The organism is Kitasatospora sp. NPDC032150, assembly GCF_055579945.1.
The window spans coordinates 1-57,671 of the sequence record NZ_JBVIMH010000030.1; the positions used below are offsets into that span (position 1 = coordinate 1).

Annotated in this window: 42 protein-coding genes and 1 pseudogene (1 of these 43 running past the window's edge); 23 read left to right on the forward strand and 20 right to left on the reverse strand. The window is 72.5% G+C overall.

What is annotated here, in order from left to right:
- Positions 1–115: 115 nt before the first annotated feature.
- Complete coding sequence (locus tag ACZ5ON_RS27770; protein ID WP_465598322.1) at positions 116–1,042, reverse strand: rhamnogalacturonan acetylesterase; 927 nt, start codon at positions 1,040–1,042, stop codon at positions 116–118.
- 255 nt (positions 1,043–1,297) lie between these two features.
- Between ACZ5ON_RS27770 and ACZ5ON_RS27775 the strand changes: the two genes are divergently transcribed.
- Genes ACZ5ON_RS27775 through ACZ5ON_RS27790 form a run of 4 tightly spaced genes read left to right on the forward strand, consistent with a single transcriptional unit; the run spans position 1,298 to position 4,899 of the window.
- Positions 1,298–2,041, forward strand: a complete 744-nt coding sequence (locus ACZ5ON_RS27775; protein ID WP_465598325.1) for a rhamnogalacturonan acetylesterase — start codon at positions 1,298–1,300, stop codon at positions 2,039–2,041.
- A 43-nt stretch (positions 2,042–2,084) separates the two neighbouring features.
- Positions 2,085–2,843, forward strand: coding sequence for an Ig-like domain-containing protein (locus ACZ5ON_RS27780; protein WP_465598327.1), 759 nt, complete (start codon positions 2,085–2,087; stop codon positions 2,841–2,843).
- Between the two features lie 14 nt (positions 2,844–2,857).
- A complete protein-coding gene (locus tag ACZ5ON_RS27785) occupies positions 2,858–3,556 on the forward strand; it encodes a peptidase inhibitor family I36 protein (RefSeq protein ID WP_465598330.1) in 699 nt (232 codons plus the stop codon).
- Between the two features lie 11 nt (positions 3,557–3,567).
- The gene (locus ACZ5ON_RS27790; protein WP_465598333.1) at positions 3,568–4,899 is read left to right on the forward strand and encodes a phosphodiester glycosidase family protein; all 1,332 of its coding nucleotides are present in this window, start codon (positions 3,568–3,570) and stop codon (positions 4,897–4,899) included.
- Here ACZ5ON_RS27790 and ACZ5ON_RS27795 read toward each other — a convergent pair.
- From ACZ5ON_RS27795 to ACZ5ON_RS27835, 9 genes are all read right to left on the reverse strand, one after another.
- Positions 4,896–9,311 carry a bifunctional glycosyltransferase/CDP-glycerol:glycerophosphate glycerophosphotransferase gene (locus ACZ5ON_RS27795; RefSeq protein WP_465598336.1) on the reverse strand — a complete coding sequence of 1,472 codons (4,416 nt, stop codon included), beginning with the start codon at positions 9,309–9,311 and terminating at the stop codon, positions 4,896–4,898. The genes ACZ5ON_RS27790 and ACZ5ON_RS27795 overlap by 4 nt on opposite strands.
- Before the next feature lie 6 nt (positions 9,312–9,317).
- The gene (locus ACZ5ON_RS27800; protein WP_465598522.1) at positions 9,318–10,361 is read right to left on the reverse strand and encodes a CDP-alcohol phosphatidyltransferase family protein; all 1,044 of its coding nucleotides are present in this window, start codon (positions 10,359–10,361) and stop codon (positions 9,318–9,320) included.
- A 260-nt stretch (positions 10,362–10,621) separates the two neighbouring features.
- On the reverse strand, positions 10,622–12,208 hold the full coding sequence (locus tag ACZ5ON_RS27805) for an ArnT family glycosyltransferase (RefSeq protein ID WP_465598339.1): 1,587 nt from the start codon (positions 12,206–12,208) through the stop codon (positions 10,622–10,624).
- A gap of 137 nt (positions 12,209–12,345) precedes the next feature.
- Complete coding sequence (gene dxs / locus ACZ5ON_RS27810) at positions 12,346–14,271, reverse strand: 1-deoxy-D-xylulose-5-phosphate synthase (protein WP_465598342.1); 1,926 nt, start codon at positions 14,269–14,271, stop codon at positions 12,346–12,348.
- Between the two features lie 302 nt (positions 14,272–14,573).
- Positions 14,574–15,491, reverse strand: coding sequence for a DUF4231 domain-containing protein (locus tag ACZ5ON_RS27815; RefSeq protein WP_465598344.1), 918 nt, complete (start codon positions 15,489–15,491; stop codon positions 14,574–14,576).
- Between the two features lie 156 nt (positions 15,492–15,647).
- The gene (locus ACZ5ON_RS27820) at positions 15,648–16,976 is read right to left on the reverse strand and encodes a sugar ABC transporter permease (RefSeq protein WP_465598347.1); all 1,329 of its coding nucleotides are present in this window, start codon (positions 16,974–16,976) and stop codon (positions 15,648–15,650) included.
- Complete coding sequence (locus ACZ5ON_RS27825) at positions 16,973–17,761, reverse strand: ATP-binding cassette domain-containing protein (protein ID WP_344635173.1); 789 nt, start codon at positions 17,759–17,761, stop codon at positions 16,973–16,975. Before ACZ5ON_RS27825 ends, ACZ5ON_RS27820 begins: the two co-directional genes overlap by 4 nt.
- Positions 17,762–17,958: 197 nt before the next feature.
- Positions 17,959–19,053 (reverse strand): sugar ABC transporter substrate-binding protein, encoded by a 1,095-nt coding sequence (locus ACZ5ON_RS27830; RefSeq protein WP_465598350.1) that lies wholly within the window; start codon positions 19,051–19,053, stop codon positions 17,959–17,961.
- 184 nt (positions 19,054–19,237) lie between these two features.
- Complete coding sequence (locus ACZ5ON_RS27835) at positions 19,238–20,434, reverse strand: ROK family transcriptional regulator (RefSeq protein ID WP_465598353.1); 1,197 nt, start codon at positions 20,432–20,434, stop codon at positions 19,238–19,240.
- A 310-nt stretch (positions 20,435–20,744) separates the two neighbouring features.
- On the opposite strand from ACZ5ON_RS27835, the gene pepN reads away from it, so the two are divergent.
- Positions 20,745–23,336 carry an aminopeptidase N gene (gene pepN / locus ACZ5ON_RS27840; protein ID WP_465598356.1) on the forward strand — a complete coding sequence of 864 codons (2,592 nt, stop codon included), beginning with the start codon at positions 20,745–20,747 and terminating at the stop codon, positions 23,334–23,336.
- A 212-nt stretch (positions 23,337–23,548) separates the two neighbouring features.
- Here pepN and ACZ5ON_RS27845 read toward each other — a convergent pair whose 3' ends face one another.
- Together ACZ5ON_RS27845 and ACZ5ON_RS27850 are read right to left on the reverse strand one after the other, a co-directional pair.
- On the reverse strand, positions 23,549–25,081 hold the full coding sequence (locus ACZ5ON_RS27845) for a sensor histidine kinase (RefSeq protein ID WP_465598359.1): 1,533 nt from the start codon (positions 25,079–25,081) through the stop codon (positions 23,549–23,551).
- Positions 25,078–25,803 carry a response regulator transcription factor gene (locus ACZ5ON_RS27850; RefSeq protein ID WP_465598362.1) on the reverse strand — a complete coding sequence of 242 codons (726 nt, stop codon included), beginning with the start codon at positions 25,801–25,803 and terminating at the stop codon, positions 25,078–25,080. The genes ACZ5ON_RS27845 and ACZ5ON_RS27850 overlap by 4 nt, the downstream gene beginning before the upstream one ends.
- 222 nt (positions 25,804–26,025) lie before the next feature.
- Between ACZ5ON_RS27850 and ACZ5ON_RS27855 the strand changes: the two genes are divergently transcribed.
- The 3 genes from ACZ5ON_RS27855 to ACZ5ON_RS27865 are packed head-to-tail and all read left to right on the forward strand — an operon-like array spanning position 26,026 to position 28,628.
- Positions 26,026–27,402: a ferredoxin reductase family protein gene (locus tag ACZ5ON_RS27855; RefSeq protein ID WP_465598365.1), complete on the forward strand. Its 1,377-nt coding sequence runs from the start codon at positions 26,026–26,028 to the stop codon at positions 27,400–27,402.
- A gap of 18 nt (positions 27,403–27,420) precedes the next feature.
- Positions 27,421–27,897, forward strand: coding sequence for an FMN-binding protein (locus ACZ5ON_RS27860; RefSeq protein WP_465598368.1), 477 nt, complete (start codon positions 27,421–27,423; stop codon positions 27,895–27,897).
- 20 nt (positions 27,898–27,917) lie between these two features.
- The gene (locus ACZ5ON_RS27865; protein ID WP_465598525.1) at positions 27,918–28,628 is read left to right on the forward strand and encodes an FAD:protein FMN transferase; all 711 of its coding nucleotides are present in this window, start codon (positions 27,918–27,920) and stop codon (positions 28,626–28,628) included.
- A gap of 120 nt (positions 28,629–28,748) precedes the next feature.
- On the opposite strand, the gene ACZ5ON_RS27870 is transcribed toward ACZ5ON_RS27865, so the two are convergent.
- A complete protein-coding gene (locus ACZ5ON_RS27870) occupies positions 28,749–28,976 on the reverse strand; it encodes a hypothetical protein (RefSeq protein ID WP_465598371.1) in 228 nt (75 codons plus the stop codon).
- Between the two features lie 20 nt (positions 28,977–28,996).
- Positions 28,997–31,138 (reverse strand): 4-alpha-glucanotransferase, encoded by a 2,142-nt coding sequence (gene malQ, locus ACZ5ON_RS27875; protein WP_465598374.1) that lies wholly within the window; start codon positions 31,136–31,138, stop codon positions 28,997–28,999.
- 346 nt (positions 31,139–31,484) lie between these two features.
- Here malQ and ACZ5ON_RS27880 point away from each other — a divergent pair, with 346 nt between their 5' ends.
- A complete protein-coding gene (locus tag ACZ5ON_RS27880) occupies positions 31,485–35,324 on the forward strand; it encodes a beta-N-acetylglucosaminidase domain-containing protein (RefSeq protein ID WP_465598377.1) in 3,840 nt (1,279 codons plus the stop codon).
- A gap of 321 nt (positions 35,325–35,645) precedes the next feature.
- Here the strand turns inward: ACZ5ON_RS27880 and ACZ5ON_RS27885 are convergent.
- Positions 35,646–36,140: pseudogene (locus tag ACZ5ON_RS27885) on the reverse strand (HNH endonuclease); the annotation flags it as partial.
- Between the two features lie 325 nt (positions 36,141–36,465).
- Here ACZ5ON_RS27885 and ACZ5ON_RS27890 point away from each other — a divergent pair.
- The 7 genes from ACZ5ON_RS27890 (at position 36,466) to ACZ5ON_RS27920 (ending at position 44,764) form a co-directional block, all read left to right on the forward strand.
- Positions 36,466–37,599 (forward strand): mechanosensitive ion channel family protein, encoded by a 1,134-nt coding sequence (locus tag ACZ5ON_RS27890; protein ID WP_465598380.1) that lies wholly within the window; start codon positions 36,466–36,468, stop codon positions 37,597–37,599.
- A 223-nt stretch (positions 37,600–37,822) separates the two neighbouring features.
- Entirely contained in the window at positions 37,823–39,028 is a 1,206-nt protein-coding gene (locus ACZ5ON_RS27895) for an ROK family transcriptional regulator (protein ID WP_465598382.1), read from the forward strand.
- A 92-nt stretch (positions 39,029–39,120) separates the two neighbouring features.
- Positions 39,121–40,467, forward strand: coding sequence for an extracellular solute-binding protein (locus tag ACZ5ON_RS27900; RefSeq protein ID WP_465598385.1), 1,347 nt, complete (start codon positions 39,121–39,123; stop codon positions 40,465–40,467).
- 1 nt (position 40,468) lies between these two features.
- Entirely contained in the window at positions 40,469–41,446 is a 978-nt protein-coding gene (locus ACZ5ON_RS27905) for a carbohydrate ABC transporter permease (protein WP_465598388.1), read from the forward strand.
- A 1-nt stretch (position 41,447) separates the two neighbouring features.
- Positions 41,448–42,338: a carbohydrate ABC transporter permease gene (locus ACZ5ON_RS27910; protein ID WP_465598391.1), complete on the forward strand. Its 891-nt coding sequence runs from the start codon at positions 41,448–41,450 to the stop codon at positions 42,336–42,338.
- Entirely contained in the window at positions 42,338–43,624 is a 1,287-nt protein-coding gene (locus ACZ5ON_RS27915) for a 6-phospho-beta-glucosidase (protein WP_465598394.1), read from the forward strand. The genes ACZ5ON_RS27910 and ACZ5ON_RS27915 overlap by 1 nt, the downstream gene beginning before the upstream one ends.
- A 105-nt stretch (positions 43,625–43,729) precedes the next feature.
- Positions 43,730–44,764 (forward strand): N-acetylglucosamine kinase, encoded by a 1,035-nt coding sequence (locus ACZ5ON_RS27920; protein ID WP_465598528.1) that lies wholly within the window; start codon positions 43,730–43,732, stop codon positions 44,762–44,764.
- Positions 44,765–44,989: 225 nt separating this feature from the next.
- On the opposite strand, the gene ACZ5ON_RS27925 is transcribed toward ACZ5ON_RS27920, so the two are convergent.
- The gene (locus tag ACZ5ON_RS27925) at positions 44,990–45,979 is read right to left on the reverse strand and encodes a GlxA family transcriptional regulator (RefSeq protein WP_465598397.1); all 990 of its coding nucleotides are present in this window, start codon (positions 45,977–45,979) and stop codon (positions 44,990–44,992) included.
- 70 nt (positions 45,980–46,049) lie between these two features.
- Between ACZ5ON_RS27925 and ACZ5ON_RS27930 the strand changes: the two genes are divergently transcribed.
- Positions 46,050–46,646 (forward strand): cysteine hydrolase family protein, encoded by a 597-nt coding sequence (locus ACZ5ON_RS27930; protein WP_465598400.1) that lies wholly within the window; start codon positions 46,050–46,052, stop codon positions 46,644–46,646.
- A gap of 5 nt (positions 46,647–46,651) precedes the next feature.
- Here the strand turns inward: ACZ5ON_RS27930 and ACZ5ON_RS27935 are convergent, their stop codons facing one another.
- From ACZ5ON_RS27935 to ACZ5ON_RS27950, 4 genes are all read right to left on the reverse strand, one after another.
- On the reverse strand, positions 46,652–47,431 hold the full coding sequence (locus tag ACZ5ON_RS27935) for a GNAT family N-acetyltransferase (protein ID WP_465598403.1): 780 nt from the start codon (positions 47,429–47,431) through the stop codon (positions 46,652–46,654).
- A gap of 28 nt (positions 47,432–47,459) precedes the next feature.
- Complete coding sequence (locus tag ACZ5ON_RS27940) at positions 47,460–48,011, reverse strand: hypothetical protein (protein ID WP_465598406.1); 552 nt, start codon at positions 48,009–48,011, stop codon at positions 47,460–47,462.
- A gap of 10 nt (positions 48,012–48,021) precedes the next feature.
- Positions 48,022–49,149, reverse strand: a complete 1,128-nt coding sequence (locus ACZ5ON_RS27945) for a PP2C family protein-serine/threonine phosphatase (protein WP_465598409.1) — start codon at positions 49,147–49,149, stop codon at positions 48,022–48,024.
- 117 nt (positions 49,150–49,266) lie between these two features.
- Positions 49,267–49,842 carry a nucleosidase gene (locus ACZ5ON_RS27950; protein ID WP_465598412.1) on the reverse strand — a complete coding sequence of 192 codons (576 nt, stop codon included), beginning with the start codon at positions 49,840–49,842 and terminating at the stop codon, positions 49,267–49,269.
- A 406-nt stretch (positions 49,843–50,248) separates the two neighbouring features.
- Here ACZ5ON_RS27950 and ACZ5ON_RS27955 point away from each other — a divergent pair, with 406 nt between their 5' ends.
- The 6 genes from ACZ5ON_RS27955 to ACZ5ON_RS27980 all read left to right on the forward strand — a co-directional run.
- Complete coding sequence (locus tag ACZ5ON_RS27955) at positions 50,249–51,556, forward strand: hypothetical protein (RefSeq protein WP_465598415.1); 1,308 nt, start codon at positions 50,249–50,251, stop codon at positions 51,554–51,556.
- Positions 51,557–51,567: 11 nt separating this feature from the next.
- Positions 51,568–52,524, forward strand: coding sequence for a glutamate ABC transporter substrate-binding protein (locus ACZ5ON_RS27960; protein ID WP_465598418.1), 957 nt, complete (start codon positions 51,568–51,570; stop codon positions 52,522–52,524).
- Between the two features lie 84 nt (positions 52,525–52,608).
- Positions 52,609–53,955, forward strand: coding sequence for a hypothetical protein (locus tag ACZ5ON_RS27965; protein WP_465598531.1), 1,347 nt, complete (start codon positions 52,609–52,611; stop codon positions 53,953–53,955).
- Positions 53,952–56,423 carry a serine/threonine-protein kinase gene (locus ACZ5ON_RS27970; protein ID WP_465598421.1) on the forward strand — a complete coding sequence of 824 codons (2,472 nt, stop codon included), beginning with the start codon at positions 53,952–53,954 and terminating at the stop codon, positions 56,421–56,423. Before ACZ5ON_RS27965 ends, ACZ5ON_RS27970 begins: the two co-directional genes overlap by 4 nt.
- Positions 56,424–56,428: 5 nt before the next feature.
- Complete coding sequence (locus tag ACZ5ON_RS27975; protein ID WP_465598424.1) at positions 56,429–57,565, forward strand: PP2C family protein-serine/threonine phosphatase; 1,137 nt, start codon at positions 56,429–56,431, stop codon at positions 57,563–57,565.
- An 88-nt stretch (positions 57,566–57,653) separates the two neighbouring features.
- Positions 57,654–57,671 carry the start of a vWA domain-containing protein gene (locus ACZ5ON_RS27980; protein ID WP_465598428.1) on the forward strand. It continues 1,320 nt past the right edge of the window, so only the first 18 of its 1,338 coding nucleotides appear in the window; the start codon lies at positions 57,654–57,656; the stop codon falls past the right edge of the window.

The window sequence follows — 57,671 nt, forward strand, 5'->3', positions numbered from 1 at the left end:
CCCCCCCCCCCCCCCCCCCCCCCCCCCCCCCCCCCCCCCCCCCCCCCCCCCCCCCCCCCCCCCCCCCCCCCCCCCCCCCCCCCCCCCCCCCCCACGGCCGTTCTTCCGGTCGGTCTCAACCCGCCAGGGCCGAGTCGGGCACGTCGGTGCGCTCCAGGCCCTGGAAGTCCTCGGCGGGCAGGACGTGTTCGGCGTACAGCCGCTTGGCGATCAGCTGGGCGAGCTCGATCGCACCGTGCGTCTTGAAGTGGGTCTTGTCCTGGACGCCCTTGGGGTAGTTGGGCGACTCGCCCGGCGCCAGCGACAGGAAGTCGTTCAGGGCACCCTGCGGACCGTGGGCGTTCCACAGTGCGGTGCTGAGGGTGGTGAGGTCGACCAGCGGCACCTCGTCCTCGGTGGCCACCTGCCGCATGGCCGCCGGGTACTCCCCGTGCGAGGGCGTGATCCGGCCCGCCCGGTCGAAGTGGTAGCGCTCGGCCGGGGTGACCAGGACCGGGATGGCGCCCTTGGAGCGGGCGCCGTCGACGAACTTGCGCAGGTAGTCCTGGTAGCTGCCGAACGGGTCGGTGTGGACGATCGGTTCGGGCCGTTCGTCGTTGTGGCCGAAGCCGATCAGCAGGTAGTCGCCCTTCCTGATCTCGGCCAGCATCTTGGCCAGCCGCCCCTCGTCGACGAAGCTCTTGGAACTCGCCCCGACCTTGGCCCAGTTCTCCACACCGACCTTGTCGTGGATCAGGAAGACCGGCAGTGCCTCGCCCCAGCCCGTCCGGGGCGCGAACTTGGGCACGTAGGTGGCCGCGGTGGAGTCACCGGCGATGTAGATCCGGGGCAGGTCGCCGGAGCCGTTCGCGGGTGCCGAGGGCTGATCGCCCGCCGCGGGGTCGGTCGCCGCCGGATCGGTGCCCGCGCCACCGGCCGTGCCCTTCTTCCCGCCGCCGTCCGATCCGAACAGCAGGGTGCCGCCCCACACCAGTGCCACCACCGCGACCAGCGCGGCCACCACACCGATCACCTGCGCCCTACCGGGCCTCCAGCCAGCCACCGCACCACACTCTCCTCAACCGCCGTCGACTGCCGGAGCCTACCCGCCCGTTCCGAGCAGGATCGGACCGGCCCGCCGCGAGGTGCCCGAACTCATGGACGACCACCGGGTGGTCGGCTAGAGTGACGGTCTATTTGCCCACTATTTACCCGGCTGCGACCACGCGAGCGCGACGGGTACGCACCGCGCAGAAGGACGGTCATGCAGTACGGAGGGCCACGCCCACCCAAGGTGTTCCTGGCGGGTGACTCCAGCATGGCAACCCGTCAGGCCAGCTTCATCCCGATGACGGGATGGGGGCAGACCCTGCAGCTCTTCGTCCACCCCGAGGTCGAGGTCGTCAACTGCTCCCGCCCGGGGGCGAGTTCCAAGAGCTTCGCGGACCGCGGCCGGCTCCAGTGGATCCTCGACCACCTGATGCCCGGCGACTACCTGCTGGTCTCCTTCGGCCTGATCGACGAGAAGACCGACGCGGGCCGGCACACCAAGCCGTTCACCAGCTACCAGGACTACCTGCGCCTGTACATCGACGGCGCCCGCGAACGGCTGGCCCACCCCGTCCTGGTGACCAGCCACGAGCGCCGGGGCTTCGACAGCCACGGGAACCTGAACTGGGCGCTGGGCCACTACCCGGCGGCGATGCGCGAGCTGGCGGCGCAGACCTGCACTCCGCTGATCGACCTGTACGCGCAGAGCCTCGACTGGTGGTCCCAGCTCGGCCCGGAGGGCACCAAGGGCATCTTCCTCTTCCTCGCGCCCGGCGAGTCCCCCAACTACCCCGAGGGCATCGAGGACAACACCCACCTGCGGCCGGTCGGCGCCATCGAGTGCTCGCGCTTCGTCGCCAGGACGCTGGCCGAGCGGGGCATCGTCCCCGCGCACTGGATAATCAACCTGGAGCAGCCGCAGTTCCCGCCGGAGGCGATGGGCTGGCTCGACGACGAGACCCACGACGCCCTGGTGAAGGCCCGTACCGTTCAGACCGGGGCGGCGCGGTGAGCGCCCGGCAGGCTCCGGCACGGCTCTCGGGAGGGGCCGGCTGATGGAACACCTGATATCCCGCGTCCGGGCGGTGCACCAGCAGCACCACGAGCTGTCCGTGACGCTCGACCTGACCTCGGAGACCGACCCGGCCCAGCCGCTGCTGCCCGGCCAGCAGGTGGACTTCACGCTGACCCTCAACCCCGTCGGCCCGGGCTTCCGCTTCTACGGCTACCTGATGGAGGAGTCCTACGACAAGGTCGCCACCGTCAAGCGCGTCCGCGGGCTCGGTCATCTGGAGAAGCAGAGCCGCTACGCCACGTACACGACCGCCAACACCCCCCGGAGCGCGACCTTCTCCCTGGTCGTCAACCAGAACGTGGCGCCGGACGGCGTGCTGATGCCCACGGTCTCCGCCGGTGTGATCGCCCGGGAGGGGCAGAAGCTGAGCGGCTGCCGGGCGTTCGGCCAGGTCGCCTACCGACTGCGTCCGGTGGTCGCACCGCCGAAACTGCTGATCGTCACCCCCGGCAGCACCGGGGTCCTGCCGGTGCTGGCCGCCGAACTCGCGCCCGCCGCCCGGCTGATCGGGGTCTCCCCGCCCAGGCACGGCATGATCGGCGTCACGCCGGACGGCACCGTGACCTACTACCCCGAGCAGGGCTTCATCGGCTACGACCGGCTGTTCTACACGGTCGAGGACGCCGCGCACCGGATCGCACGGGGCGAGATCACCGTCTTCGTCGGCCATCCCTACGAGACTCCGGGCATGCTCGCCGCCCCCGCGGGGCAGGCGGCGTCCGGATACCCGGTGGGGTAGGAAGCAACCCATACGTGACCACCCCCTCTCGCAGAGCCGTCACGGGCGTCGTGGCGATCCTGCTGGCACTGATCTGCGCCTACGTCGGCGTCCGGTACTCCACCCAGCCCGATCGCACCGCACGGTGCCCGGCCGGCAGCTTCTGCCTCTACGGCGGCAAGGACGGCACCCTCCTGACGGCGTCCGCCCCGGCAGCCCGTGAGGACCTCACCGGCTCCGGCGGACCGGTCCGCACCGTGCGCAACAGCAGCCAGTACTGGGCCTGCCTGTACGAGAAGCCCTCCTTCGGGGGCCGGGTCGGCAAGGTCCCTCCGGGTGGGACGCAGGACCTGAAGGGCTCCGTCACGCCCTCGGTCGCCTCGATCAAGGCCGCGAAGTCCCAGGCCGGCTGTCTCAGCGACTACGAGCGCTGCCCCGAGCGTTCGTTCTGCCTGTTCCGGGAACCCAGCGGGCGCGGGCCGATGCAGTACTGGGCCGCCGCCGCGCCCGAGTACGGCTCGGACTGGCACGGTGGCGCGGGCTCGGTCTGGAACCGCTCCGTCTCGACCGCCTGCCTCTACCCCGCTCCCGGCTACCGCGGCCAGTGGACGGCACAGGACGGACAGCACTACGACTCCTTCGTGGTGCCGCCCGGGAGCAGCACCACCCTGGGTGCCCCGTACCAGACGGCCGTCGGCTCGCACCGGCTGGTCGACGACCCTTCCGAGTGCTGACGGAGGACCGGATGCGCACCAGCTCCCGACCACACGGGCTGCGCCGCCTCGCGCTGGCCGGTGCGACGGCGGCCGCGCTGATCTTCACCCCGCCCTCCGGGCGGGCGCACGCCGACGCCGCCGGCGTGCTGGGCCAGCCGTCCGCCGTCACGACCGTGGCGCCCGGGGTCACCCGCACCACCTACCCGGGCGGGAAGCACACCTGGGCCGCCGTCAACGTGCTCCGGATGGACCCGGACACCGCCCCACTGACCCTGCGCAGCAGCGTCGGCGCGGCGTCGGGCGCCGTCAAGAAGGTCAGCCAGGCGCTCGGGGACCCCACCCTCCTCCCGCGCCCGGCTGCCGGGGTCAACGGCAGCTTCTTCGACGACGACCTGCTGAACAAGTACCGGCTGCCCGAGGGCGATCCGGAGGGCGTCTCCGTCCAGCAGGGCGTGCTGCTCAGCGAGGCCAGCGGCGGGGGTGTGCTGCTGATGCAGCACGGCCGGCCGTACATCACCACCCTGAAGACCGACATCGCGGTCTCGGTCGGCGGCGCCAGCACCGAGGTGCACGGCATCAACCGGCACCCCGGCCGGATCCCCTGGGAGCGCCCGGTCTCCAGCAAGGGGAACCTGCTGGTCGGCTTCCAGGGCGACCTGGAGGCCAAGCCCGACACCCAGGTCTTCGCCAACGACGACGAGATCGTGCTGTTCACCCCGGAGTACGGCATCCCCACCCCCGGGCCGCTGGAGGGCTCGGAGGCCGACGGCGCCGACGACCCGGGCGTGGAGGTCGTGGTAGACCGCGGCGGGACGGTGCGTTCGCTGGGCCGAGGGCGTGGCGGCACCGACATCCCGCCCGGCGGCAAGGTGCTCCAGGGCATCGGCGCCGGCGCCGACTGGCTCACCGCCCATGCCAGGGTGGGCAGTTCGCTGACGGTGACGGAGAAGGTGACCGACCTCCGGTTCGGCGACGAGATCCCGCTCAGCCGCTCGCTCTACGCCGTCTCCGGACGCCTGATCATGCGCCAGGACGGCAAGAGCACCTACAGCGGCTCCGGCGGCGACCGGCACGCCAGGACGGTCGTCGGCGTGGACGGCGAGGGCAAGGTGCTGCTGGTCACCGTCGACGCCGACGACGACCGGCCCGGCATGGACTACAACCAGCTCGGTGACCTGCTCGCCGCGCTGGACGCGACCGACGCGCTGAACATCGACGGTGGCGGCTCCACCACCCTGGTGGTGGGCGGCGCCCTGGTCAACAGGCCCTCCGACGGCTTCGAGCGCCCGGTCTCCGACATGGTGCAGGTGACCTGGGGCGGGTACGGGGTGCAGCACCGGGCGCCCTCGGGCCAGGGCTAACGGCGGCGGTTGAGCTCCTCGACGGCCTTGAAGACGCGCTCGCTGTTGCGGGTGTCGCGGGGCCCGAAGAAGGCCTCCACCCGCTCCCGGTAGGGGCTCTGCATCACGAAGCCTCCCGCCATCGAGGCGATCACCTCGTCGACCGCGTGCTCGACCGTGCGGCAGGCCGGGCCGAAGCCCTCGGTGAGGATGTTCAGGTACCCGAGCCGGTAGTGCTTGCTGTAGAACTCGTCGAAGTCGAACGGGACGTAGATCAGCGGTGTCCCCATGTAGACCACGTCGAAGAACACCGACGAGTAGTCGGTGACCATCAGCGAGCACTCCTTGATGGCGTCCTGGACGTCCCGGGTCGCCGGGTCGGCCACCTCGACCGAGGGGTGGCCGGTGCTGAAGTGGTGCAGGTAGGGCCGGATCTCGTAGTGCGGGAAGAACTCCAGCGTCACACCGAAGTGCTCGAGTGCGGCGAGCAGCCGCGGGTGCTTGATGAACTCGGAGAAGAAGCGGTAGTACTCCGAGGAGGCGAAGGGGATCTTCGGCTGGGCCGCCCGGTTGTAGGAGGGCGCCACGATGTCCCGGCGCCAGGTGGGCATCAGCAGGATCCGCCGGTCCTTGCGGACCTGCTCCAGCGCGTCGAAGCGCGGCAGCCCGGTCTGCGCCATCCGCCCCGGCCCGTAGCCGAACTCCTCGGCGATGTACCGGTTCTCGGCGGCGGCGGAGGTGATGAACAGGTCCACGCTGGTGACGTGCCGCTGGGCGGACTGCGAGACGTCGTTGTAGATGACGCCGTGCTGCAGGAAGACCCGCTTGTAGCGCAGCAGGTCGCCGTAGGTGGTCAGGTAGGCGCGCTTGTGGGTGCCGCGCGGGGTGAGATAGGCCTCCAGGTCGTACGGGCTGATCAGATTGGTGGCGTGCAGCATGTACAGCCGGTGCCGCAAGGAGCCGTGGGCCAGCACGTTGCCGTACTTCTTGACCTTGCCCCAGTCCGGGCTGGTCCGCTCGATCACGTAGTAGGCGTTGCGGCGCTTCTTGTTCTTCCGCATCCAGCGGAAGAAGTGCAGGCCGTTGTCCTGGGCGGTGTCCTGGCGCTCGCCGATGATCCAGATGTTGCGGTGGTGCAGCAGCGGGTGCGTCAGCCAGTAGCCGAGCCTGGTGCGCCAGCCCGTGCGGCCGGGCAGGCTCCAGCGGACCTGGCGGGCGCCGCGGCGCAGCGCACCGGGGGCGCGGCCGAAGGCCGACCGGGCGAGGACGTTCAGGCGGACGGTGCCGTGCGCGTCCACGGTCAGTTCGTACCGGCGCCGGCTGATCCGGTGGACGCCCTTGTAGCGGTGCAGCGACATCCGCGCGGTGACCGGGATGTCCACCCGGTGCTCTCCGTCGCCGTCGTTGATCCGTACGAACAGCTCCTGCCGGCCCGGGCCCGCCTGGGCGAGGTGGCCGTCCTGCAGGCGGGCGTGGAAGCCCGCGTACAGGTCCTTCTCCTTGCGCACGTGCCAGCGGTCGCGCCGGTAGTCCTGCTCCAGCGGTGCGGCGACCTCTCCGCGGTCCGAACGCAGCACCAGTTCAAGGCGGTTGTGCAGGGGTTCGGCGAGGTCCACGCCGGTCATCGAGAGCAGGCCCTCGAGGTGCAGTACCCCGCCGGCGACTTCGGCCGCCTCCAGGATCGCGCTCTGCTTGTCCACCCGCAGCAGGCCGGACTCGCCCTGGGCGCCCGCCAACTGGCGGTAGAGCCCGTCGGCGTCCGCGTAGAGCTGCGGACGGTCCACCGGCTGCTCGGCCGGATCGCGGAAGACGTCCAGCAGGCCGGTCTTGGCGGCGTAGTGCAGCAGCCGGGACTGCGGCTGGACCGCGTACTGCCTGATCAACTCGTCGGGGATCGGCGCGTACTGGGCGCAGACCGCCGGGAAGATCTCGGCCAGCGCCGGGCGGCTCATGATCCGGTGCAGGCTGCGCAGGTACGGCTGGTAGTTGCGGACCACCATCCGGAAGACCGTCTCGCGGACCCTGGGCTCGTCCTGCTCGGTGAACGCCAGCAGTCCCAGGTGGAGTTGGAGCAGGTCGCGGGAGCGCTGCGGGTGGTTCCACGGCGAGTCCAGGAAGGAGCCGCGCTTCTCCTCCATCCGCTCCAGGTAGACGGTCCGGTCCACCAGGCTGATCTTGCGGGCCCGCAGCAGGGCGGGCAGCGCCAGCCATGCCTCGTCGAAGTGCAGGCCCTCGCCGAAGCGGAGCCCGTACTCGGCCAGTTTGAGGGTCTTGAAGAGCTTGCCGCCGATGCCGTCGGCGAAGAGCAGGAAGGGGGTGTCGGTCAGGTTCCTGATCGTGCGGTCGCCGTTGCCGAAGTAGCGCTGCCACGGCGGCGGGGTGGTGGACTGCACCGGGAACTGCGCGACGTCGCCCATGACCACGTCGGCGAAGTCCTCGCGGGCGGCCATCAGCAGGTTGTGCAGGGCGTTCCTGGCCAGCACGTCGTCGGCGTCCACGAACATCACCCAGGGCGCGTTGACCTTGCCGAGGGCGACGTTGCGGGCCGCGCCGGCGCCCTGGCGGGCCTGGGAGATCACGGTGACGTTCGACCGGTACGCGGCGAAGGACTGCAGGATCCCGGCCGTGCCGTCGGTGGAGCCGTCGTCCACCAGGATGACCTGGGCCCGTTCGATGCCGCGCTGCACGCCGATCGACCAGAGGCAGTCCAGCAGGGTGGCCTCGGCGTTGTGGCAGGGCACCACGATGGCCGCGGTGTACCGCTCCGGCTGCTCGGGCACCGCGGGGACGCCCGACTCACGGGTGAACCACTGCCAGTCCACGCTGGAGCGCTTGCGCGCCGCGACCAGCTCCAGGTGCTCGGCGGCGGTGCGCATGCACAGGTTGCCGCTGACCGTCTCGTACGCCTCGAACAGGGCCTTGCCGACCTCGAAGCGGTACTCGCCGATCTCGTGCCCGCGGATGCACAGCGCGGTGGTGTGGCGCTTGCCGTTCCACAGCACCTGCATCAGGAAGTTCCAGCGGCCGCCAGCCTTCAGCGCCCGGCCGACCTCCTCGATGTCGAGTGCGGCCCGGTAGCGGATCACCCGGGTGTCGACCGAGAAGAGCTCGACCGGGTACTCGTAGGCCACCCCCTTGCCCTTGCGGACGATGCCCTTGAGGGTGAGCTGGTCCTTGGCGCCGATCCGGCCGAACTGGTTGTGGATCTCGCCCGCGAGCTCGACCCGCTGGCCGTCCACCTGGAAGTGCACCACCTGGTTGAACAGCTTGGCGTCGGCGAACGCGGCGGTGTGCAGGCCGAGCAGGGTGGCGTCCAGGTGGTGCTCGGCGTCCGGCAGGTGCAGCCCGGCCGCCGTCCAGTACACCTTGCCGTCGCGCTCCACCACGTCGCTGGAGACCACCGAGCGGCGCTGGACGTAGTCGGCGGTGGCGACCGCCGCGTCGAGCAGCCCGTGCCGCAGGCAGTAGGCCCGGATCCGCTCGATCACCCCGCAGCGCTCGTACGCCTCGGGGCTGATGGTCTCCAGGTACTCGGCGGTGATCTGCTGGAAGGCGGCCCGGTACTCGTCGTCACCGGCGCGCAGCGCGCCCATGTAGAGCTTCAGGTCATGGGCGAGGAACTTGAGGTCCTTGCGGATCTTCAGGTCGTACGCGCCCCGGGCGATCAGGAACTCGTCGGCCTGCCGGTGCACCCAGACCCGGTCGGCGATGCTGCGGATCTCGCCGAGCCGCCGGGTGATCGAGGGCGTCTCGGAGCTGGTCTCGTACAGCCAGCGGTAGACGGGCCGCGGGATGATGACGATGCCCTGGGCGCAGGCGTACGCCACGGTGGAGAAGAGGGTGTCCTCGTAGAACACGCCCTCGGGGAAGCGGACGTTGCCGCGCAGCAGGTACTCGCGGCGGTAGAGCTTGGCCGCGGCGATCGGGTCGGTGAGCAGGTCCGGGTAGTCCCGGATGCCGGCGAAGCGCCGCTCCTCCGGGTCGGCGTGCAGGTCCGCCGCCCAGACCTTGGGCTCGCCGGTCTCCACGTTGACCCGCACCGCCCGGCCGACGGTGAGGTCGGCGCCGGTGCGCAGCGCGGACTCCAGCAGGTCCTCGCAGGCCTTGTTGGGCAGCTCGTCGTCGGCGTCCAGGAACATCACATAGGTGCCGGTGGCCGCCGCGACGCCGTCGTTGCGGGGCGCGCCGACCCCGCCGCTGTTGGCCTGGCGGGGTATCAGCCGGATCCGCGGGTCGGCCTGGGCGAAGCCCTGGACCAGTTCGACGGTGTTGTCCTGGGAGTGGTCGTCGACCACCAGGATCTCGATCGCGTCCAGGGTCTGCAGCTGCGCCGACTGGATCGCCCGGCCGACCGTACCGGCCGCGTTGTAGGCGGCGATCACCACCGAGACGGCCGGGGAGGGGGACGTCACGTACTCAGTACTGCTGTGCAAAGCGGCTCACCGGATGGTACGCAGGGACACGGTCGGGACGTCCTGTTCCGCCTGGAACGACCGGACGGGCTTCTTGCCCTGCTCCTGCTCGGTCCGGTCCGCCTTCCGCAGGCCGGCGGCGATCTCCAGGTCCCGGCGGCGCTTGCGCAGGGCCATGTCGGCCATGGTCCGCTCGAAGTCCTTGGTGGAGAGCCAGAACTTGTAGAGGATGGCGAACTCGAAGAGCGCCAGGCCGACCGAGACCGCCACGGTGACCTGGCCGATCCGGCCGACCAGCGGGGCGACGATGAAGACGCCCATCTGGAATTCGATGCCGCTGATCAGGTGGGTGCGGATGCGGTGCCGCTTGAGGAAGTTGCGGGCCCTCATGTACCAGGGGAAGTTCTTCCGGAAGCCCTGGTGCAGGTCGACGATCTCGGCGTCCTGGGTCTCCAGCAGCACCTGGGCCTGGACGATCTCGGGCTGGGCGGTGTCGAGTTCGGGGTTGTCGCGGAGCAGGTCCTCCATGAAGAGCAGCGACTTGCCGCTGACCCCGGCGGTGCTGCCGCCGCTGACCGTCTCCAGCTTCTTCCGCATGCCCTGGCGCATCTTGTAGATCTGCAGCGCGTTCACGTAGCGGATCATGTCGAGGAAGATGACCAGGATGGCCAGCCAGAAGTACATCTCGGTCGGGTTGGCGCGGAACTGGCCGACCATCAGGCAGAGCGCGCAGACGACGACCCGGATCCGGTCGAAGACGTAGTCCAGCCAGGCACCGAAGATGCTGCCGTTGCCGGTCAGCCGGGCCAGCTTCCCGTCCATGCAGTCGAGGATGAAGCTCAGGTGGTAGAGGCCGGCGCCGAGCAGCAGCGAGGTGCGGTCGCCGAGGGCGTACAGCCAGGCCGAGCCGAGGCCGAGGAAGAGTGCGGCCCAGGTGATCTGGTTGGGGGTGATCCGGGTGTGGCGGGCGACCCAGCGGACCAGCGGGGTGGCCACCGGGTCCACCAGGACCACGGTCCACCAGGCGTCGCGCTTCTTCAGCGTGCGGTCCTTGACCTCGTCGAGGGTCATGGTTCTGCGGTGCGAGCCCCGCCCCGCCACCCGCGCCTCCGAGGAGTCGTCGTTCATGTCACCGGCCAACGCCACCGCTTGCCACGGTCCCTTCCTAGAACTTCGTGCTGGCCCCGTGGGATCGCGGTGTGGGTCGCTGGGTCTGGCGCCATGAGTTCAGCATGATCTCATGAACAGATTACCGGGCGGCGATGTCCGCTTGAATACGGCATTGCCAAGGAATGGTCACGCACCATCAGCTGCCCGATACGGGCGATTCGTCACTTCTTCAGCCTGTAGATGACGGTGTCGGCGTTCACCGCCACGACCTCGTACTTGCTGTCCAGCAGACTTTCGATCCGCGGTACCAGCACCGGCTGGTAGGGCGCGTGGCCGGAGTCGTCCACCACCACCTCGGGCAGTCCCGCGGAGAGTTCCTGATCGAAGGTCTGCCAGGCGTCGGCGACGCTGTACTGCTCACCGACGTTCTGGGCGGTGTCCTTGCCGCCGCTGTAGTTGGTCAGGAAACCCGCCGTCAGGTAGCGGGTGACCGGCTTGCGGTCGGACAGCCAGTACAGCTCCGGGTGCATGCCCCAGACCAGGACCTTGTCCTTGGGCGTGGTCTGCTCGGCGATGGTGGTGGCGACCTCGGTGGTGTGGTTCATCTTCTGGCCCGGCCAGAACAGAGCCAGGCCCCAGAACACCGTCGCGGCGACCGTGGTGTACACCAGCACCGGCCGCCAGCGGATCCGCGAGGTGCACACCGCGCCCACCCCGAGCAGCACCAGCGGCGGCATCAGCTGCAGGTAGTAGTGGCCGAAGAAGTGGAAGCCGGTGCAGACCGCGATGACCGAGGAGAGCAGCCAGACCCACAGGTCGCCGGTCGAGCCGTGCTCCTGGCCGACCGGCGCCTGGACCGGGCGGCCGCGGTACCTCAGCCAGAGCCGGCGGCCCACCGGGGCCAGGAAGCCCAGCGCGGCGGCCAGCAGGATGCCCGCGTTGCCGAGGGCGCGGCCGAGCATCTGCAGCCAGGCGCCGTCCAGCGAGGCGTAGTCGCCGCTGCCGGTGACCACCCAGAACAGGAAGCCCTTGGGCTTGGTGAGGATCACCGCGACCAGCGCTATCGGCAGCGCGAAGCCGAAGCAGACCTTGGCCAGTGCGGACTTCCAGGCCACCCCGCGGTGCCGGGCGTCCTGCCAGAGCATCCAGAGCACCGGCATCAGCACCGCCCCGCCGGTCTGCTTGGTGAGCGAGCAGAGCGCCACCGCGATGCCGGCCGCCAGCCAGCGCCGCCGCTCGGCGTACCGGAAGGCGGCCACCATGGCCGGGAGCATGAAGACCTCGAAGGTCGCCGCCTGGGTGTCCTCCGGGGAGAGCCCGATGGAGATCAGCAGGTAGAGCGCCCCCGCGAAGGCACCGGCGCGGTTGCCCCAGCGGCCGCGCGAGAGCGAGGCCAGCAGGATCGCGGTGGCCAGGTGCGCCACGATCGCCAGGACCCGCAGCGGCCAGAGCGAGAGCGAGCCGAAGACCGCGAAGCACGCCTCGTACAGCCAGGGCAGCAGCGGGGGCTTGCGGTCGACCACGGTGTCGTAGAGCACACCGCCTCCCGCCAGCATCCTGGCCTGGGTGGCCAGGTAGCCCTCGTCCGGGCTCCAGACCGGGCGGATGAAGGACGGGACGTGGGTGACCACCGCCAGTAGGGCCAGCACCGGGACGACTCTGGTCCAGTACCCCGTGCGGACGTGCCCGAGCAGCCGCCGGTGCGGGCGGTCGGTCAGACGGGCGGGCGGTGCCACACGGGTGGGGGAGTCAAGCACAGGTGACAAACTACCCGGCGGGACCGACTCGGGTGGCGCTGGTCCCGCCATTCAGTCAGCTCATGTGACAGTCGTCCGATATGCCCGTACGTGGTGGGGCGCCTGCGGACCGGTCGGAAGTGTCCTTCGTCACGCCGCCGTACGGGGCTGTCGGGCCCCGTACGGCGGGCGTCCGTTCCGGCGTGGGGTCAGGCCTCGACGGTGACCCGGTCCAGCCGGGCCACCGCCTCGGTGACCTTGCGCGCGATGTCCGGCGCGGTCAGGCCGATCTCGGCCAGGATCTCCTCGCGCTTGGCGTGGTCGAGGAACTCCTGCGGGATGCCGAAGTCGCGCAGCGGCAGGTCCACGTCCGCGTCGCGCAGCGCCTGGGCGATCGCGGCGCCGACGCCGCCGGTGCGGCCGTTGTCCTCGACCGTGACGACCATCCGGTGCTCGGCGGCCAGGCCCGGCAGGGCGGCGTCCACCGGCTTGACCCAGCGCGGGTCCACCACGGTGGAGGTGATGCCCTGGGCGGCCAGCAGCTCGGCGGCCTCCAGGCAGACGGTGGCCATCGCGCCGACCGAGACGATCAGCACGTCGGCGCGCTTGTCGCCGTCGGACCCGGCCGAGGAGTCGGACGACAGGGGCTCGCGCAGCACGTCCATGCCGCCGATCCGGCCCAGGGACGGGACGGCGGGCCCGACCGTGCCCTTGGAGTAGCGGACCACGGTGGGCGCGTCCCCGACCTCGACGGCCTCGCGCAACTGGGCCCTGACCTGGTCGGCGTCGCGCGGCGCGGCGAGCCGCAGGCCGGGGACGACCTGCAGGATCGACATGTCCCACATGCCGTTGTGCGAGGCGCCGTCGGTGCCGGTGACACCCGCGCGGTCGAGCACGAAGGTGACGCCGAGCTTGTGCAGGGCGACGTCCATCAGGACCTGGTCGAAGGCCCGGTTCAGGAAGGTCGCGTACACCGCGACCACCGGGTGCAGGCCGTTGGTGGCCAGACCCGCGGCGGAGACCGCGGCGTGCTGCTCGGCGATGCCGACGTCGAAGATCCGGTCCGGGAACGCCTCGGCGAACGGGGCCAGACCCACCGGGTGCAGCATCGCGGCGGTGATCGCCACGATGTCCTTGCGCTCCCGGCCGAGGGCGACCATCTCCTCGCCGAAGACCGAGGTCCAGTCCTTGCCCGCGCTCTTGATCGGCAGACCGGTCTCCGGGTGGATCACGCCGACCGCGTGGAAGCGGTCCTCGTCGTTCTGCTCGGCGGCGTGGTAGCCGCGGCCCTTCTCGGTGATGCAGTGCACGATCACCGGGCCGCCGAAGCCGCGCGCCTTGGTGAGGGCCGACTCCAGCGCCTGCAGGTCGTGGCCGTCGATCGGGCCGATGTACTTCAGGCCGAGGTCCTCGAACATGCCCTGCGGGGCGATGAAGTCCTTGAGGCCCTTCTTGGCGCCGTGCAGGGTGTCGAACAGCGACTGGCCGACCACGGGGGTGCGCTGCAGCGCCTCCTTGCCCCAGGTCAGGAAGCGCTCGTAGTTCTGGGTGGTGCGCAGCGTGGCAAGGTGGTTGGCCAGGCCGCCGATGGTCGGCGAGTAGGAGCGCTCGTTGTCGTTGACGACGATGACGACCGGCAGGTCCTTGCAGTCCGCGATGTTGTTGAGCGCCTCCCAGGCCATGCCGCCGGTGAGCGCGCCGTCGCCGATCACCGCGACCACCGGGCGGTCCCGGTGGCCCTGGATCTTGTTGGCCTTGGCCAGGCCGTCGGCGTAACCGAGGACGGTGGACGCGTGCGAGTTCTCGATCACGTCGTGCTCGGACTCGGCGCGGGACGGGTAGCCGGAGAGGCCGCCCTTCATCTTCAGGCGGGAGAAGTCCTGGCGGCCGGTGAGCAGCTTGTGGACGTAGCTCTGGTGGCCAGTATCGAAGAGGATCCGGTCGCGCGGGGAGTCGAAGACCCGGTGCAGCGCGATGGTGAGCTCCACCACACCCAGGTTCGGCCCGAGGTGGCCACCCGTCTTGGAGACCTCTTCGACCAGGAAGCCGCGGATCTCCTGGGCCAGCGCGCCCAGCTGCGGCATGGTGAGCCGGTCGAGATCGCGCGGTCCCCGAATGCGGGTCAGCAGGGCCACCCGTTCCTCCTCGTTCAAAGGGTCTCAGGCCTTCGGGCCCGGCGGGCCTCGCTGCCCGTTGTACCGGCGCGCTCGGCGGGTACCGTCACGTCCGGCTGGTCGAGTCTAATGTCCACAACTCGGACTTCCGCGACGGGCCGTGCACCTTCCGCACATCCGAGCCCAAGCCGCTGATTTTACCGCTCGACCCGGGGCCGCCCTGCGGCGCCCCGGGAACGCGGGAAGGGTCACGGCGAGGGGCCGCCCGTCCGCGCCCGACCGCGCGGGGCGTGTTCGAGGGACCTGCCCGCGCTTCTCGGCGGCTACCGCGGGAAGGCCCGGCGGGCCCGCCAGGTGGTGTGCTCGCGGGAGACGGCCTCCTCGGCGTCCGCGGCCAGTTTGGCCCAAGTGGACTCGGAGTCCTCCGCGTTGAGGTCCACGGCGGACAGCTGCCCGGAGACGATCTCCAGCTCCCGGGCCGCCAGCAGGTACGCGGCGGCGAGCGGCCGCAGCTGCTTGAGCTGGGTCCAGGCGATCACCGCGGCGGCGGCCGCCGCGCAGGCGCCGAAGGCCTGGACCGAGAGCGCGCCGGCCACCTGGGCCACCGCAGCGGCACCACCGACGATCATCAGGGCGACCGTGGCCAGCCCCCAGGACACCGCCTGCGACTCGCAGGCCTCGGCCCGCGAGCGGTACCAGACGCGCTGTCCGTCCACCCGGGCCCGCAGGTACCTGGTCCGCCGGAGCGCCAGCTCACCGGCCCGCAACTGCCGCATCCCGTCGGTGATCTCCGCCTGCGTCCCGGGCGGCACGATCTCCGGGTCGTCGAACGCCCGCAGTACGTCGGTCAGCTGGAGCAGGTAGCGGCTCTCCGCCTCCAACGAGTCGGCGGGGCCCTCGAAGGGCTGCGCCCGGACCGCGTACTTCCAGGCCAGGGTCTTCACCGACTCGGCGGCGGCCCGGGCCTCGTACCAGCGGCCCTGCGGGTTGGCGCCGCGCAGGCGGTACCAGAAGTAGCCTGCGCCCATGAAGGCGGCGGCGGAGACCAGCGGGGTGAGGTCGGTGCCGTGGCGCGATCCCGGCAGCACGCTGACCACCGCGGCCGCCACCAGCAGCAGGATCTGCCAGCGGTACCAGCGCAGGGTGCGCGCCTGGCCTTCGAGGGAGGCCCGGTCTGCCGTCCAGAACGGCTCGGGAAGAAGCTCGGCCTCGCCGCTGCCCGGTGGATCCTGCTGCACCATCTGCCGCTCCCCCCTCACACCCCGTCAGCAGGCAGTATGCCCAGCCTCAACTCCCGTACACAGCACGCTTTTCGGACAGTGGAGCGAATGAGAACGGTACGGGCCGCGGGTCTTGGCGACCCGCGGCCCGTCGGGGAGCCCGCACGCTCCCCGGTGTCAGCCTCGACCTGCGGACTTCTGCGTCCGCCGGGAGACCGAGTCCAGGACGACGGCGCCGAGCAGCACCGCACCCGTGATCATGTACTGGATGGACTGGTTGACGTGCACCAGGTCCAGGCCGGTGATGATCGACTGGATCACCAGGATGCCGAGCAGGGCCGACCAGGTCTTGCCGCGTCCACCGAAGAGGCTGGTGCCGCCGATGACGACCGCCGCGATGGAGTTCATCAGGACGTTGCCGCTACCCAGCAGCTTGTCGCCGGAGCCCTGCTGGGAGGCGATGAACAGGCCGCCGAGGGCCGCCATGCCGGCCGAGATCATGTAGACCGAGATCCGCACCCAGGCCACGTTGATGCCCGCGCGGCGGGCCGCCTCGACCCCGCCGCCGACCGCGAAGACCTGCCGGCCGTAGGTGGTGCGGCGGAGCACGAAGTCACCGATGACGACCACCGCGAGGAAGATCACCAGCGGCAGCGGCAGGCCCTGGTTCTGGTTCAGCACGTACGCCGTGACCAGGGAGACCACCGCGACCACGCCGGTGCGCAGCCAGATCTCGCTCATCGGGCGGGCGGGCAGACCGGCCGCCGAGCGGCGGCGGTGGTCCAGCAGCTGGCCGGCGGCGAACAGCAAGGTGCCGAGGACGGCGAGCGCCCAGGCGTAGAAGACGTCGCCGTCGCCCAGGAAGTAGGTGTCCAGGTTGGCGATCACGCCGTCGTTGATCAGGTTGACGGTGCCCTTGTCGCCGAGCACGTACATCTGCAGACCGCTCCAGGTCAGCAGACCGGCCAGGGTGACCACGAAGGAGGGCACGCCGATCTTGGCGAAGAAGAAGCCGTGCAGGGCGCCCATGCCGACGGCGGCGCCGATCGCGATCAGGACCGCCAGCCACTCGTTGACCCCGGAGCGGACCGAGAGCGCCGAGGCGATGGCGGCCGAGACGCCGGCGACCGAGCCGAGCGAGAGGTCGATCTCACCGAGCAGCAGGACGAAGACGATGCCCACCGCGATCAGGCCGGGACCGGCGATCCACTTGAGGATGTTGGTGAGGTTGTCCGGGTTCAGGAAGTTGCCGGTGAGGCTCTGGAAGATCGCCGCGATCAGGATCAGGCCGAGCACGACCGGGACGGATCCCAGGTCGCCGCTCTTCATCCGGCGCTTGAACTCCTCGACGTAGCCTGCGAATCCGGCCTCCCGGACCAGCAGGCGCGGATCGACCGCGGGGGTCGCGGCGAGCGCGGCCTCGGTGGCGGGCGCGGCGTCAGTGGCCTCAGTGGCCTCAGTGGCCTCAGTGGCCTCGGTGGCGGTGGTGGTCGGGTCGGTGGTCACTTGGCTTCCTCCGCGAGACGTGCCTGGCGCCGGGTCACCGCGTTCTCGGTGGCACCGGTGATGGCGGAGATGATCTCCTCGTGCGAGGTGCCGGCCACCTCGAACACGCCGTTGTTGCGGCCGAGTCGGAGCACCGCGACGGTGTCCGCGACGGCCTTGACGTCGGCCATGTTGTGGCTGATCAGGATCACGCCGAGGCCGCGCTCGCGCAGCCGCTCGACCAGGTCGAGCACCTGGGCGGTCTGCTCCACGCCGAGGGCGGCGGTGGGCTCGTCCAGGATGACGATCTTCGGGTCGCCGACCAGGGCGCGGGCGATGGCCACCACCTGGCGCTGGCCGCCGGAGAGCGCGGCGATCGGGATCCGGACGCTGGGGATGCGGATCGACAGGGTGTCGAGCAGCTCCTTGGCCCGCTTCTCCATCGCGACCTCGTCGAGCGTGCCGAAGCGGCGCAGCTCGCGGCCGAGGAAGAGATTGCCGACCACGTCGAGGTTGTCGCAGAGCGCCAGGTCCTGGTAGACGGTGGCGACGCCGAGGTGCTGGGCGTCCTGCGGCCGGTTGATGGAGACCTGCTTGCCCTCCCACTCGATCGCGCCCTCGTCGATCGGGTGGACGCCCGCGATGGTCTTCACCAGCGTGGACTTGCCTGCGCCGTTGTCGCCGACCAGGGCGACCACCTCACCGGCGTGCACCTCGAGGTGGACGTCGGTGAGCGCCTGGACCGCGCCGAAGCGCTTGGAGACCCCGCGCAACGCCAGTACGGGTGCGCCTGTCACGTGAACCAACTCCTTCGTTCCGTGCCGCTGGCTCTTTCGGTGGCGGGGGCACGGCCTGCCGCGCGCCGACCCGGGCGCGAAGAGGGGTAGTGCGGGTAATGATCGGGGGGCGGCGGGAGCTCCGCACGCCGTGCTGGGGCGGGGAGGCGCCCCCGGGCGAGGCCGGGGGCGGCTCCCGAGCCGCTGGTACCGCTACTGCGGAAGGGTTACTGCAGACCCGCGGCCTTGCAGGCCTCGGCGTAGTCGGCGGTGCAGATGTCGGCGGCCTTGTAGAGGCCGTCGGCGATCACGGTGTCCTTGATGTTGGACTTGGTGACGACCTTGGCGTCCAGCAGCTTGGCCGGGATGCCCTTGTCGGTGTCGCTGTCCACGGTGGCGGTGGCGACCGACTTGACGTCCTTGCCCTGCAGCAGGTCGACGGCCAGCTCGGCGGCGTTGTCGGCGAGCGGCTTGTACGCCTTGTAGATGGTGTAGGCCTGGTCGCCGGCGACGATGCGCTGGATGGCGTCCAGACCGGCGTCCTGACCGCCCACCGGGACGGTGATGCCGGACGCCTTCAGCTGGGTGATGATGGCGGCGGCCATGCCGTCGTTGGCCGAGTAGACGGCCTGGAAGCCGTCCTTGCCCAGCTGGGTGATGGCGGCGCCGATCTTCTGGCCGGCCACGGTGGGCTTCCACTCACCGGACTGCTCGTAGACGACCTTCTTGACCTTGCTGTCCAGCACCTTGTGCGCACCGGCCTTGAACTGACCGGCGTTCGGGTCGGCGTCGTCACCGTTGATCATGACCACGTTGGAGTCGGCGGCCTTGTCGCCGAGCGCGTCGACCAGGGCCTGGCCCTGCAGCTCGCCGACCTTCTCGTTGTCGAAGGAGACGTACGCGGAGACCGGGCCGCTGGCCAGCCGGTCGTAGGCGACGACCTTGACGCCCTTGTCGGCGGCCTCCTTCACCCACTGCTGGGTGGACTTGGCGTCGAAGGCGTCCAGGATGATGACCTTCACACCCTGCGCGATCAGCGTGTCGAACTGCTGCTTCTGCTTGGCCGCGGAGCCCTCGGCGTTGCTGTACTTGACGTTGCAGTCACTGCACAGGGCCTTGACCTTCGCCTCGATGAACGGCTTGTCGAAGGACTCGTACCGAGTGGAGGAAGCGTTCTCGGGGAGCAGCAGACCGATCGACTTGGTGTCACCGGAGGAGGCGCTGTCCTTCTTGTCGCCACCGGCCTTGCCACAGGCGGACATGGTGAGAGCCATCGAGACAGCGGCGGTGCCGATTACCGCGCGACGCATCATTGCGTTCATGGGGGGTGCCTCCCTGACAGAGCCGCAACGTTGCGGCGAGGTGTGAGGAGTCAACCCGCCCCGCTTGCTTGTCGTCAATAAGTAAAACCGGAAGACCAGCGATCCGAATCTTTTCGTTATCTTCCTGAAGGCGAAGCCGAGACCAATCGTTTGCGATCGGCCTCGGCCCCCACCCGCGGAGCGCTCAGGCGTGCGCTGCCGCCGAGGCCGCCGGCTGCCGGATAGCGCCCGATTCGCCCATCTCGCTCATCACCAGCGCGAGCGCCCCGAGCACCTCCGCCCGGCCACCCAACGTGCCCGGAACCACCGAGAGTTGGCGCGCGGCGCTCGGGATCGCGTACCGGGCCACCGAGTCCCGGATCGGGGAAAGCACCAGCTCACCGGCCTCGGCCAGATCGCCGCCGAGAATGATCCGGCGGGGGTTGAGCAGGTTGCACAGCGTAGCCACTCCACTGCCGATCTGCCGTCCGGCGTCGGCGATCACCCGGCGACAGCCCAGGTCGCCCTGCTGGGCCAGTTGGACCACCTTGGTCAGCGTGAGTTCACCCGGATGATTGGCGTTCAAAAGATTGAGCAGATAGCGGGAGCCGACGAAGGTCTCCAGGCAGCCCCGGTTGCCGCAGCGGCAGACCGGGCCCGCCTCGTCCAGGGTGATGTGCCCGATCTCGCCCGCCGTGCCGCCCGGGCCGCGGTAGATCTGTCCGTTGATCACCAGACCGGCGCCGACACCGCTGGCCACCTTGATGTACGCCAGGTCGCGCAGTCCGCGGCCAGCGCCCCAGACCAGCTCGCCCAGTGCGCCGAGGTTGGCGTCGTTGTCCACGTGCACCGGCATCCCGAGCCGCTGGGAGAGCTCCCTGCCGGGGGCGATGCCCGTCCAGCCGGGCAGGATCGCGGTGGAGCCGAGCGCCCCGGTCTCCACGTCGATCGGGCCCGGCACGCCCAGGCCCACCCCGATCACCTTGTCCGAGCGGAAGCCGGCCTGGGCCAGCAGCCGCTCCACCATCGCCTCGGCCCGGTCGAACCCCTGCTGGGCGGAGACGTCCACGTCGATCGGCTCGCTCTCCTCGGCGAGCACCCGGTGCGCCAGGTTGCCCACGGCCACCCGCAGGTGGGTGTGGCCGAAGTCGACGCCCACCACGATCCCGGCGTCACCGCTGAGCGAGACGCTGCGGGCCCGGCGGCCGCCCGAGGAGGTGTCGGCGACCACCACGGTGCCGCTCTCCTTGAGCTCCCGGACGATGTTGGACACCGTGGCCGCCGACAGTCCCGTGCTCCGCGCGATCTCGGCCTGGGTGAGCGAGCCGGCCATCCGGACCGCCCGCAGGACCCGTTCGAGGTTCGCCCGGTGCAGCGAGGACTGCGATCCCGGTGTGTCCATCGACATGATTCACCCTTCCAGGGCCCGGGGACCCGACCGTCCCCTTGCCCCTGCCGCGCCGTTGCGGCGGAGCTCCGTTGCGGCCCCGGGCGGTCGCCACCCGTAGGTGTCGATGCCGCCGCCGGGGCCTCACTTTCAACTTCTGAACTCTATGCTCGGCCCTCAGCCCGATACCGCGTCAAGGCCGAATACAGATCGTTAGGAAACCTCCGCCCGCCCGCCCGCCCCCGGCCTGCGGATATCCGGGGGGAAGGCGGGCACCGGCGTGGGAGGATGCCAGGCATCCATGCCTGACAAAGGAGTTCCGCGAGTGCCTGGCACCAACTTGACCCGCGAGGAGGCCCGTACCCGGGCCGCGCTTCTCCACGTGGACGCGTACGACATCGAGCTCGACCTGGGCTCGGCCCGCGAGGGAGGTACCTTCCGCTCCACCACCGTGGTCCGCTTCACCGCCACCACCCCCGGCGCCGACAGCTTCATCGATCTCGTCGCGCCCCGCGTCGCCGAGATCGTGCTGAACGGCGAGGCACTGCCGCTGGAGAACTTCTCCGACAGCCGGATCGCGCTGCCCTCGCTCAAGGCCCACAACGAGCTGCGGGTGGTGGCCGACTGCGCGTACACCAACACCGGTGAGGGCCTGCACCGCTTCGTCGACCCGGTGGACGGCGAGACCTACCTCTACACCCAGTTCGAGGTCCCGGACGCCCGCCGCGTCTTCGCCTCCTTCGAACAGCCCGACCTGAAGGCCTCGTTCAAGTTCACCGTGACCGCCCCCATGGGCTGGGCCGTGGTCTCCAACTCCCCCACCCCGACCCCGGTCGGCGAAGGGGACACCCAGGTCTGGCACTTCGAGCCGACCCCGCGGATCTCCTCCTACATCACCGCGCTGATCGCCGGCCCGTACGTGGGCGTCTTCGACACCTACGAGAAGGACGGGAAGAAGGTCCCGCTGGGCGTCTACTGCCGTCCCTCACTGCGCGAGTTCCTGGACGCCGAGGCGGTCTTCGAGGTCACCAAGCAGGGCTTCGACTACTTCCAGGAGAAGTTCGACTTCGCCTACCCCTTCGCCAAGTACGACCAGCTGTTCGTCCCGGAGTTCAACGCCGGCGCGATGGAGAACGCGGGCGCCGTCACCCTGCGCGACCAGTACGTCTTCCGGTCCAAGGTGACCGACGCGGCGTACGAGGCCCGGGCCGCGACGATCCTGCACGAGCTCGCCCACATGTGGTTCGGCGATCTGGTCACCATGGAGTGGTGGAACGACCTCTGGCTGAACGAGTCCTTCGCCACCTTCGCCGAGGCCGTCTGCCAGGCCGAGGCCCCCGGCTCGAAGTGGCCCAACTCCTGGACCACCTTCGCCAACCAGATGAAGACCTGGGCGTACCGGCAGGACCAGCTGCCCTCCACCCACCCGATCATGGCGGAGATCAACGACCTGGAGGACGTCCAGGTCAACTTCGACGGCATCACCTACGCCAAGGGCGCCTCGGTGCTCAAGCAGCTGGTCGCCTACGTCGGCCAGGACGCCTTCTTCAAGGGCGTGCAGGCCTACTTCAAGGCCCACGCCTGGGGCAACACCCGCCTCAGCGACCTGCTCGGCGCTCTGGAGAAGGCCAGCGGCCGCGATCTGAAGACCTGGTCCAAGGCCTGGCTGGAGACCGCCGGCATCAACGTGCTGCGCCCCGAGATCACCCTCAACACCGACGGCCAGATCGAGTCCTTCGCGGTCATCCAGGAGGCCCCCGCGCTGCCCGCCGGTGCCAAGGGCGAGGCCGTGCTGCGCCCGCACCGGATCGCGATCGGCGCCTACGAGCTGACCGACGGCAAGCTGGTCCGCACCGACCGGATCGAGCTGGACGTCAACGGCCCGCGCACCGAGGTCCCGCAGCTGGTCGGCACGCACCGGCCCGCCGTACTCCTGCTCAACGACGACGACCTCTCCTACGCCAAGGTCCGCCTGGACGAGGACTCGCTCGCCGTCGTCACCCAGCACCTCGGCGGCTTCACCGAGTCGCTGCCGCGCGCCCTGTGCTGGGCCTCCGCCTGGGACATGACTCGCGACGGCGAACTCGCCACCCGCGACTACCTGTCGCTGGCCGTCTCGGGTCTGGCCGAGGAGACCGACATCGGCGTGGTCCAGTCGGTGCACCGCCAGGTCCAGCTGGCCCTGCAGTCCTACGCCGCCCCGTCCTGGCGCGAGCAGGGCCTGGCCCGCTGGGCCGAGGCCGCCGAGCAGCAGCTGCGCGCCGCCGCCCCCGGCAGCGACCACCAGCTGGCCTGGGCCCGCGCCCTGACCGCGGTCGCCCGCACCGACGACCAACTCGACCTGCTGGCAGGCCTGTTGGACGGCACCAAGACCCTGGATGGCCTGACCGTCGACACCGAGCTGCGCTGGACGCTGCTCTCCCGCCTGGTCGCCACCGGACGCGCCGACGACAAGGCGATCGACGCCGAGCTGGCCCGCGACAACACCGCCGCCGGGCAGGAGCACGCCGCGAGCTGCCGGGCCGCCCGACCGACCGCCGCCGCCAAGGCCGAGGCCTGGGCCTCGGTGGTCGAGTCCGACAAGCTCACCAACTACGTCCAGGACGCGGTGATCGGCGGCTTCCAGCAGGCCGACCAGCGTGAACTCCTCGCCCCCTACAGCGCGAAGTACTTCGCCGCGGTCAAGGGCATCTGGGAGACCCGCAGCCACGAGATCTCGCAGCAGATCATCACCGGGCTGTACCCGTCGTTGTTGGTCGAGCAGGCCACGCTGGACGCCACCGACGCCTGGCTGGCTTCCGCCTCGCCCGCGCCGGCGCTGCACCGGATGGTGATCGAGGCCCGTGCGGGGGTCGAGCGCGCGCTCAAGGCGCAGGCCGCCGACCACGCTGCGGGGGCCCGGGCGCTGGGGCACTGACGCCCGAGCGGGCGCCCGAGCGATCCGGGGGTGCGGGGCAGTGGTCGATCGACTGCCCCGCGCCCCGAAGGGCGTGCCCATGCCGAAAGGGAGGAGCGAGGAAGCAGGGGGCACCTCCCAGCCTCCCCCAGCCTCCGGCTGGGAGGTGCCCCCTGGCTGGGGGAGACCGTCGGCGTCGGGTCAGAGCGCCCGGAGGCGAAGGGCGAACAACGTCACGCCCCCGGCGGCGCGCTCCCCGGACGGACCGGTATCCGCACCGTGAACGAGGTACGGCCCGGGCGGGTCGAGAGGTCGACCGTCCCGTGGTGGGCCGCGGTGACCGCGCGGACGATGGCGAGGCCGAGACCGGTGCTACCGGTGGTGCGGGCCCTGGCGGGGTCACCGCGGACGAAGCGTTCGAAGATCCGCTCCGCGAGGGCCGGTTCGATGCCGGGACCGGTGTCGGTCACGCTGAGGCGGATTCGGCTGTCGTCGCTGGCGGCGGCCGAGAGCGCGAGCGTCACCCGGGTGCCCTCCGGGGTGTGCACCCGGGCGTTGGCGAGCAGGTTGCCCACCACCTGCCGCAGCCGGTCGGCATCGCCCGTGACCAGGACCGGATCCTCGGGCAGTTCCAGCCGCCAGCGGTGGCCGGGCCCTGCGGCGCGGGCGTCGGCGGTGCAGTCCAGCGCCAACCGGGTCAGGTCCACCTCCTCGGCGGCGAGCGGCCGGCCCGCGTCCAGCCGGGCCAGCAGCAGCAGGTCCTCGACGATCGCGCCCATCCGCTGCGCCTCCGCCTCGATCCGGCCGAGCGAGTGCCGTACTTCGTCCGGCACCGGGCCCGGATGCCGCAGCGCCAGTTCGGCGTGGCCGCGTACCGCCGCCACCGGGTTGCGCAGCTCGTGGCTGGCATCGGCGGCGAAGGTCCGCAGCCGTTCCTCGACCGACTGGCGGCGGGCGAGCGCGTTCTCCACGTGGCCGAGCATCCGGTTGAGCGCCGCACCCACCCGGCCGACCTCGGTGGCGAGGTCGTCGTCGGGCACCCGGACCGGCACCGCGACCTCCCCGCTGGCCAGCGGCAGCCCGCTCACCCGCTCGGCCGCGCCGACCACCCGGTCCAGCGGGCGGAGCGAGATCCGGACCCAGAGCGCCCCGGCGACCCCGGTCGCGACCAGCGCCACCGCGAACACCACCAGCTCGATCATGACCAGCCGGTGCACCGCGCCCTCCACCGGGCTCAGCGGCAGCCCGGTGACCAGCACGTCGCCGTCCCGCCCGGCAGTCGCACGCAGCCGGTAGCCGGCCAGGTCGGAGAGTTCGACACTGCGGGCCGCGCCGCCGGGCGGCAGGGCGGCCAGGGCCCGGCGGTCGGCGGCGGTCAGCACGACCCTGTCGTCGGTGTCCGCGGCCACCGTCCCCTCGGCCACCTCCGGGTCGTCGGCGTCGCCGTCCACCACCCGGGCGGCGGTGACCGTGCCGTTCAGCAGCCGGGCGCCGAAGGTCCCCGGCGCCTGGGCCCTGGTGTCGCCACGGGCCGCGCCGCCCCCGTCCCGCGATCCCTGGTGCTCCAGGCTGGCCGCGTAGCGGCCGCCGGTGTCGGTGAGCTGCTGGTCGAGCCGGTCCACCAGGAAGTGCCGCAGCGCCTGGGCGGTGGCCAGTCCGACGCCCGCACAGGTGAGCAGCAGCAGGGCGAGCAGTCCGGCTATCAGTCGGGCCCGCAGGGTGCGCGGCACACTGCGGCCGAGGACGCCCCGAGCCCGGCGGATCACCGGGGCGCCTTGATCACGTAGCCCGCACCCCGGACGGTGTGGATCATCGGGGTCCGGCCGAGGTCCACCTTCTTGCGCAGATAGCTGATGTAGAGCTCGACCACGTGCGCCTGTCCGCCGAAGTCGTACGACCAGACCGCGTCGAGGATCTGCGCCTTGCTCACCACCTGCCTGGGGTGCTGCATCAGATAGCGCAGCAGGGCGAACTCGGTGGGGCTGAGCTCCACCGCCTCGCCGCCGCGGCACACCTCGCGGGCGCGCTCGTCGAGCACCAGGTCGCCCAGTACCAGCGCGCCCTCAGGCACCTCGGGCCAGGCGGCTCCGGCCGGCTGCGCGCGCCGGAGCAGGCTGCGCAGCCGGACCACCACCTCGGCCAGGCTGAACGGCTTGGTGACGTAGTCGTCGCCCCCGGCAGCCAGCCCGGAGATCCGGTCCTCGACGGCGTCCCTGGCGGTCAGGAACAGCACCCTGGTCTCCGGCCGGGCGGCGTGGATCCGCTGCAGGACCTCCATCCCGTCGAAGTCCGGCAGCATCATGTCCAGCACCACGGCGTCGGGCCGCCACTCGGCCGCCGCCTCGACGGCCGCCCGCCCGGCAGTGGCCCCGCGCGCCTCCCAGCCCTCGTAGCGGAGCGCCCCGCAGAGCACCTCGACCAGGTCGGGCTCGTCGTCGACGACCAGGATCCGCCACGGGCACCGCTCGGGCTCGGCTGGGTGGTCCATGGGCACGTCCTGGGGGTCGACTCGTCACCGGGAACTGCCATCTTGCCTGCCCGCGATGAGAATGCGGTGAGATCCGCTCCTCGCCCCAGATCCGGGAAATGCCAGCTGACCTGGGAAAACGCCGGATTTTCGACCGGCCGGCAGCGGCCGTTTCATAGCCGACTGAGAGCTTGCGGTGCCAGGGTTGCCACCGAGCTGCCCCGGACGGCGAGGAGGTACCCCGTGGCTGCACCCGCCCACACCGACCAGCGCAGACCGCTTGCGGCCCCCGCACGGCGGCGCGCGCCCCGGCCCCGACGGCTGCCGGACGAACTGCTGCCGGCGGCCGCCCTGGCGGCGATCGCCTCCGGTGCCCTGGGCCTGCTCGCGCTGTGGTGGCGGGACACCCCGTGGGTCGTCGGCACCGCCCAGTGGCTGACCGAGTCCGGCCGGATCACCGGCCTGCTGGCCGGGTACGCCGCCCCCGTCCTGCTGCTGCTGATGGCCCGCATCCCGCTGCTGGAGCGGGAACTGGGCGCGGACCGGCTGGCCCGCTGGCACGCGATGGGCGGGCGCTATCTGGTCGGGCTGGTCTCGCTGCACGTGGTGACGATCGTCTACGGCTACGCGCTGACGGACCGGCAGGGGCCGATCGGCGAGGGGGTCGAGATCGTCTTCCACTTCCCGGACATGCTCAAGGCCACCCTGGCCACGCTGATCATGTTCGGTACCGGCGCCGTCTCGGCCCGGGCCGCACGCCGCCGGCTGCGCCACGAGACCTGGTACTACCTGCACCTGGCCACCTACCTGGCGGTGGCGCTCGGCTTCGGCCACCAGCTGGCCACCGGCGCCAACCTCGGCGAAGGTCCGGCCCGCGCCGCCTGGTACGCGCTGTACCTCGGCACGGCGGCCCTGATCGGCTGGTACCGGCTGGCGGTGCCGTACCTGCGGGACCGGCGGCACCGGCTGCGGGTCGCCGAGGTGCGCCCGGAAGGGCCGGGGGTGGTCTCGGTCTTCCTGACCGGCGAGCGGCTGGCGGAGCTGCGGGCGGAGTCCGGGCAGTTCTTCCGGCTGCAGTTCCAGACGCCCGGCCTGCGCTGGGCCGCCAACCCGTACTCGCTCTCCGCTCCCCCGCAGCACGGCTTCCTGCGGTTCACCGTCAAGAACCTCGGTGACCACAGCGCCGCGGTGGCCGGGCTCCGGCCCGGTACCAAGGTCCGCGCCGAGGGCCCGTACGGTGCCTTCACGGCGCGTCGGCGGCGCGGGCACCGGGTGCTGCTGCTGGGTGTCGGGGTCGGGATCACCCCGCTGCGCGCGCTGTTCGAGACGCTGCCCGGCGAGCCGGTCCTGGTGCAGCGTGCCCGGCGACCCGAGGACTTGCTGTTCCGCGCGGAACTGGCCGCCGTGGCCCGGGCCAGGGGCGCCCGGTACCACGAGTTGGTCGGCAGCCGGCAACAGGTCGGCGACCTGGGTGCCGCGCTCCGGCGGCTGGTCCCCGACCTGGCCCGCCACGAGGTCTACCTGTGCGGGCCGGACAGCCTCGCCGAGGAGGCCGTCCGGGCGCTGCGGGCCGCCGGGGTCCGGCGGTCCCGGATCCACCACGAGTCCTTCGTCCTCTGATCTGCTCAGGAGCCCATCGTGCGACGAGCCGTCGTCACCAGTACCGCCACCGTGGCAGGGGTGATCCTGCTGCTGTCGCTGAAGCCCCACGGGGGCACGCACACCACCGCCCAGGTGATCAGCACCGGCCCCGTCCCCGGCACGGGTGCGACCCCCGCTGCGGGTCCGACTCCCGGTGCCGGGGCGACCCCCGGGGCGGGAACGGGCTCGGCGGCGTCGCAGACGGTCACGGGCGATGCCGTCGACACCCGCTACGGCCCGGTGCAGGTACGGGTGTCGCTGAGCGGCGGGCGGATCAGCCGGATCGACGTCCTTCAGTACCCCGACAGCAGCGGCCACGACCGGCGGATCAACGCCGACGCCCTCCCTACGCTCAACCAGGAGGCCATGGCCGCCCAGAGCGCGCAGATCGACGCGGTCTCCGGCGCGACGTACACCAGCGACGGCTACACCCGCTCGCTGCAGAGCGCGCTGGACAAGGCGGGCACCCGGTGATCCGGCACGCCGAGCACGTCATGGGCACGGTGTTCTCCTTCGCCGTCCGCGACCCCGGGCCCGGGGTCGCGGAGGCGCTCGAACGGGTGGTCCGCCGGCTGCACCGGATCGACGAGGTCTTCTCGACCTACCGGTCGCAGAGCGACATCAGCCGGTTCGGACGCGGGGAGCTGACGCTCGCCCAGTGCGATCCGGCGGTCGCCGAGGTGCTGGAGCGGTGCCGCGAGGTGGCCGCCGAGACCGGGGGATGGTTCACCGAACGGCCGGGCGGGCAGCTGGACCCGAGCGGGTGGGTCAAGGGCTGGGCGGTCGAGGAGGCGTCCGAGCACCTGCGGACCGCCGGCTCCCGGCAGCACCTGGTCTCCGGCGGCGGCGACGTACAGACCTGCGGCGGCCCCTGGCGGATCGGGATCGCCGACCCTCTGCAGCCGGGAGGCGTCGCCGCCGTGGTGGCGGGTCACGACCTGGCCGTCGCCACCTCGGGCACCGCCGAACGCGGCGCCCACATCCTCGACCCGCACACCGGCCGGCCGGCCACCGGCCTGGCCTCGCTCACCCTGGTCGGCCCCCGCATCGCCCGCACCGACGCCTGGACCACCGCCGCCTTCGCCATGGGACCCGGCCGCGGCCTCGCCTGGGCGGCCGCCCGCCCCGAGGTCGAGGCCCTCGCCATCCTGCCCGACGGCACCCAGCGCCGGACCCCCGGCTTCGGCTCCGCGGAACACGCCTAGCCCTAGCCGCACCGCCTCCGGCGCCCTCGCCCGGCACGAACCACCACCGGACAAGCCGAAACGCCGCCGGGGCTGCTCCCCCGGCGGCGTTCGCGGTCTTCTGCTACGGCTGTGCCGCGCTTACTTCTTCTTGGCCTTGGGCGACATCACCATGACCAGTCCGGCAATGATCGCGAAGAGCACCAGCGGGGCCAGCACGAACAGCCCGACGGTCTGGGCCACGCCTATACCGGCGCCCGGGTCGTCACCGTCGTCCCGGGTCACGGCCATGGCGGGCGACGACATCAGCATCATCAGCGTGGCCGCTGCGGTGACCGCACCAGCGCGCAAAGCGTTCCTCTTGTCCACGTTTCCAAGGTACCGGCCCCTTACTGACCTCCGCGCGCCGGGGTGTGCCTCCCGAGCCCCGGTGCGACGCCCTCCGTGAGCGCCGCCACCAACCGGGCGGTACCGGGGGCCGCGGCCAGCTGGTCCAGGGTCACCGGCCGACCGGTCCGATCGGCCACCGGGAGCCGCCAGTTGGGGTACTGGTCCCAGGTGCCGGGCAGGTTCTGCGGGCGCGGATCGCCGACGGTGTCCGGCAGCCAGACGCCGACCAGAGCGGCTGGGGTGGCGAGCAGGAAGCCGTACAGCGCCTCCGGACTCAGGGCGTCCCCCTCGGCCAGCAGCCCGGACCGGACCAGCTCGGCCCGCCACTCGGCCAGTTCGCGCACCGCCCCGGCCTGTTCCTCCCCGAGCGGGCGGGTCAGCAACCCGAGCCGGTGCCGCAGCTCCACGTGCTCGCCGCTGAGCCTGGCCGCGGTGCTCGGCAGGTCGTGGGTGGTGAGGGTGGCCAGGCAGTCGGCCCGCCAGAACTCCGGCGGCAGGACGGCACCGCCCAACCGCCAGTCCCGCTCGAACCAGAGCACCGAGGTGCCGAGGATCCCGTGCGCCGCCAGTTCCTCCCGCACCCCGGGCTCCACCGTGCCCAGGTCCTCGCCGATCACCCGGGTACCGGCCCGGTGCGCCTCCAGCGCCAGCACCCCGAGCATCGCCTCCGCGTCGTAGCGGACGTACGCCCCCTGGGTCGGCGGGTGCCCGGCCGGCACCCACCAGAGCCGGAACAGGCCCATCACGTGGTCGATCCGCAGCGCCCCGGCGTGCCGGGCGGCCGCCCGCAGCAACTCCGCGTACGGTGCGTAGCCGCTCGCCGCCAGCGCGTCGGGGCGCCACGGCGGCAGGCCCCAGTCCTGGCCGTGCGGGTTGAACGCGTCCGGCGGGGCACCGACCGAGATGCCCTCGGCCAGGACGTCCTGCAGCACCCAGGCGTCCGCGCCCTCCGGGTGCACCCCCACCGCGAGATCGTGGATCAGACCGATCGGCATGCCCGCCCGCTCGGCCGCGCCCTGCGCGGCACCGAGCTGCTCGTCCACCAGCCAGGCCAGCCAGCGGTGGAACTCGATCAGCCCGGCGTGCTCGGCCCGCGCCGCGGCCACCTGCGGACTGTCCGGCCGGCGCAGTCCCTTCGGCCAGCCGCGCCAGTCACTGCCGTGGACGTCGGCCAGCGCGCACCAGGTGGCGTACCGCTCCAGCCAGTCGCCCTCGCGCCGGACGAACGCCCGGTACGCGGCCTCCCGGCCCGCCCCGCGAGGCACCCGGTGCAGCCGCTCCAGCGCCTCGCGCTTGAGGACCCAGACCTCGTCCCGGTCGATCAGCCCGTCGTGGCGCAGCACCTCCTCGCGCAACCTGGCGGCCCGGACGGGGAGTTCACCGAGATCGGCGTAGGGGTACTCGGGGACCGCCTCGATCCGCAGGTGCACCGGGTCGGCGAAGCGACGCGAGGAGGGGCGGTAGGGCGACGGATCGGAAGGCATCCCCGGACGTCCCGCGTGCAACGGGTTGATCTGCAGGAAGCCCGCCCCCAGCGCGCTGCCCGACCAACTCGCCAGCTCCGCCAGGTCCCCGAGGTCGCCCATCCCCCACGAGCGCTCCGACAGCACCGAGTACAGCTGCGCCAGGAAGCCCCAACTGCGACCCTGCGGCGCGGGCACCCGCCGCGGCGCCACGATCAGCGCGGCGCTCTGCTCCCGCCCGTCCAGCCGGACCGTCAACCGGTGCCGCCCGAGCGGGAGATCGGCGGGCAGCCAGTGCGAACGCCCGCCGGGCAGCGTCCACTCCCCGCCGTCCTCCAGGGCGATGCTCAGGCGTGCCCGGGCCGGCACGTCCAGCGCCGTCCGCCGGCCGGCCCGCACCACCACGCACGGCGGCAGCAACCGCCCCGCCGCGGCGGCCCGGTGGCGCTCCGACGACTTCCGCACCGCCTCGGGAGTGCGCGCGTCCACCCCGAGCGCGGCCAGCACCGCCACCAGCGTGTGCGCCGCCACCTGTACCGGCCCGCTGCCGGGGTCGTAGGTACTGTCCACCCCGTACGCGTGCGCCAGCGCCACCAACTCCGGCGGCGGGGGCGGCGCGTCCTCGGCGGGGGCCTGCGTGCTGCCGGCTGCTTCGGGACGGTCCAGATAAGCGGCCACTCTTGCACTCCTGCGGGTCCAGAAGGCGGTACGGGACTCCCCAGTCCTACCCGCGCCCACCGCACCCGACCCCGCACGACACGACCGGTCCCGACCACCGGACGGGTGAACCTGCCCTCGCGGCACGGCCATCGGGACCGGAGCCCGCGCACGGGCTGAGACCGGGCCGATCCGATGGTCGTTAGGGGAATGTATGGGACATATCATCTATACCCATCAGCCACGTTGACACCGGACCAGGTAGCTGGTGGGCTGTGCGGCGGGTGGGGCCGAGGGTGGCAAACCAGCCGGGGGTGTACAGGCACCGGGCCGGTGAACTGGGGTTTTCGGGTGCGAGGAGGCTGCTGTGCAGGCGCGGGTTTCGGAATTCGCGGGGCGGCGGCTGAGGCAGCAGATCGAGCACAGCGCGGCCTTGCGCGAGGTGCTCCAGCATCCGGCGGCGCTGGCCGCGCGCCGGGCGACGGCACGCACCGCACGGCAGCTGGCGCCGAAGACGGCGGACCGGCTGATCGCGGATCTCAAGGGCACCGAACCGCTGCTGGCCTCGGTGCGGGCCGAACGACGGGCCGTCGGCAGTGCCGGCCCCCGCCGGGCCGCGCTGCAGCTCGCGGCCACCCTGTCGGCCGCCGCGGTGGTGAGCGGACTGCTGGTGGGCCCGCCCGCGTACGCCGGTGCGCCGCAGGGGCAGACCGCGGTCAGCACTGCCCAGCAGGACCAGCCGGTGCAGCTGGGCACGGTGACCGACCCCCAGGTGTACCCGCGCCCGCAGGAACTCCGTACCTCCGGACGCCCCGTCAGCGTTCCCCGGGACGTGGTGCTGGCCGCCGCTCCCGACGCCGACGGCGCGGCGCTGGACGTGGTGCGCGAGGTGCTCGGCTCCGCCGGAGCCACCCGGATCACCACGATGGTGCCGCGGCTCCCGGACGCCGGGTCGCTGGTGGTGTACGTCGGCGGGCCCGCCGAGGGCTCGGGCGGCACGACCGACCGGGTGCTGCGCGAGCTCGCCGCGGCGGGCACGGCGGACAAGGACGCCCCCGTCCCCTCACTCGACGGGGTGCCGGGCGGCGGCTATCTGCTGACGATCGGCCAGCTGCCGGCCGGCGCCGGGACGTACGGCGCGGTGGTGCTCGCCGGGGTGGACAAGACCGGGACGTTCAACGCCGCACAGAGCCTGCGCCAGCTGCTCGCCCCGGTGCCCGCCGGCCAGGGGCAGAGCAGCGGGCCGGCCCAGGACGGACAGAGCCAGGAGGGCGACGCGAAGGGCTTCCCCGGCGTCAGCGTCCGGGACTGGCCGAGCGGCGCGCCCGTGCGCGGGATCGCCGAGTCCTTCTACGGCTCCCCGTGGACCACCGAACAGCGACTGAGCCAGTTGGACTTCCTCGGCCGCACCAAGCAGAACTTCTACCTCTACGCCCCGGGCGGCGACCCGTTCCGGCTCACCCGCTGGCGTGAGGCGTACCCCGAGGCACAGGCCGCCGACCTGCGGCAGCTGGCGGACCGGGCCCGGCGCAACCATGTCACGCTCGGGTACTCGATCGACCCCGGCCAGTCGTTCTGCTTCAGTTCCGACCGGGACGTGGACGCGCTGGTGGCCAAGCTGGACGGGCTCCGGCAGATCGGGTTCAGCGCCTTCCAGCTGCAGTTCCTGGACATCAGCTACGACGAGTGGCACTGCACCCTGGACCGGAAGAACTTCGGCAAGGGCCCGGCGGCCGCCGCCAAGGCGCAGGCCCAGGTGGTCGCCAAGGTGCAGGACCGGCTGATCGCCAAGCACCCCGAGCTGGCACCGCTGTCCATCGTCCCGACCGAGTACCAGCGGGCGGGCACCAGCCCGTACCGGTCGGCGCTGGCCGCCGCGCTGCCACGGGGCGTCCAGATCGCCTGGAGCGGCGGCGCGGTGATCCCCGCGAAGATCACGGACGCCCAGGCCGCCCAGGCCGCCCAGCAGGCGGCCGGCCACCCGCTGATGACGCTGGACAGCTACCCGGCCAACGACTCCACCCCGGACCGGCTCTACCTCGGCGGCTACACCGGCCGCGACCCGGGTGTGGCGAGCAGGTCGGCGGTACTGCTGACCTCCGCGATGAGCCAGCCCCTGGCCTCCCGGATCCCGCTGGCGACCGCGGCCGACTTCGGCTGGAACCCGTCCGGCTACCGCCCGGCCGACTCCTTGCAGGCCGCGCTGCGCCCGCTGGCCGGCGACGGCACCAAGCTCACGGCGCTCACCACGCTGGCGGCCAACAGCGAGTCCTCCCCGCTGGCGAAGGGCGAGTCCGGCTATCTGACGCCGCTGCTGGAGACGTTCTGGGCGGCGCTGGAGCCGAGCGCGGGCAGCCCGCCCGACCTGGCGAAGCTGCACGACGCGGCGGCACCGGTCCGGGCCGCCTTCACCACCATGGCCGGCGCCCAGCGCGCGCTCGCCCAGGAGCCGATCGGCGGCGAGGCCGCCCCCTGGCTGGCCCAGCTGAGCACCTACGGCCGGGCCGGGCAGTCCGCGGTGGACATGCTGCTCGCCCAGCGCGGCGGTGACGGCTCGGCCGCCTGGCAGGCCCGGACCGAACTGCGGCGACTGCGCGAGCAGCTGGCCCAGAGCGGGGCGACGGTCGGGTCGGGCGTGCTCGACCCCTTCCTGGACCGGGCGCTGCAGGCGGCGGACAACTGGTCGGGGGTCAGCGCGGGCTCGCTGACCCCGACCACCACGCTGGGCACCGCCAACGACCACGGCCCCGCGCTGATGGTGGACGGCGCCACGGACACCTTCTACTGGAGCTCCCGCCCGCCGCAGGCCGGCGACTCGATCGGGGTCGGCCTCGGGCCGGGGCGGGCGATCGGCCAGATCACGGTGCTGATGGGTTCCTGGGGCAACGACCCCGACGCCCTGAGCGCGGCCGACGACTACCTGCGCGACGGGGTGCTGGAGTACGCCACCGCCGACGGCGGCTGGAAACAGCTGGCCACGGTGCACAACCAGAAGACGATCACCCTCACGGCACCGGCCGGGACGGTCGCCAAGGCCATCCGGCTGCGGGCCACCAGCGGCCAGAAGACGGCGGTGGCGGTGCGCGAGTTCACGGTGGGGGCGCCGGGCGACACCCCGGCTACGGTCACCGGCGGCCCGGCCGCCGCGCCCGGCTCCTCGCCGTCGGCCGTGCTCGACGGCAATCCGGACACCGCGTTCCGCGCCGCCAGCGCACCGACCGCCGACGACGCCCCGCTCACCATCGAGCTGGGCACGGCCCGCCCGATGGACCGGGTGACCGTGCTGACCGACCCGACCGTGCGGGCCACCGCCACCGTCGAGGTGCGCCGGGCGGACGGCTGGGCGACGATCGGCACCGCGCAGCCCGGCTACAACGAGCTGCCGGCCGGCGGCCTCAGCGCGGACGCCATCCGGTTGACCTGGGCGCCCGGCGGCGAGCCGCCCGTGGTGAACCAGGTCATCCCCTGGTACACCGACATCCCGGCGGCCCGGCTCAGCCTGGCCGACGACTCCCTCGAGGTGGTCGCGGGCGCCCCGGCCCCCGCGCAGACCCAGGCCGTGGTCGAGTCCGGCCGCCCGGAGGGCGCCACCGGCGACCTCAAGACCGAGGTCCCGGCGGCGGCGAAGGGGCTGACGGTCACTCCGGCCGCCGCCGTCAACGTGCCGCGCGGCGGGAAGGTCGGCACCCCGCTGCTGGTGGCCGCTGCCAAGGACACCCCTTCGGGCACGTACCAGGTGCCGGTCACCTTCACGGCGGGCGGGACGACGGTCAGTCAGGTCCTCCAGGTGCGCGTGGTGCCCGCCACCGCCGGGGCCGACCTGGCGCGCACCGCCACGGCCACCTCCTCGGGCGACGAGACACCGGACTTCCCGGCCACCGCGGTCAACGACGGGGACCCGAAGACCCGGTGGTCCTCACCCGCGCGGGACGACGCCTGGGTGCAGCTGGCGCTGCCGCAGGCCGCCCGGCTGGGATCGGCGGTGCTGCACTGGCAGGCCGCGTACGCCTCCGCCTACAAGCTGCAGACCTCGCCGGACGGGGTCACCTGGACCACGGTCTCCTCGGTGACCGGCGGGAAGGGCGGGACGGAGACGGTGCGCTTCGACGCACCGGGGACGAAGTACCTGCGGCTGCAGGGCGTCTCACGGGCGACCAAGTACGGGTACTCGCTGTACGGCATCGAGCTGTACGCGGTCGCTCCTTGAGTGGGCCCGTGCGGGGTCGCTCCTTGAGAGGCGGTCTCCAGCGGCAGGGGTGAACATCCGCGGACTGGCCCGCTTCGCCGGCCGCCCGGCGCGAACGGCGGGCCGCCGGCGCTCCCACTGAGGGGTGCGCCGGCGGCCCATGAGGCGTACCGGTCGGTGTGACGGGCAGGCCCGTGTCGGTCAGGCGGAGAGCGGTTCCGGAGAGGGACGGTCGCCCCGGTGGACTGGGTGGACGGGGTGGGAGCGGCCGAGTGCGGCCGGCAGGGCCGTGTTCGACTCGGTATGGTCGTGGTGCTCGTACTCGCGGAACTGCTCGACCCCGCCGTACGGCTCCAGGTAGGGCCGCCAGCTCGGGTCCTTGATGCCGGTACCGATGACGCGCCAGGCCAGGCCGCTGGGCGGGGCCGGGGGGCGCTTCATCCGCCAGCCGAGTTCGGTGAGGTGGCGGTCGGCCTTGGTGTGGTTGCAGCGGCGGCAGGCCGCCACCACGTTGTCCCAACGGTGCTGGCCGCCCCGGCTGCGCGGGATCACGTGGTCGACGCTGGTGGCGGTGGCACCGCAGTAGACGCAGCGCCCGTGGTCACGGGCGAACAGCGCGCGGCGGGTGAGGGGGACGGGGCCTCGGAACGGGACCCGGACGAAGCGGGTCAGTCGGACGACGGACGGCGCCGTGACGGCGCTGGTGGCGCTGTGCAGAGTGACTCCCGAGTCCTCCAGGCTGACCGCCTTGTGGTTGAGGACCAGGATGAGCGCTCGGCGCATGGACACCACGCCGAGCGGCTCGTAGGACGCGTTGAGGACCAGGACATGCGGCACGGATGCCTCCTTGGACGCCTGCGGCGCGTGGCTCGCGCCGGGACGAGCGGGTGATCGCGTCGTTTTCTCCGCAACGCGATCTCCACCAGTGTCGCCTTACGCCGTGGCGGGGCGCCACCACTCCTGTGTAACGGGTCTGATGTGGGTTCCGTCATAGCGGGTATGCCCACCCTCCGGCGCCGGTGCACCGCGAGGCCGCTGGTCGGGGCGCACCTGCGGCTGCGACGGGGGCTCGCGGGGTCCCTGATGGGGCGTCCGTCCGGGTGTCGCGCGGCCGCTACGCTGGTCCGGAACCACCGATCCCTGTTGGAAAGAGGCTCCGTACGTGTTCCGGTCCGGTGTCACCGGCCTTCTCGCCAGCGCGGCCCCCACCGCCACCCCCACCGCCACCCCCTCCGCCCCCTCCTCGTCCGACCCCCTGCCCAAGCTCGACCTCAAGCTGCCGACCAGTGCGAACGAGGTGTCGGCCAGCACCCGGCAGGCGGCGAGCTGGCTGGACGCCAACTGGCAGAGCTGGGTCGAGGGACTGCTGCGGATCGTCTTCCTGGTGCTGCTGGCGCTGGTGCTGCGGGCCATGGTCCGCAAGCTGATCACACAGCTGGTAACGCGGATGACCCGGCACCACGAGCACGACTCGGACTACGGCCGGCTCGGCGGACTGCTGGCCAACCACGGGGTGGTGAACCCCGAGCGGCGCCAGCAGCGGGCCGAGGCGATCGGCTCGGTGCTGCGCAGCGTGGCCTCGTTCAGCATCCTGGGGACGGCCGCACTGATGGTGCTGTCCGCACTCGGGGTGAACCTGGCCCCGCTGCTGGCCAGTGCCGGTGTCGCCGGTGTGGCGATCGGTTTCGGCGCGCGGAACCTGGTGACGGACTTCCTCTCCGGGGTCTTCATGATCATGGAGGACCAGTACGGCGTCGGCGACGAGATCGACACCGGGGTGGCCAGCGGCACCGTGCTGGAGGTGGGCCTGCGGGTCACCAAGCTGCGCGGGGGCAACGGTGAGATCTGGTACATCCGCAACGGCGAGGTGAAGCGGATCGCCAACATGAGCCAGGGCTGGGGCACCGCCACGGTGGACGTCCAGATCGCCTACCGGGAGGACCTGGAGCGGGTCGAGGGACTGATCAAGGAGACCGCCGAGCAGCTGGGCAAGGAGACCCCGTACGACGAGCTGATCTGGGGCCGGGTCAAGGTGCTGGGCGTGGAGTCGGTGGCGGCCGACTCGGTGGTGCTGCGGGTGGAGGCCAGGACCACGCCGGGCGAGTCGGCGAAGGTCGGCCGGGCGCTGCGGCAGCGGCTGAAGCTCGCCTTCGACGAGGCCGGGGTGAAGCTGAAGGAGGATCCTGCGCCGGTGGTGGCGGCACCCGCCGTGGAGTCGTCCGCGCCCTCGGCACTGGCCGATCCCAGCTCGGCGCGCTCACTGGCCGCCAAGCCGATCCCGCTGCCGACCGACTGACCCCACACCCGGCGGAGAGCCCCGTCCACCCGAGCGGTGGTGGACGGGGCTCTCCGCGTTCCCGGTAACGCTTCGGCATCCACCCGCCATGCGGTCATTGACACCCTCCGGCGGCGGGACCTAACGTCCTCTCAGCGATTGGAAACTTTCCTAACAGTTCCTGGCAGTCAGCTTTCCCACCCCAGCGCCGCACGGACCGCCAGGGACAGAGGAGGATCGGGCCGTGAACGACAAGATCCCCACCCCGTCGGGCAGACCCACCCCGTTGGCCGGCACCCCCAGCCTGCTGCGCGCGATCAACGACCGGGCCGCCCTGGAGCTGCTGCTGGCGCACGGCCCGCTCTCCCGCACCCAGATCGGCGCGATGACCGGGCTCTCCAAGCCCACCGCCTCCCAGCTGCTGGCCCGTCTCGAGTCGGCCCGGCTGGTCGAGGCGGTGGGCACCACGGCCGGCGGCCCGGGGCCGAACGCACAGCTGTACCGGGTCAACCCCGCCGCCGCGTACGTCGCCGGGCTCGACGTGGACACCGCCCGGGTGCGGGTCGCCGTCGCCGACATCACCGGCACCGTGCTCGCCGAGCACACCGTCCCCACCCGGGGCCGGCCCGCCACCGAGGCGGTGCCGCGGACGGTCGCGGCGGTCGCCGAGACGGTCCGGCAGGCCGGCCTCCCGGCGGACTGCCTGCGCGAGATCGTGATCGGAGTGCCCGGAGCGCTGGACCCGGTCAGCGGCAAGCTCAGGTACGCCTCGCACCTTCCCGGCTGGCACTCCCCCCGGCTGCTGGCCGAGCTGGCCGAGGCGCTCGGCACCACGGTGAGCATCGAGAACGACGTCAACCTGGCCGCCGTCGCCGAGCGCTCCTCGGGCGCCGCGCAGGGCTGCGACGACTTCGTGCTGCTCTGGGCCGCCGAGGGCGTCGGTGCCGCGATAGTGCTGGCCGGCCGGCTGCACCGGGGCTTCACCGGCGGTGCGGGCGAGATCGGCTACATGACGGTGCCCGGCGCCCCGGTGATGCACGACGTCCACCGCAAGAACTCCGGCGGATTCCAGGAACTCGTCGGTGAGGAGGCGGTGCTGGCCCTGGCCGCCGAGCACGGTCTGGCCGTGCCGACCGCCGAAGGGGCCGTCTGGCTCGCCCTGCGGACTCCCGGCGCGGGCGACCTGTTCCTGCGGACCCTGGCCGAACGGCTGGCCGTCGGCCTGTCGGTGGTGGTCGCGGTGGTCGACCCGGAGCTGCTGGTGCTCTCCGGCCGCACCCCCACCGCGGGCGGCGAACGGCTCTGCCGGCTGGTCCAGGAGGAACTGGCCAAGATCAGCATCCCCCGTCCCCAGGTGCGCTGCAGTACCTTGCCCGACTCCCCCGTCGTGCACGGCGCCCTGCAGCGCGCCCTGGCCGCCGCCCGGGAAGCGGCCTTCACGACCCACTGATGCTCCCGTCCCCCCGCGCACCGCCTCCCATTCCCCGAGCCGGGGCCGAAGGGCGATGCCGCCTGCCCCCGTCACCCCAGGAGGACCGACCGATGCACACCCCCCGCCGCTCCCGCCGCCCGGCCACCGCCGTGGGCTGCGCCGTCCTCGCACTCCTCGCCACCGCCTGCACCGGCACCGACCCGGCCGGGGGTACCGACGACTCGGCCTCGGGCAAGGACGTGACCATCACCTTCTGGCACGGCTGGAGCCAGGAGAACGAGACCAGGGCGGTCCAGGCCGACATCGACGCCTTCCAGAAGCTGCACCCCAACATCCACGTCAAGGTGGTCGGCAACATCGCCGACGACAAGAGCGAGCAGGCGCTGCGGGCGGGCGGCCCGGACGCACCCGACGTGGTGGCCTCCTTCAGCACCGACAACGTCGGCAAGTTCTGCTCGGCACACGTCTGGACCGACCTGAACCCGCTGCTGAAGAAGGACGGGATGGACCCGGCCAGGACCTTCCCGGCCGCGATGCTCAAGTACAGCCAGTTCGAGGGCGACCAGTGCTCGCTGCCGCTGCTCGGCGATGCGTACGGGCTCTACTACAACAAGACCGCCTTCGCCGCCGCCGGGATCACCGCGCCGCCGAAGACCTTCAGCGAGTTCGACCAGGACGCGGTCAAACTGACCGTGGCCGAGGGGGACGGCTACCGGCAGCTCGGCTTCATGCCGAACTTCCACGGCTACGAGTCCACCCCTTCCCACTACTTGGGCCAGTACGACGCCGACTACTTCGCCGCCGACGGCAGGTCGGACATCGCCACCGACCCCAAGGTCGCCGCGATGTTCACCTGGCAGAAGAACCTGATCGGAAAGCTCGGCGGCTTCGAGAAGCTGGAGAAGTTCCGTACCGGCTTCGGCGACGAGTACAGCGCCAAGAACCCGTTCGAGACCGGCCAGGTGGCGATGGCCATCGACGGCGAGTGGCGCACCGCCTCGCTCGCCGACGACAAGGTCCCCTTCGAGTGGGCCACCGCGCCCTTCCCGGTGCCGGACGACCAGGCCGACACCTACGGGCGCGGCTACCAGACCGGCACCGTCATCGGCATCGCCCGGACCAGCCGGAAGCAGACCGCCGCCTGGGAGCTGGTCAAGTACCTGACCTGCGACACCGACGCCGTGGTCGGCTTCGCCAACGCGATCCACAACGTGCCCAGCACCATCGCGGCACTGGGCTCGCCCAAGCTGAACGCCGATCCCAACTTCAGGACCTTCGTCGACATCGCCAGGAACCCGCACTCCAACACCACGCCGGCCAGCATCAACGGCGGCGCCTACCAGCTGTCGGTGCAGAACCTCGGCTACGCGTACGAGTCCGGGCAGCAGACCGATCTGGCGGCCGGGCTCGCGGCCACCGCCAAGGAGATCGACGCCGCCGTCGAGCAGGCGAAGTGACATGGCGGGCAACAGCACGGCCCACTCCGCGGCACTGCGGCGCAAGCGCCGCCGGGAGCGGGCCCGCACCCTGGCTTTCCTGTCCCCCTGGCTGATCGGCTTCGGCCTGTTCTTCGCCTACCCGCTGGTCTCCACCGTCTACTTCTCCTTCATGAAGTACGACGGCTTCACCGCCCCCGTCTTCAGCGGTCTGAAGAACTGGGACTACGTCTTCGACCACTACCCCTTCTTCTGGCAGGGGCTGCGCAACACCCTCTGGCTGGTGGTCGTGATGGTCGCCCTGCGGGTCGCCTTCGGCCTGGGCATCGGCCTGCTGATCACCAAGGTCAAGACCGGCGCCGGCTTCTTCCGGACCGCCTTCTACCTGCCGTACCTGGCACCACCGGTGGCCGCCACGATGGCCTTCGCCTTCCTGCTCAACCCCGGCACCGGGCCGGTCAACCACCTGCTCGGCGACCTGGGGCTGCCGCAGCCGGGCTGGTTCAACGACCCGTCCTGGTCCAAGCCGGCCCTCACCCTGCTGGCGCTGTGGGGCATCGGCGACCTGATGGTGATCTTCATGGCCGCGCTGCTGGACGTGCCCGGGGAGCAGTACGAGGCCGCCGAGCTGGACGGCGCGGGCGCCTGGCAGCGGTTCCGTTACGTGACCCTCCCGAACATCTCGCCGATCGTGGCGTTCGCGTTGGTCACCGGAGTGATCCAGACCATGCAGTACTACACGCAGGCGATCGTCGCCGGGAAGGTCGCCAGCGGGGTGATCGGCGGCTCCGGCCAGCAGTTCGAGCCCGGCTACCCGCACGGCTCCACCTGGACGCTGCCGCAGCTGGTCTACAACCTCGGCTTCCAGCGCTTCGACACCGGCTCGGCCTGTGTGGTCGCGCTGGTCCTGTTCGCCATCTCGATGGCCGTCACCTCGGCCCTGCTGCGCCGGCGTTCGGGCTTCCTCCTCGATGGAGCCGGCCTGGGGAGCGAGGACTGAGATGACCACGACCACCATGTCCCCGCCCGTGCCGGGAAAGACCGCCACCGCCGTGCGGCTGGCCCGCAGACGGGCCGTGCTGCACTGGGTGGCCGTCCACTCGACGGCCGTCGCGGCGGCGCTGTTCTTCCTGCTGCCGTTCGTCTTCGTCTTCCTCACCTCGGTGATGTCGGACCGCCAGGCGCTCACCGGCGACCTGTGGCCGCACCAGTGGCTGTGGAGCAACTACGCCAAGGTCTGGCGGACCCCCGGCTTCCTCGGCTGGTGGCGCAACACCCTGCTGTACGCCGGGCTGGGCACCGCGCTGACCGTCGTCTCCAGCGTCCCGGTGGCCTACGCGTTGGCCAGGTTCCGTTTCCGGGGCCGGAGGGTGGCCCTGATGGCGGTGATCTCGATGATGATGCTGCCGCCGCAGGTCACGGTCATCCCGATGTACCTGTTCTGGGCCAAGCAGCTCCATCTCTCCGGCTCGCTCTGGCCCCTGATCATCCCGATGGCGTTCGGCGACGCCTTCTCGATATTCCTGCTGCGGCAGTTCCTGCTGACCATCCCGAAGGAGTACGTCGAGGCCGCCAGGATCGACGGCTGCGGCGAGATCGGCTCCCTGCTGCGGGTGATCCTGCCGATGGCCAGGCCGGCCGTCGCGGCCGTCGCGCTGTTCCAGTTCTTCTACTGCTGGAACGACTACTTCGGCCCGCAGATCTACGCCAGCGAGAACGAGGGCGCCTGGACGCTCAGTTACGGCCTGGAGTCCTTCAAGGGCGCGCACCACACCGACTGGAACCTCACCATGGCCGCCACGCTGCTCGTGATGGCGCCGGTGATCCTGCTGTTCTTCTTCGCACAGAAAGCCTTCATCGAAGGCGTGACACTGACAGGGGTCAAGGGCTGATGTCTCTCAAACTGGCCGTCGTGGGCGGGGGTTCGACCTACACGCCGGAGCTGGTCGACGGGTTCGCCCGCCTGAGGGACACGCTCCCGATCGCCGAACTGGTGCTGATCGACCCGGCGGTGGAGCGGCTGGACCTGATCGGCGCGCTGGCCCGGCGGATCTTCGCCCGGCAGGGGCACCGCGCGACCGTCACCACCACCTCGGATCTGGCGGCGGGCGTGGACGGGGCCGACGCCGTACTGCTGCAGCTGCGGGTCGGCGGGCAGGCGGCCCGCAACGAGGACGAGACCTGGCCGCTGGAGTGCGGCTGCGTCGGCCAGGAGACCACCGGCGCAGGCGGGTTGGCCAAGGCACTGCGGACCGTCCCGGTGGTGCTGGACATCGCCGAACAGGTCCGCCGCACCAATCCGGACGCCTGGATCGTCGACTTCACCAACCCGGTCGGCATCGTCACCCGCGCGCTGCAGAGCGCCGGGCACCGGGCGGTCGGGCTGTGCAACGTCGCCATCGGCTTCCAGCGCAAGTTCGCCGCCCACCTGGGCGTCGCACCCGAGCTGGTCCGCCTCGACCACGTCGGCCTCAACCACCTCACCTGGGAGCGCGGCGTCACCCTGCTGGACGCCCCGGGCGCGGCGGGCGGCCGCGAGGTGCTGCCCGACCTGCTGGACGGCTTCGGCCCGCTGATCGCCGAGGACCTGCGGCTGCCGCTGCCGCTGATCCGCCGCCTCGGCGTGGTCCCCTCGTACTACCTGCGCTACTTCTACCAGCACGACGCGGTGGTCGAGGAGTTGCGGACCAAGGGCTCGCGAGCCGCCGAAGTCGCCGAGATCGAACGGCAGTTGCTGGCGCTGTACGCCGATCCGGCGCTGGACCGCAAGCCCGAACTGCTCGCCAGGCGCGGCGGCGCGTTCTACTCCGAGGCCGCCGTCCAGCTGATCGGCGCACTGCTCGGCACCAGCGGCGGCACCGACGTCCAGGTGGTCAACACCCGCAACGACGGCGTCCTGCCCTTCCTGCCCGACGACGCGGTGATCGAGGTGCCCGCCGAGGTGGACGCCCGGGGTGTCCGGCCGCTGCCGCAGCGGCCGGTCGAGCCGCTGTACGCGGGCCTGATCGCCGCGGTCACGGCGTACGAGCGGCTCGCCCTGGAAGCCGCCCTCAAGGGCGGCCGGGACCGGGTCTTCGACGCCCTGCTGGCCCATCCACTGGTCGGCCAGCTGGACCTCGCGGACCGGCTGACCGACCGGCTGCTGGCGCACAACCACGCCCACCTGAGCTGGGCCTGAACCGTCCCGGACGGTCCCATGCGACACCGGCCGGGCCCCTCCGGGCGCGGCCGGCTGCCCGAGGCGGCCGGACAGGACCTGGAACGAGGACTGATGGACCAACCGATGGACCGGCAGCAGACCGAGCAGCTTCCCGGCGTGCTCGCCATCGACGCCGGCAACAGCAAGACCGACGTCGCCCTGATCGGCGCCGACGGCACGGTGCACGGCTCGGCACGCGGCGGCGGCTTCCAGCCGCAGCTGGACGGCGCCGAGCAGGCCATCGCCGGGCTGGCCCCGCTGGTCGAGGCGGCGGCCGCCGAGGCGGGCCTCAGACCCGCCGACGGGGTACTCACCACCCACGTCAGCGCCTGCCTGGCCAACGCCGACCTGCCCGTCGAGGAGCAGCAGCTCCAGGCCGCGGTCGCCGCCCGGTCGTGGGGGCTGGGCAGCACCGTCGCCAACGACACCTTCGGGCTGCTGCGGGCCGGCACGGACGGGCCGCGCGGGGTCGCGGTGGTCTGCGGCGCCGGCATCAACTGCGTCGGGCTGCTGCCCGACGGCCGTACCGCGCGCTTCCCCGCCCTCGGCCGGCTCACCGGCGACTGGGGCGGCGGCGGGGGGCTGGCCGCCGAGTCGATGTGGCACGCCGCCCGCGCCGAGGACGGCCGCGGGTCCGCCACCGCGCTCGCCTCCGCCATCGCCGCGCACTTCGGGCTGCCGAGCGCGACCGCGGTGGCGGAGGCGATCCACCTCGGGCAGCTGGAACAGACCCGGCTGCACGAGCTCTCCCGGGTGCTGTTCCAGGTCGCGGAGGCGGGTGACACCATCGCGCTGCGCCTGATCGACCGTCAGGCCTGCGAGATCGCCGGCCTCGCGCTGGTCGCCATGCGCCGGCTGAACCTGCTGGACCAGCCGACACCGGTGGTGCTCGGCGGCGGAGTACTGGCCGCCCGGCAGCCCCTGCTGATCGACAACGTCACCGCCCGGCTGGCCGCCTCCGCACCGCTGGCCGAGCCCCGGGTCGTGGTCGCCCCGCCGGTCCTCGGCGCCGCCCTGCTCGGCCTGGACCAGCTCGCCGCGGGCAGGCTCGGCGGCGGCCCGGTGGCCGAACGCCGCCTGCGCGCCGCCTACGCCGCCCACCACGAGGCGGCCGCCTGAGGCCGCGGCCGGCAACCGCACCTCACGGCGGCCGGACCCGTCCGGCGGTACCGCGGCGTCCCGGCGCACCCGATCACCGGTCGGGTGCCCGGCCCGCGCCCAGCGCGCGGCCGACGGTCCTCGATCCCGGCCGCCCCGGCGCACCCGTCACCGCCGCGGGCGCACCGGTCACCGCCCGGGCCAGGTGACCCGGCCGGCCGTGCGGTCCGCCGGGTCCTGGCGGGCTCACCCAGGGCCGCGGCCGCGGAAGGCCCGGCGGTAGTCGCGCGGGGCGACGCCGATCCGGCGGACGAAGGCGGGGCGCAGCGAGACCGCCGAGCCGAAGCCGCAGCGGGTCGCGATCTCGTCCACCGGCAGGTCCGTCTCCTCCAGCAGGCGCTGGGCCGCCAGGACGCGTTGCTCCAGCAGCCAGCGCAGGGGCGGAGTCCCGGTGGCGGCGGTGAAGTTACGGGCGAAGGAGCGCTCGGACATGGCCGCCAGCTTCGCCAACTTGCCTACCGTCCAGGGCGCTTCGAGGGTACCGAGCACGGTGGCCCGGACCGCCGCCAGCGGGTCGCCGTCGGCGCCGCCCACGGGTACCGGCGAGGGGATGAACTGGGCCTGCCCGCCGGAGCGGAACGGCGCGGTGACCATCGCCCGGGCGATCTCCGCCGCCGCCTGCTGGCCGTGTGCCGAGCGGACCAGGTGCAGGCAGAGGTCGATCCCGGCGGCGACCCCGGCCGAGGTCCAGATCTCGCCGTCGCCGGTGAACAGCACTTCCGGGTCCACCTCCACCGCCGGGTGGCGACGGGCGAGCTCGGGAGCCAGCGCCCAGTGGGTGGTGGCGCGGCGGCCGTCCAGCAGTCCGGCCTCGGCGAGGACGAAGGCCCCGGCACAGAGCGAGGCGATCGGCACGCCGCGCGCGTGGGCGGCCCGCAGCGCGTCCAGGATCCCGGGGTCGCGCGGCGCCGTCGGTTCCTCGACTCCGGGCACCAGGACCAGGTCGCAGTCGGCGAGCGCGTCCAGCCCGTGGTCGGGCAGCCGCTCCAGCCCGCCGCCGAGCCGCACCCGTACGCCCTCGGGCCCGCAGACCCGGAGCTCGAAGGGGGGCACATCGGGCCGGGCGTTCCGGTTGGCCCAGACCTCGCCGATCACGGCGTAGTCGAAGGCCCGTACGCCGTCGAAGAGCAGGCACCCCACCGTACGCATGGCGAACGGGCCGACCGCAGCACTCATGGCAGAAATCTATCGATCATCGGCGCTCCCGCCACTCACCACGTGCCACCCCGGGTCGCATGCTGAAGCCATGACGAACACCGCTCCTTTCGGCGCCCCGCTCCGCCTCACCGACGACGCCGTGCTGATCGTGATCGACGTCCAGCAGGGTTTCGAGGATCCCGTCCTCGGTGCCCGGGACAATCCCGAGGCCGAGCAGCGGATCGCCGAGCTGCTGGACCTCTGGCACTCCACCGGCCGCCCGGTCGTGGTGGTGCAGCACGAGACGACGGGCGGCACCCTGGACCGCGGCACCCCGGGGTACGAGCTCAAGCCCTTCGTGGCCGCGGCGAGCCGGGACCTGCACATCACCAAGACCGTGAACAGCGCCTTCTACGGCACCCCCGACCTGCACGAGTGGCTCCAACAGCGCGATGCCACCCAGTTGGTGACGGTCGGCATCATGACCAACGTCTGCAACGAGACCACCGCCCGGATGGGCGGAAACCTCGGCTACGACGTGGTCTTCCCGATCGACGCCATGCACACCTTCGACATGGCGGGCCCGGACGGCGGGAAGATCCCCGCCGCCGACCTCGCCCGCGCCACCGCCGCGACGCTGCACAGCATGCGGTTCGCCAAGGTGGTCACCACCAAGGACGTGCTGGCGGCGGGCGCGCCCGAGTAGCGGTCCTACCGGGGGCGGTGGAGGTACGGAGTGGTGGTGCCCAGCTCGACGAAGCCCAGCCGTTTCAGGATCGGGCGGCTCTGGTCGGAGGCGTCGACCTGGAGGTAGCGGTAGCCGCGCTCGGCGGCGAGGCGGGCGCGGTGGGCGACCATGGCCCGGTAGATGCCCCGGCCGCGCCACTCGGCGAGGGTGCCGCCGCCCCACAGCCCGGCGAACTCGGTGCCCTGGTTGAACTCCAGGCGCGCCGCGCACACCGGCTGCTCGCCCGCCATGGCCAGGACCACGATGAGCGACTCCGGGTCCTCGGTCAGCTGGTCGAGCAGCCGCTGCCGCAGCCGGGACCCGTCCGTGCCGAAGACCCGCTCGTGCACGTCCTTCACCAGGTCGATCCCGGCCGCACCGGTCACCGGCACCAGGCTTACGCCGTCCGGCGGTTCGGCCTCGGTGGACAGCGCCGCGACCGGGGCCACCAGCAGCGCCTCCGCGGGGTCCGGCACGAACCCGGCCGCCCGCAGCCGGTCACCGAGGTCGGCGGGCCGGTCGTGCGAGTAGAGCTTCCACTCGAACTCCACGCCCAGCGCGCCGAAGTGCCGCAGCTGCGACGCGATCGCCGCGTCGGCGGTGTCCTCGTCCAGCCCGGACCAGAGCACACCGTTCCACGCGTGTTGCGCGCCGGTCTGCCGCACCACGCCGTCCACCCGTTCGACCACGACCCCGGGGCCGTCGGGTACCGCGTCTCGCCTCATCTGCTGGTCGAAGAGCGCCAGCAATGCCTCACTGTCCATCACCCGGTACTCCAGCACCGGCCGGTGGTCACGGCAAGTCGTTTTCCCGCCGCGCCCAGAGGAAGCGGTAGGCCGTGCCCTCCTCGGCGTTGAGCAGTACGTACCGCCGCCCCGGGCCGGTGGCGACCTCGTGCAGCCTGGTCAGCAGCTCGGTCCGGTCCAGTACCGGCAGGCCGAGCGCCGCCGCCGTGGCGGTCTGGTCGGCGTGGAAGTCGGGGTGGTACTCAAGCAGTTCCTCCAGCGCCTCCTCGTCCGAGGCGAGGGTCCGCTCCAGGCTCTCGTCCAGACAGCTCTGCCAGTGCGGCGCGCCGATCAGCAGCCGGAGCAGCTCGGGGAGGCCGGCGGCGAGCAGCGTGGCTCCGCCCTCGGAGTCGGCGTAGAGGACCGGGCGTTCCTCGCCGCCCTCGCCGCAGAAGAAGTACGTGCCGCCCGCGCCGTCCTTCGCGATGCCCTCCAGCGCTTCGCCGGAGGCCAGCCGGACCTCCTCCACGTGGTCGTAGTAGGCGATGTCGAACTCGCCCGGCCAGCAGAGGAAGTCGGCGACGTCGTCGTTGTCCCGGATCAGCTCGAGAAATCCCATGCGCCGCACTCTAGGAGACGGCGCCCTCGGCAGGCGGAGCGGCCGTCCGGCGGATGGCGACCATGGCGGCGTCGTCGCCCAGCCTTCCCCGGACGTGCGCGAGCAGACCGTCCCTCAGGTACCGCAGCAGGTCCTCCGGATCGTCGCCCGACCACGCCGCCGCCCGCTCGGCGATCGGGTAGAAGGCACCCGCGTCGTCGCGCGCCTCGATCACACCGTCCGTGTACAGCAGGAGCAGGTCACCCGGACCGAATCCGAAGGTCACCGGTTCGAACTCGGCGAGGCCGAGGGCGATGCCCAGTCCCAGCGGCAGCGAGGACGGCGCCGTCAGCTCGCTCGTGCGGCCGTCCCGCACCAGCAGGGCCGGCGGATGGCCGCAGTCGACCAGGTGGACCAGTGGTTCGTCGTCGGGGATGTCGAGCACCATGGCGGTCACGAACGACTCGCCGTGCTCGGGCGTTTCGCGGTCGGAGCCGCACTGCCGCCACTGGACGGCATCCCAGTGGACGGCACCGTCGAGATGGATCCCCAGATTGGTCAGGGTGGCCTGCCGGTGGGCGGCGGCGCGGAACGCGCCGAGGACCAGCGACGCCAGGTTGATGGCGGCGAGGCCCTTGCCGCGGACGTCACCGATGATCATCCGGGTACCACCCGTCCTGCGGGCCGCGGCGTACAGATCACCGCCCATCTGCGCCTCGGCCTCGGCGGGGAGGTACAGCGAGGCGATCTGGAGCGGGCCCGCCCGGCCCGGCAGCGGCTGCAGCAGCACCTTCTGGGCCGCCGCCGCCACCGACCGCACCTTCGTCAGCTCACGCGAGTGCCGCTCCCGTACCAGGGTGAAGACCACCACCAGCGCGGAGACGACCACCAGAGCGGCGATCTGCACCTGGACGTTCTCGGTGCCGATCACGCCCCGCCGGAGACCGATCACGATCTGGCCGAGCACCGCGAGCACAGCGACCAGCGCCGTCCCCCGGGCCCGGGCGAACGACGCCGTGATCGCCGGGGCCGCCACCAGCAGCGGCCCCAGATGGACGTCGGGCGGGGCCAGGATGTCCACGACACAGACCACCACGATCAGCCCGAAGGGGATCAGCAGCAGCGACCGGCGGAGATGCGACCACAGCCGGAAGGACATGGGCCATAGTTACACCCAGGCACCCTCGCGCCCCGGGTGGACACGGCGTGCACTCGGGTTGTGCGCGCGGCAGCGCCCGCGCGCACTCGCCATTCAGCGCCCACCCGCGCCGTGCGCTCACCGGAGCTCGGTGCGCACCCACTCCGCCAGGACCTTGGCGCAGCCGTCCACCGACTCCCGCCAGCTGCGGGCGGCCCCCTCGTCGGCCTCGTCGCTGACGTGCTTGATCAGGCGGATCGGCACCCCCGCGCGCTGGGCGACGGTGGCGAGCGCGTAGCCCTCCATGTCGACCAGGTCGGCGCGCTCGGCCAGCCGGTCGCGGGCCTCGGGGTCGGAGACGAACAGGTCACCGGTGGCCAGCACCGGCCCGGGGGTCCCACTCACCGTGATCGGCGCGCCGTAGAGCCGGCCGCTGAGCGCGTAGAGCGCCGGGGTGTCGATGTCGTGCTGGATCACCTGCGCCACCTGGTGGGTGCCGAACCAGCCGGGCCGCAGCGCACCGGCGGTACCCAGGTTGACGATCTCGGACGGGACCTCGCCGCGGGCCAGCACGGTGGCCAGCGAAGCGGCCGCGTTGACCTTCCCCATACCGGTGAGCAGCACGGGGAAGCTGTCGTCGAGGTGGACGGCCTCCTCCTGGACGGCGACGACGAGCAGCGGACGGTCGGGAGTGATCGTTCCAAGCAGACGCATGCGGTCCATGGTAGGCGCCGCCTCCACGCCCCGGCAGGTGCCGGTCAGGCACCAGGGCCGTCCCGGTCCGGGACCGGTTCCGCACGGCCGTACCCGCCGTGCCCGGTCACCGCTTAGGGTGCATCCACGTCGCCGACCGCCGGGCACCACCGCGGGCTCCGGCCGAACGGGGCACGGGAGTTGGGAACGGGCGAAGCTCAAGAGGCGCACAACTCGCGTGTGGCCGCCCGGGGCTGTGGCCATACTGCTTGGCAATGGGGGGCTCCGGTGAGGCGGGGCCGCCCTCGGGGGGAGGGTGGGGCAGGTGGCAGCACCGGCGCAGACCGCGAGAGCAGCACCCGGGCCGGCGGCGGCTCCAGTACCCGGACCGGCGGCGGTCCCCGTTCCGCGCGTGGTCCGGCGCGCCATGGCGTGGCCGCGCCGCGCCACCCGGACCGCACCCGCCCGACTGCGTACCGCCGCAGTCCTGTTGACCGCCCTGGTGCTGGCCTTCGGCGCGCTGACGGCCTGGCAGGCCGCCACCCGGGCCCGCGCGGCCGACCAGGTGGTGTCGCACAGTCAGCCGCTGAGCCAGAACGCCGCCGAGATCTACCGCTCGCTCGCCGACGCCGACGCCACCGCCGCGTCCGCCTTCCTGCTCGCGGGCGACGCGCCGCAGGCCGTCCGCGACCGCTACCACGCCGACCTGGACACCGCCGCCCGGCTGCTCGCCGAGGCCGCCGCCCGGGCCGGCTCCTCCTCCGAGGCCCAGCGGTGGGTCGCCACCCTGAACCGGCAACTCCCGCAGTACGCGGGCCTGGTGGAGACCGCCGGGGCGGACGACCGGCAGGGCCTGCCGCTCGGCGGAGCGTATCTGCGCTACGCGTCCGGCCGGATGCAGGACATCATGCTGCCCGCCGCCCAGCACCTCGCGGCGGTGGAGGCCGGGCGACTGGACGGCGACTACGGTGCCGCCGGCTCGTTCCCGTGGGCGGCCCTGGCGCTCGGACTGCTGACGCTCGCGGCACTGGTCCGCTGCCAGGTGCTGCTGCTGCGCCGGACCAACCGGGTGTTCACCCCGGGCCTGCTCGGCGCGAGTGCCGCCGTGCTGGCCGCACTGGTCTGGCTGACGGCGGGCAGCCTGTCCGCCGGGTCCGCCCTGGCGGACAGCCGGGCGAACGGCGCCGTCCCGCTGCGCACGCTCGACCAGGCCAGGATCGAGGCCCTCCAGTCGCACACGGCGGAGAACCTGGACCTGGTCGCCCGGGGCGCCTCCGACACCTACACCAGGCAGTGGTCCGCGCTGACCGCCTCGCTGGCCGGCCCGCCCGCCGCGGACGGCGCGAACGGCGGCGGGCGAAGTGGCGGCACCCTAGCCCGGGCCCGCTCGGGCGCGCCCGACGAGGCGGCCGCGGCCCTGGCAGAGGCCCAGACGCTCTTCGCCGCCTGGGACGACCGGCACGAGGCCGCCGCCAGGAGCAACGAACAGGGCGACTACGACGCCGCACTGCACGCCACGGTCGGCGGCACCGATGCCTCCGCGGAGAGCGCCTTCACCGCCCTGGACCAGCAGTTGGCCCGGGCGGCGACGGCGGAGCAGGCGGCGTTCACCCGCTCGGCCAGGGGCACCGACGGGGTGCTGGACGCGGTGGCGGCGGGGTCCGCGGTCCTGGCCGTGCTGGCGGCGGCCGGGGTGCTCCGCGGCCTCGGCCGCCGGCTGGCCGAGTACCGGTGAGGGGGCTGACGATGCGTAGCGCAGTGGCACGTACCGCGCGGCTGGGCGGCGTCGCCGCACTGGCGGCCTGGCTGCTCGGTGCGGGCGGCGCGGGCGGTCCGGGGGCGCTCGTCCGCACGGCGGCGCAGCGGCCCGGGGCCGTCGCGCCGCAGGCCGCCCCGGCCTCGGCGGGCGGCTGCGAGGACCGTACGCCGGCGCCGAGCCGCAGCGAGAGCGGGCCCAAGGTCCAGCAGATCAAGCAGCGCGGCACCCTGATCGTCGGGGTGGACCAGAACAGCTACCACTGGGGCTACCGCAACCCGCAGACCGGCCGGATCGAGGGCTTCGACATCGACCTGGCGCGGGCGGTGGCCAAAGCGCTGCTCGGCGATCCGGACAGGGTGACCTACCGGACCGTGCCGACGGCCAAACGTATGGAAGCCGTCAAGAACGGCCAGGTCGATCTCATCGCCCGTACGATGACGATCACCTGTGAGCGGTGGCAGGAGATCGCCTTCTCCGCCCCGTACTTCGCCTCCGGCCAGCGACTGGTGGTACCGAAGTCGGCCAAGGTCACCAGCCTGGCGCAGGGGCTCAGGGGCAGCCGCGCCTGCGTGGCCGACCAGTCGTCCTCGCAGGCGGTGCTCAGTCCCGGAGGGAACCGGAACCCCTACGGGACGGCCGGCGTCAGGGTGGTGGAGAACCAGCTGGACTGCCTGCTGCTGATGCAGCTGGGACAGGTGGACGCCACGCTCACCGACACCGCGCTGGCGGCCGCCCAGGCCGCGCAGGACCCGACGGTCGAGCAGGCCGGCGAGCAGATCGCCTTCGCCCACATGGGCATCGCGATGCGGAAGGAGGACACCGACCTGGTGGCGCGGGTGAACCAGGTGCTGGTGGACTACCGGGCGGACGGCGGCTGGCGGGCGAGCTACGACCACTGGCTGGCCGGGAGCATGGGGGCCGACCCGGCCGAGTACCTCAGGTGACCCGTCCGGAATAGTGGCGGCCATCGGAGCTGGACGTACGGACGAAGGAAGGACGGAGCGTTGGCAGGATCTGCTGGCCCGGTGATGAACCGGGAGGAGGTGGACCGCGCCCTGGCGCGGCTCGGTGCCGAGCGCGATGCCGTGGAGGCGGCGCTGCTGGCCCTGCAGGACCACCAGGGCCGCCGGCTGCTGGAGGGCGCCGCGCTGAGCGGGCGCACCGAGGAGCGCTGGTCCGTCGCCGCGCAGGGCCTGACGCTGCTCTGGGAGCTGTTCGACCGCTACTCGGAGGCGCTGGCCTCCGCCCGGGCGGTCCGCTCCCGCCGCAACCGTCCGGGCAGCGCCGAACTGGCCGAGCTGAGCGAGCTGCTCGGCGGCCCGGCCGTGACCGTCTCCGGCAGCCGACTGCCGGAGACGGTGGGCCCCGGGCCGGCCCGGCTGGTGGAGCGGATCAGCCTGGACGGGCTCATGGAGCGGATGAACGCCTGGTACGCCACCGTGCTCGAGGTGGTGAACGCCGCCGACGCGGTCTGGTCCGCGCTGCCCGCCCGGATAGACCTGCTGCTGGTCGAGCTGGGCCGGGTGCAGATGCTCGCCGTCTCGGTCGGCGTCCACCCGGGCAGCCACCCGCTCGGCGACGATCTGGCCGGTCTGGCCGAGGAGTTGACGACACTGCGGGCCGAGGTGCTGGCCGACCCGCTGGCGCTCTGGCGTCCGGCCCGGGTGCCTGCGCAGCGTGCCGGCGACACCCCCACCGGGGCCGGCCCGTTCGCCCCGGCCGCGGGTGTGGTCGACACCGAGCGCTTCGACCGGGCCGGGCGCGGCCTGGACGGCATCCGGGTCGAGCTGGAGGGGCTGCTCCGGCTGCGGGACGAGGCCCATGAGCGGTTGCAGCAGGTCGGCGATCTGCTGCAACGCGCCGACGCCACGCTCGCCGAGGCCCGCCGGGCCCGCGGCGAGGTGCTGGCGAAGATCGCCGCGACCGAGGTGCCGGCCGTGCCGGGGCCCGCCTCGGCGCTGCGCGAACGGATCGTCCAGGCGGTGGAGTTGCAGCAGACCGGCCAGTGGCACCGGTTGGCACCCCTGCTGGACACCCTGGAGGACGCCGCCGCCAAGGAGCTCGCCCGGGCCCGGCAGTCGCTCACCGAGGTCGCCCAACCACTCGCGCTCCGGGCCGAGTTGCGCGGGCGACTGGAGGCGTACAAGGCGATGGCCGCCCGGCTCGGCCTGGCCGAGGACCCGGAGGTGGTCGAGCGCTTCGAGAAGGCCCGCTGGCTGCTGTGGAGCGCGCCGTGCGACCTGCGGGCGGCGGCGGAGGCGGTGAACCGCTTCCAGCAGTCGATAAGACCCGCCCGACCGCCGGCGCCGCGGCCCGAGGCGGGCGGGCCGGTTGACCGACCGGCGATCGGGTACCAGGACGAACGGGGGACATGAGATCCATGGGCGAGGCATGTGTACGGCCGGAGTGCTCCGGCTCCGGAACGATCGACGCGGACGGCTACTGCGACGAGTGCGGGCTCGCCCCCGCGGCGAGTGCCGCCGCGGCCGCCTCCACCGGCGCTGGGGCCGCTCCGGCCCGGCGGCCGGGCCCGGGTGACGGGTGCGCCAGGGGCGAGTGCACCGGGACGGTGGACGCGGACGGCTACTGCGACGAGTGCGGCCTGGCCCCGCTGGAGACGGGCACCCCGACCCAGCCGTACCTGCCGTCGGCCCGCACCGCCTCCCCGGACTCCAGCCGCTCGGCGCGGACCATGTCGGGCCGTTCCCGTTCGCACCGCTCCACCCGTACCGGCAGCGGCCGTTCGCTCTCGGTGCGCAGCAGCAAGGGCGGCAGCAAAGGCACGGCACGGCGCGGCAACCTGGGCGCCGGCCTGGTGACGGTGCCTCCGGTGCCCCGGCCCGACCCGGCGGCGGCCGTGCTGACGGACCCGCAGGTGCCCGAGCACAAGCGGTTCTGCAGCAAGTGCGACACCCCGGTGGGCCGGGAGAAGAACGGCCGGCCCGGCCGGCCCGAGGGCTTCTGCACCAAGTGCGGCACGCCGTACTCGTTCACGCCCAAGCTGGTCCGCGGCGACCTGGTCGGCGGCCAGTACGAGGTGCTCGGCTGCCTGGCCCACGGCGGTCTCGGCTGGATCTACCTGGCGGTGGACCGGCGGGTCAGCGACCGATGGGTGGTGCTCAAGGGCCTGCTGGACACCGGCGACGAGGACGCCCTGGCGGTGGCGATAGCGGAACGCCGCTTCCTGGCCGAGGTGGATCACCCGAACATCGTCCGCATCATCAACTTCGTCGAGCACCCCGATCTGCGCACCGGCTCCACCGACGGCTACATCGTGATGGAGTACGTGGGCGGCAAGTCGCTCAAGGACATCGCCAACGAGCGCCGCACCCCCGACGGCCGCCGCGATCCGCTGCCGGTGGAGCAGGCCATCGCGTACGCGCTGGAGGCGCTGCCCGCGCTGGGCCATCTGCACAGCCGGGGGCTGGTCTACTGCGACTTCAAGATCGACAACGTGATCCAGGCCGAGGACTCGCTCAAGATCATCGACATGGGCGCCGTCCGCCGCTTCGACGACGAGGGCCCGATCTACGGCACGGTCGGCTACCAGGCCCCGGAGATCGCCACCCACGGCCCCTCCCCCGCCTCCGACCTCTACACCGTGGCGCGCACCCTGGCCGTGCTCACCTTCGACTTCCAGGGCTACTCGACCGCCTACCGCTACGACCTGCCCGACCCCGAGCAGGTCCCGGTCTTCGACCGGTACGAGTCGTACTACCGCTTCCTGGTCCGAGCCACCGATCCGGACCCGGCCCGCCGGTTCGCCTCCGCCGAGGAGATGGCCGACCAGCTGACCGGCGTGCTGCGCGAGGTGCTGAGCCTTCAGGACGGGCGGGCCAGACCCGCCGCCTCCACCCTTTTCGGCCCCGAACTACGGGTGGTGGACACCGAGTTGGCCACCGGGCCGCTGGACGGTGCAGCCGCCGCGCTGGCCCTGCCGGTACCCCGGGTCGACCCAGGTGACCCGGGTGCCGGATTCCTCGCCACCCTGGTCGCCGGCTCGCCCGCCGAGGCGCTGGCCGCCCTGGCCGCCGCACCGGTCCCCTCGGTCGAGCTGCGGCTGCGCGAACTGCGCGCCCACCTGGAGCTGCGGGACGGCGCCGCGGTGGACGCCGCACTGCACGCCCTGGCGCAGGAGTACCCGGACGACTGGCGGGTGGTCTGGTACCGGGGGCTGGCGGCGCTGGTGATCCCCGCACCGGACCCTGCCCCTCGGCCCGCCCGGACCGCCGAGGCGGCCGAGGCCTTCGACGCCGTCTACGACGCGTTCCCAGGCGAGGCCGCGCCCAAGCTGGCTCTGGCCCTCTGCGCCGAACTGGCCGGCTCGGGCGAGGACGCGGCCGAGTTCTACCGGCTGGTCGGCAGCACCGACCCGGCCTACGTCAGTGCCGCCTTCGGCCTGGCCCGGGTCCGGCTGGCCGCCGGCGACCGGCCGGGCGCGGTGCGGGCACTGGAGGCGGTGCCGGAGGTGTCGACGCACTACACCGCCGCCCGGATCGGCGCCGTCCGGGCCCGACTGCGCGGCCGGGCCGCGGGTGATCCGCTCGGCCCCGACCTGGTCCGCTGCTCCGAGCAGCTGGCCGGACTCACCCTGGACGACCGGCGGAGCGAGGAACTGGCGGTCGAGGTGCTCGACAGCGCGTTGGCCTGGGTGCTGGCCGGGCGGCCGGGAGCGGGCCCGGACGCCGCCGTTCGGGTGCTCGGACATCCGGCCGGTGAACGGGAACTGCGCTTCGCTCTGGAACACTCCTACCGAGTGCTGGCCCGGTTGTCCGACCGGACCGAGACCAGGATCGAGATGGTGGAACGGGCGAACCGGGCCCGTCCCCGAACGTGGGTGTGAGTGCGATGCCGCAGCAGACCGTGTGCCCGAGCTGTGCCGAACCGTTGGAGGTGGAGGACGTCTTCTGCGGCGCCTGCGGCCGGAACCTGAACGAACCGGAGCCCCCCGCCGCCCCGGAGCCCCCCGCCGACCCCGAAGCCGGCTCGGGCCCCGCGGCCGGCGCGCCGTCGGCCTGTGTGCACTGCGGTGCCGCCGAGGTCGCCCGCGACGGGTACTGCGAGTCCTGCGGCGGCGTGCAGCCCCGGCCGCGCGACCACCAGGAGCGCTCGATCACCGGCGTCGCCGGCGTCACCGACCGCGGTCTGCGCCACCACCGCAACGAGGACGCGTTCACCGTGGCCGCCACCTCACTGCCCGGCGGCGAGCCGGCCGTGGTCGCGGTGGTCTGCGACGGCGTCTCCTCCTCCGCCCGGCCCGACGAGGCGTCGAAGACCGCCGTCGACGCCGCCTCCGAGTCCCTTCTGACCGCCCTGGAGCACGGCGAGGAGCCCGAGGCCGCGATGTGCGCCGCCATCGAGACGGCCGCGCGCGCCGTCTCCGAGCTGGCGCAGGACGGAACGCTCACGCCGGGTGGCAGCCTCAACGCGCCGGCCTGCACCTACGTCAGCGCGATCGCGGCCGGCGGACGGGTCACCATCGGCTGGGTCGGCGACACCCGGGCGTACTGGATCCCGGACGACCGGGTCGCCGCCGTCCCGTTCCGGCTCACCGAGGACGACTCCTGGGCCGCCAGGATGGTCGCCGCCGGCCTGATGAGCGAGGCCGAGGCGTACGCCGACCCGCGCGCGCACGCCATCACCGGCTGGCTCGGCGCGGACGCGGAGGAGCTCGAACCGCACACCGTCGGCTTCACCCCGCACGTCCCCGGCGTGCTGCTGATCTGCACCGACGGCCTGTGGAACTACGCCGAGGCCGCCACCGACCTGGCCTCCTTCGTCCGCGCCGACGCCCGCACCGAACCGCTGGCAGCCGCGCAGGCGCTGGTGAGGTTCGCGGTCGCCGCCGGCGGACACGACAACATCACCGTCGCCGTCCTCCCGATCGACCCGCCCGCCATCGAGCCCGCTCCCACGCTGGTGGACTTCCAGCCCTTCCGGACCCTGCCGGACCAGCCCTCCCCGGCGGCCACCACCAGGCCCTGACGCCCCATCAGGCCGATCCGTACCCGCACCACCATCTCCCCCGGCTCACTCACCGCTCTACTTCACTCAACGTTCGACAGGAGCAGCGATGGCCACTCAGTCCAAC

Bases quoted from the DNA above. Each gene is read 5' to 3' on its own strand.
- ACZ5ON_RS27815 (WP_465598344.1), bottom strand. From the start codon at position 15,491: ATGGTGCAGCAGGATCCACCGGGCAGCGGCGAGGCCGAGCTTCTTCCC.
- ACZ5ON_RS27915 (WP_465598394.1), top strand. From the start codon at position 42,338: ATGTCTCTCAAACTGGCCGTCGTGGGCGGGGGTTCGACCTACACGCCG.
- ACZ5ON_RS27850 (WP_465598362.1), bottom strand. From the start codon at position 25,803: ATGGACCACCCAGCCGAGCCCGAGCGGTGCCCGTGGCGGATCCTGGTC.
- ACZ5ON_RS27830 (WP_465598350.1), bottom strand. From the start codon at position 19,053: ATGAACGCAATGATGCGTCGCGCGGTAATCGGCACCGCCGCTGTCTCG.
- ACZ5ON_RS27975 (WP_465598424.1), top strand. From the start codon at position 56,429: ATGCCGCAGCAGACCGTGTGCCCGAGCTGTGCCGAACCGTTGGAGGTG.
- ACZ5ON_RS27945 (WP_465598409.1), bottom strand. From the start codon at position 49,149: ATGTCCTTCCGGCTGTGGTCGCATCTCCGCCGGTCGCTGCTGCTGATC.
- ACZ5ON_RS27920 (WP_465598528.1), top strand. From the start codon at position 43,730: ATGGACCGGCAGCAGACCGAGCAGCTTCCCGGCGTGCTCGCCATCGAC.
- ACZ5ON_RS27925 (WP_465598397.1), bottom strand. From the start codon at position 45,979: ATGAGTGCTGCGGTCGGCCCGTTCGCCATGCGTACGGTGGGGTGCCTG.
- ACZ5ON_RS27965 (WP_465598531.1), top strand. From the start codon at position 52,609: ATGAACCGGGAGGAGGTGGACCGCGCCCTGGCGCGGCTCGGTGCCGAG.
- ACZ5ON_RS27955 (WP_465598415.1), top strand. From the start codon at position 50,249: ATGGCGTGGCCGCGCCGCGCCACCCGGACCGCACCCGCCCGACTGCGT.
- ACZ5ON_RS27935 (WP_465598403.1), bottom strand. From the start codon at position 47,431: ATGGACAGTGAGGCATTGCTGGCGCTCTTCGACCAGCAGATGAGGCGA.
- ACZ5ON_RS27790 (WP_465598333.1), top strand. From the start codon at position 3,568: ATGCGCACCAGCTCCCGACCACACGGGCTGCGCCGCCTCGCGCTGGCC.
- ACZ5ON_RS27780 (WP_465598327.1), top strand. From the start codon at position 2,085: ATGGAACACCTGATATCCCGCGTCCGGGCGGTGCACCAGCAGCACCAC.
- ACZ5ON_RS27940 (WP_465598406.1), bottom strand. From the start codon at position 48,011: ATGGGATTTCTCGAGCTGATCCGGGACAACGACGACGTCGCCGACTTC.
- ACZ5ON_RS27775 (WP_465598325.1), top strand. From the start codon at position 1,298: ATGGCAACCCGTCAGGCCAGCTTCATCCCGATGACGGGATGGGGGCAG.
- ACZ5ON_RS27960 (WP_465598418.1), top strand. From the start codon at position 51,568: ATGCGTAGCGCAGTGGCACGTACCGCGCGGCTGGGCGGCGTCGCCGCA.
- ACZ5ON_RS27805 (WP_465598339.1), bottom strand. From the start codon at position 12,208: ATGGCGGGACCAGCGCCACCCGAGTCGGTCCCGCCGGGTAGTTTGTCA.
- ACZ5ON_RS27950 (WP_465598412.1), bottom strand. From the start codon at position 49,842: ATGCGTCTGCTTGGAACGATCACTCCCGACCGTCCGCTGCTCGTCGTC.
- ACZ5ON_RS27970 (WP_465598421.1), top strand. From the start codon at position 53,952: ATGAGATCCATGGGCGAGGCATGTGTACGGCCGGAGTGCTCCGGCTCC.
- ACZ5ON_RS27930 (WP_465598400.1), top strand. From the start codon at position 46,050: ATGACGAACACCGCTCCTTTCGGCGCCCCGCTCCGCCTCACCGACGAC.
- ACZ5ON_RS27910 (WP_465598391.1), top strand. From the start codon at position 41,448: ATGACCACGACCACCATGTCCCCGCCCGTGCCGGGAAAGACCGCCACC.
- ACZ5ON_RS27800 (WP_465598522.1), bottom strand. From the start codon at position 10,361: ATGACCCTCGACGAGGTCAAGGACCGCACGCTGAAGAAGCGCGACGCC.
- ACZ5ON_RS27865 (WP_465598525.1), top strand. From the start codon at position 27,918: ATGGGCACGGTGTTCTCCTTCGCCGTCCGCGACCCCGGGCCCGGGGTC.
- ACZ5ON_RS27905 (WP_465598388.1), top strand. From the start codon at position 40,469: ATGGCGGGCAACAGCACGGCCCACTCCGCGGCACTGCGGCGCAAGCGC.
- ACZ5ON_RS27900 (WP_465598385.1), top strand. From the start codon at position 39,121: ATGCACACCCCCCGCCGCTCCCGCCGCCCGGCCACCGCCGTGGGCTGC.
- ACZ5ON_RS27835 (WP_465598353.1), bottom strand. From the start codon at position 20,434: ATGGACACACCGGGATCGCAGTCCTCGCTGCACCGGGCGAACCTCGAA.